This window comes from Acetivibrio straminisolvens JCM 21531 (genome assembly GCF_000521465.1).
Lineage (GTDB): Bacteria > Bacillota > Clostridia > Acetivibrionales > Acetivibrionaceae > Hungateiclostridium > Hungateiclostridium straminisolvens.
Window position 1 is genome coordinate 57,672 of record NZ_BAVR01000005.1, and the last position, 48,320, is coordinate 105,991.

General features: G+C 40.2%; 39 protein-coding genes and 9 pseudogenes (1 of these 48 only partly in view). 7 read left to right on the plus strand and 41 right to left on the minus strand.

Annotation, left to right across the window (positions count from 1 at the left end):
- From JCM21531_RS20140 to JCM21531_RS20175, 27 genes and pseudogenes are all read right to left on the minus strand, one after another.
- Positions 1-1,486, minus strand: partial view of a fibronectin type III domain-containing protein gene (locus JCM21531_RS20140; protein WP_243467087.1) — the 5' portion only. It extends 368 nt beyond the left edge of the window; 1,486 of the gene's 1,854 nt are visible here — the first part of the coding sequence; the start codon lies at positions 1,484-1,486; its stop codon lies beyond the left edge, outside the window.
- Positions 1,468-3,462, minus strand: coding sequence for a fibronectin type III domain-containing protein (locus JCM21531_RS20145; protein WP_243467088.1), 1,995 nt, complete (start codon positions 3,460-3,462; stop codon positions 1,468-1,470). The genes JCM21531_RS20140 and JCM21531_RS20145 overlap by 19 nt, the downstream gene beginning before the upstream one ends.
- A gap of 15 nt (positions 3,463-3,477) precedes the next feature.
- Complete coding sequence (locus JCM21531_RS20150; protein WP_243467089.1) at positions 3,478-4,686, minus strand: hypothetical protein; 1,209 nt, start codon at positions 4,684-4,686, stop codon at positions 3,478-3,480.
- A gap of 17 nt (positions 4,687-4,703) precedes the next feature.
- Positions 4,704-8,366: a ferrous iron transporter A gene (locus tag JCM21531_RS02245; RefSeq protein ID WP_243467090.1), complete on the minus strand. Its 3,663-nt coding sequence runs from the start codon at positions 8,364-8,366 to the stop codon at positions 4,704-4,706.
- Between the two features lie 163 nt (positions 8,367-8,529).
- Positions 8,530-8,778 carry a DUF2325 domain-containing protein gene (locus JCM21531_RS20155; RefSeq protein ID WP_243467091.1) on the minus strand — a complete coding sequence of 83 codons (249 nt, stop codon included), beginning with the start codon at positions 8,776-8,778 and terminating at the stop codon, positions 8,530-8,532.
- Positions 8,779-8,822: 44 nt separating this feature from the next.
- A complete protein-coding gene (locus JCM21531_RS02250; RefSeq protein WP_243467092.1) occupies positions 8,823-10,280 on the minus strand; it encodes a hypothetical protein in 1,458 nt (485 codons plus the stop codon).
- Between the two features lie 469 nt (positions 10,281-10,749).
- Positions 10,750-11,154, minus strand: a complete 405-nt coding sequence (locus JCM21531_RS02255) for a F0F1 ATP synthase subunit epsilon (RefSeq protein WP_038287072.1) — start codon at positions 11,152-11,154, stop codon at positions 10,750-10,752.
- Between the two features lie 11 nt (positions 11,155-11,165).
- Positions 11,166-12,559 (minus strand): annotated as a pseudogene (gene atpD, locus JCM21531_RS02260) (F0F1 ATP synthase subunit beta).
- A gap of 54 nt (positions 12,560-12,613) precedes the next feature.
- Positions 12,614-13,499: pseudogene (gene atpG, locus JCM21531_RS02265) on the minus strand (ATP synthase F1 subunit gamma).
- Positions 13,500-13,533: 34 nt separating this feature from the next.
- A complete protein-coding gene (atpA, locus tag JCM21531_RS02270) occupies positions 13,534-15,054 on the minus strand; it encodes a F0F1 ATP synthase subunit alpha (RefSeq protein ID WP_038287073.1) in 1,521 nt (506 codons plus the stop codon).
- 84 nt (positions 15,055-15,138) lie between these two features.
- A complete protein-coding gene (locus JCM21531_RS02275; protein WP_243467093.1) occupies positions 15,139-15,651 on the minus strand; it encodes a F0F1 ATP synthase subunit delta in 513 nt (170 codons plus the stop codon).
- Between the two features lie 58 nt (positions 15,652-15,709).
- The gene (atpF, locus tag JCM21531_RS02280) at positions 15,710-16,210 is read right to left on the minus strand and encodes a F0F1 ATP synthase subunit B (RefSeq protein ID WP_243467107.1); all 501 of its coding nucleotides are present in this window, start codon (positions 16,208-16,210) and stop codon (positions 15,710-15,712) included.
- Between the two features lie 105 nt (positions 16,211-16,315).
- Positions 16,316-16,537, minus strand: coding sequence for an ATP synthase F0 subunit C (gene atpE / locus JCM21531_RS02285; protein ID WP_038287076.1), 222 nt, complete (start codon positions 16,535-16,537; stop codon positions 16,316-16,318).
- Between the two features lie 12 nt (positions 16,538-16,549).
- Positions 16,550-17,304: pseudogene (locus tag JCM21531_RS02290) on the minus strand (F0F1 ATP synthase subunit A).
- A gap of 280 nt (positions 17,305-17,584) precedes the next feature.
- The gene (gene wecB, locus JCM21531_RS02295) at positions 17,585-18,739 is read right to left on the minus strand and encodes a non-hydrolyzing UDP-N-acetylglucosamine 2-epimerase (protein WP_038287078.1); all 1,155 of its coding nucleotides are present in this window, start codon (positions 18,737-18,739) and stop codon (positions 17,585-17,587) included.
- Positions 18,740-18,758: 19 nt separating this feature from the next.
- Positions 18,759-19,895, minus strand: a complete 1,137-nt coding sequence (locus JCM21531_RS02300) for an MraY family glycosyltransferase (protein WP_038287080.1) — start codon at positions 19,893-19,895, stop codon at positions 18,759-18,761.
- A gap of 87 nt (positions 19,896-19,982) precedes the next feature.
- Positions 19,983-20,438 carry a deoxycytidylate deaminase gene (locus JCM21531_RS02305; RefSeq protein ID WP_038287082.1) on the minus strand — a complete coding sequence of 152 codons (456 nt, stop codon included), beginning with the start codon at positions 20,436-20,438 and terminating at the stop codon, positions 19,983-19,985.
- 30 nt (positions 20,439-20,468) lie between these two features.
- On the minus strand, positions 20,469-21,098 hold the full coding sequence (upp, locus tag JCM21531_RS02310) for a uracil phosphoribosyltransferase (protein ID WP_038287084.1): 630 nt from the start codon (positions 21,096-21,098) through the stop codon (positions 20,469-20,471).
- Positions 21,099-21,113: 15 nt separating this feature from the next.
- Positions 21,114-21,563 carry a ribose 5-phosphate isomerase B gene (rpiB, locus tag JCM21531_RS02315; protein ID WP_038287085.1) on the minus strand — a complete coding sequence of 150 codons (450 nt, stop codon included), beginning with the start codon at positions 21,561-21,563 and terminating at the stop codon, positions 21,114-21,116.
- A gap of 97 nt (positions 21,564-21,660) precedes the next feature.
- Complete coding sequence (locus tag JCM21531_RS02320) at positions 21,661-22,167, minus strand: low molecular weight protein arginine phosphatase (RefSeq protein ID WP_038287087.1); 507 nt, start codon at positions 22,165-22,167, stop codon at positions 21,661-21,663.
- A 72-nt stretch (positions 22,168-22,239) separates the two neighbouring features.
- Positions 22,240-23,295 carry an L-threonylcarbamoyladenylate synthase gene (locus JCM21531_RS02325; protein ID WP_038287089.1) on the minus strand — a complete coding sequence of 352 codons (1,056 nt, stop codon included), beginning with the start codon at positions 23,293-23,295 and terminating at the stop codon, positions 22,240-22,242.
- A gap of 73 nt (positions 23,296-23,368) precedes the next feature.
- A pseudogene (locus tag JCM21531_RS24235) lies at positions 23,369-24,108 on the minus strand (ZIP family metal transporter).
- A 66-nt stretch (positions 24,109-24,174) separates the two neighbouring features.
- Positions 24,175-25,257: a peptide chain release factor 1 gene (gene prfA / locus JCM21531_RS02335; RefSeq protein ID WP_038287092.1), complete on the minus strand. Its 1,083-nt coding sequence runs from the start codon at positions 25,255-25,257 to the stop codon at positions 24,175-24,177.
- A gap of 94 nt (positions 25,258-25,351) precedes the next feature.
- Entirely contained in the window at positions 25,352-25,810 is a 459-nt protein-coding gene (locus JCM21531_RS02340) for a DUF2752 domain-containing protein (RefSeq protein WP_243467096.1), read from the minus strand.
- Between the two features lie 58 nt (positions 25,811-25,868).
- Complete coding sequence (locus JCM21531_RS20170; protein ID WP_243467097.1) at positions 25,869-26,054, minus strand: hypothetical protein; 186 nt, start codon at positions 26,052-26,054, stop codon at positions 25,869-25,871.
- A gap of 474 nt (positions 26,055-26,528) precedes the next feature.
- Complete coding sequence (locus JCM21531_RS17555) at positions 26,529-28,286, minus strand: endo-1,4-beta-xylanase (protein WP_243467108.1); 1,758 nt, start codon at positions 28,284-28,286, stop codon at positions 26,529-26,531.
- On the minus strand, positions 28,175-28,441 hold the full coding sequence (locus JCM21531_RS20175; RefSeq protein ID WP_038287096.1) for a hypothetical protein: 267 nt from the start codon (positions 28,439-28,441) through the stop codon (positions 28,175-28,177). Before JCM21531_RS20175 ends, JCM21531_RS17555 begins: the two co-directional genes overlap by 112 nt.
- Positions 28,442-28,741: 300 nt before the next feature.
- Between JCM21531_RS20175 and JCM21531_RS02360 the strand changes: the two genes are divergently transcribed.
- Positions 28,742-29,821: a hypothetical protein gene (locus tag JCM21531_RS02360; RefSeq protein WP_243467098.1), complete on the plus strand. Its 1,080-nt coding sequence runs from the start codon at positions 28,742-28,744 to the stop codon at positions 29,819-29,821.
- 329 nt (positions 29,822-30,150) lie between these two features.
- Here the strand turns inward: JCM21531_RS02360 and JCM21531_RS02365 are convergent.
- From JCM21531_RS02365 to JCM21531_RS02410, 10 genes and pseudogenes are all read right to left on the minus strand, one after another.
- Positions 30,151-30,917 (minus strand): annotated as a pseudogene (locus JCM21531_RS02365) (type III pantothenate kinase).
- Positions 30,918-30,938: 21 nt separating this feature from the next.
- Positions 30,939-31,382, minus strand: coding sequence for a hypothetical protein (locus tag JCM21531_RS02370; protein ID WP_038287097.1), 444 nt, complete (start codon positions 31,380-31,382; stop codon positions 30,939-30,941).
- Between the two features lie 93 nt (positions 31,383-31,475).
- Complete coding sequence (locus JCM21531_RS02375) at positions 31,476-32,264, minus strand: amidohydrolase family protein (protein WP_038287099.1); 789 nt, start codon at positions 32,262-32,264, stop codon at positions 31,476-31,478.
- Between the two features lie 82 nt (positions 32,265-32,346).
- A pseudogene (locus tag JCM21531_RS24740) lies at positions 32,347-33,361 on the minus strand (biotin--[acetyl-CoA-carboxylase] ligase).
- A gap of 6 nt (positions 33,362-33,367) precedes the next feature.
- A complete protein-coding gene (locus tag JCM21531_RS02385; RefSeq protein WP_038287101.1) occupies positions 33,368-33,991 on the minus strand; it encodes a hypothetical protein in 624 nt (207 codons plus the stop codon).
- 96 nt (positions 33,992-34,087) lie between these two features.
- Positions 34,088-34,573: a 2-amino-4-hydroxy-6-hydroxymethyldihydropteridine diphosphokinase gene (gene folK, locus JCM21531_RS02390; RefSeq protein ID WP_038287103.1), complete on the minus strand. Its 486-nt coding sequence runs from the start codon at positions 34,571-34,573 to the stop codon at positions 34,088-34,090.
- Positions 34,563-34,931, minus strand: a complete 369-nt coding sequence (gene folB, locus JCM21531_RS02395; protein WP_038287105.1) for a dihydroneopterin aldolase — start codon at positions 34,929-34,931, stop codon at positions 34,563-34,565. The genes folK and folB overlap by 11 nt, the downstream gene beginning before the upstream one ends.
- Before the next feature lie 36 nt (positions 34,932-34,967).
- Positions 34,968-36,148, minus strand: a pseudogene (gene folP, locus JCM21531_RS02400) (dihydropteroate synthase).
- Between the two features lie 39 nt (positions 36,149-36,187).
- Positions 36,188-36,673, minus strand: a complete 486-nt coding sequence (locus JCM21531_RS02405) for a metallophosphoesterase family protein (protein WP_038287128.1) — start codon at positions 36,671-36,673, stop codon at positions 36,188-36,190.
- Between the two features lie 10 nt (positions 36,674-36,683).
- Positions 36,684-37,790: an iron-containing alcohol dehydrogenase family protein gene (locus tag JCM21531_RS02410; RefSeq protein WP_038287108.1), complete on the minus strand. Its 1,107-nt coding sequence runs from the start codon at positions 37,788-37,790 to the stop codon at positions 36,684-36,686.
- Positions 37,791-38,233: 443 nt separating this feature from the next.
- Here JCM21531_RS02410 and JCM21531_RS02415 point away from each other — a divergent pair, with 443 nt between their 5' ends.
- The 3 genes from JCM21531_RS02415 to JCM21531_RS02425 all read left to right on the plus strand — a co-directional run bounded on the left by JCM21531_RS02415 (position 38,234) and on the right by JCM21531_RS02425 (position 41,967).
- A complete protein-coding gene (locus JCM21531_RS02415; RefSeq protein WP_243467102.1) occupies positions 38,234-39,625 on the plus strand; it encodes a Ppx/GppA phosphatase family protein in 1,392 nt (463 codons plus the stop codon).
- A gap of 34 nt (positions 39,626-39,659) precedes the next feature.
- Positions 39,660-40,130: a CYTH domain-containing protein gene (locus JCM21531_RS02420; protein ID WP_038287110.1), complete on the plus strand. Its 471-nt coding sequence runs from the start codon at positions 39,660-39,662 to the stop codon at positions 40,128-40,130.
- 187 nt (positions 40,131-40,317) lie between these two features.
- Complete coding sequence (locus JCM21531_RS02425) at positions 40,318-41,967, plus strand: SulP family inorganic anion transporter (RefSeq protein ID WP_038287112.1); 1,650 nt, start codon at positions 40,318-40,320, stop codon at positions 41,965-41,967.
- Positions 41,968-41,989: 22 nt separating this feature from the next.
- Here JCM21531_RS02425 and JCM21531_RS02430 read toward each other — a convergent pair whose 3' ends face one another.
- From JCM21531_RS02430 to JCM21531_RS02445, 4 genes and pseudogenes are all read right to left on the minus strand, one after another.
- Positions 41,990-43,237 carry a hypothetical protein gene (locus tag JCM21531_RS02430; RefSeq protein ID WP_243467103.1) on the minus strand — a complete coding sequence of 416 codons (1,248 nt, stop codon included), beginning with the start codon at positions 43,235-43,237 and terminating at the stop codon, positions 41,990-41,992.
- A 194-nt stretch (positions 43,238-43,431) separates the two neighbouring features.
- Positions 43,432-44,428, minus strand: a pseudogene (locus tag JCM21531_RS02435) (ABC transporter substrate-binding protein).
- A 22-nt stretch (positions 44,429-44,450) separates the two neighbouring features.
- Entirely contained in the window at positions 44,451-45,263 is an 813-nt protein-coding gene (locus JCM21531_RS02440) for an ABC transporter permease (protein WP_038287114.1), read from the minus strand.
- A pseudogene (locus JCM21531_RS02445) lies at positions 45,256-46,022 on the minus strand (ABC transporter ATP-binding protein). Before JCM21531_RS02445 ends, JCM21531_RS02440 begins: the two are co-directional and overlap by 8 nt.
- Before the next feature lie 442 nt (positions 46,023-46,464).
- Here JCM21531_RS02445 and JCM21531_RS02450 point away from each other — a divergent pair.
- The 3 genes from JCM21531_RS02450 (at position 46,465) to JCM21531_RS02455 (ending at position 48,145) form a co-directional block, all read left to right on the plus strand.
- Entirely contained in the window at positions 46,465-46,977 is a 513-nt protein-coding gene (locus JCM21531_RS02450; RefSeq protein ID WP_038287116.1) for a ferritin, read from the plus strand.
- Positions 46,978-47,182: 205 nt separating this feature from the next.
- Positions 47,183-47,287: an AAA family ATPase gene (locus JCM21531_RS24745; protein WP_439644270.1), complete on the plus strand. Its 105-nt coding sequence runs from the start codon at positions 47,183-47,185 to the stop codon at positions 47,285-47,287.
- Between the two features lie 12 nt (positions 47,288-47,299).
- Positions 47,300-48,145, plus strand: a complete 846-nt coding sequence (locus tag JCM21531_RS02455) for an AAA family ATPase (protein ID WP_243467104.1) — start codon at positions 47,300-47,302, stop codon at positions 48,143-48,145.
- Positions 48,146-48,320: the final 175 nt, after the last annotated feature.

A 48,320-nucleotide genomic window follows, 5' to 3' on the forward strand; every position in this document is an offset into this window, starting at 1 on the left:
GCCTTGTCGGAACGCTTTTTAATTCATGCAAAGATGCCACGTTATTTATGCTGGTCTCGTGAGGATGATAATATATGTCGTCAAAAAAGTCTTTGTCCAATTCCGCTATAGCAGTATCTCCCAATTTAACGGTTTCAAAAGCAAGAGTTCCTATATTTCTGTCATAGTTGAAATCATATGCGGTATTAAGTCTTTTCCATTTGCCGGTTTCTCCGTCGTATAAAAAGCCGGATGTCTTGCCCTCGGTGTATCTATCGGTATCGTCATATTCCGAAAGAACTTTAAGAGGCTTTAGGACAGAACTTACAGGTATTACATTGCCGCCATCGACTACACCTATTTCTATTTTTACGGTCTCGGTTTTAAATATCATGTTCTTTACATTTGTTCCGGTATTGCCAAGATGAGAAATGGTTATTTCGTAATTTACTCCCGAAGCCTTTCCCGCCAATGGTTGAAGTTTGCCGTTGTTATTGTTCCCGGTCTTATAACAAGGGAAAAAATCTTTCATTTTAAAAGTAACATTTTCCGAAAGCTCGGTCAGGGATTTAAACACCTTGTCGGAAACCAGTATTCTCAGTTTTTTATATGCCTGGGGCGGATCATTGAGTTTGACTGTAACATCTAATTTATTGTCATTAATTACATACTCTACAAATCTGTCCGCATCAACCCCAACTATCTTAACATCCCACACTCCGTCTTTGACGGTTTTTGCTTTATTTACAAAATCACCGATTATGACAGTATCAATATCCTCATCGGAATCATAGTCATCACTGCTTCTTCTAGTTCTCACAGTCACACTCTGGGTGGGATTGGATTTCAAGTTTTTCGAAGGATCATAGGAATACAGCCTTGCATAATACCTGTGGTTCGACAAAAGTCCTCCCACAGTAAATTCCGAGACCTTTCCCACTTTGAATTCCATGGCATCTTTGTAATCTATGTCGCCGGCAACCTCAAGAATATACTCTAAGCCCTCTTCCTGCATCCATTCATACGTAATGCTGTTCTTTGTAATCGCGTCGGAGCTGTTTTTTATACCGAACCCCTTTGGCGTATCCGGCGGAATATAGGCAAGAGTCCTTACTAGATAGGAATCGCTCCACTCGGACTTTATTGTCTCTCCGTCTTTGCCGACAGCTTCTGCCTGCACCCAGAAATAATACAGGGTATTGGGAGTCAGGCCTGTTATTCTTGTGTATATGGAATTCTCAAAGTCTTCCGGTGTAACTTTCACGTTTCCAATGGCTGCATTGATATTGTCGTGAAGTCCGTATTTCAGATAGTAATTGTGTTCCGGATTGAGTTCCCAGCCCAAATCAATGTACGTGTCCGCAGCCAGGTGATAGTTGAATGAAGGCACCACCGGCTTTTCCAAAGGAGGTATTATAACGGGATTTGTCGTGACTATTAACGGGTCCGACGGTTCGGACACAAGGTTTGCACTGGGTCTTGCCGCTCTCACCCAAATAACATACACTTTATTGGCTCAAGACCGGCAACTGTAATATCCACGTTGTGTTTTTTCCCGTCAGGATTGAGGTCCGGGTTTTCCCACGGGTCATTTGGGTCAACCGGGAAATTAACTACTTTATCCGCAGGAAGATATTTGAGCTCATCATAGGACATTCCTTCCCTATACTCAACACATCCGACATTTATTCTTACGCCTGAATCATAGGACACTTTTCTGTAATAAACATCATCAACAACGGACGGCTGAGGGTCAAAAGGCGGCACATCATTGTAATGAAGTTTTTCAGTGCGTATGTATTCCCATTTGTTTTCACTGAAATTATATTCTTCATACCACAGGTTTTTAATCTGTATCGTCACCGAACTTTCCGTAACCATGTTCTGTCCGTCCGAATCCTTCTTTACTTTAAGAGGCGGCTTTGCCGGCACATTAGGCTGATTTATCGGCTCATCGGTGGGAGTAATAATAACCTTTATGGCAGGGTCGGATATATATTCGACATTTTGGAGTATATCGTCAACATATTCAATAAACTGCTTCTTTGCAACTATTTTTAAATAATAGGTGGAGTTGGGAGTCAAATTCGAAACAACGTATTTATAGCCAATAAGGGCATCTCCGCTAATTATTTGGTTACTGCTTCCCATTGACACGTTCCAGGCAATTTTTTTGCTCTCCGGCGGATTGTCAATAAGGTTTGGATCGTCTATAATCCATATGTCATAGGTAATATCATTGTCCACCTGCCCGTCCCCTCGAGTGGGAGCTTTCCACAAAATTGTCGCACTATTGGGTTTGAGTTCTTCATCATAGCTTATAATGGTCTCTCCCGGAGCTTTTTCAAATTTGTCCACCAATACCGGAGCTGCGGGATAAGAAGGAGTCTCCTGCTCTCTTACTATTATTCTTTCGGATTCTATCTTTATGCCTTCATACACATCAAGACCGTCTCTGGTTACAATTGCCCTGATTATAAAGTAGTGTTCAACCTCTCCGGGAGGAAGCGTGACAAAAAAATCGGTACCGTCCACAGCCGCCATGTACTGTTCCAGATCGCTAGAGTCCACTTGCCCCCTGTAAATCTGATATTTGACTTTTATGTTGCTGTCGCTAAGTCCGGTAACAACAGGACTCCACTCCAGCTTCCAAATGGTTCCGGAGTCGGTAGCGGCTATTTTTGTGGTCTTAACCAAAATGTAGCTGCTGACAATAACGGTTGGACTGTACGGATTCTTTTTGAGTTCGGAATCATTAACATCCGGCTCAATTCTGATGTAGTAGACCCTTCCCGGGTCTCTGGCAGTGTGAATATACTCAAGCTTTCCTGTAGACTCATTCACCTTTACCGGCTTATCCGGTCCTATCTGGTCTTTGCCTATGTATATCGGCGGTGTATTGGTGAAATTGCCGTTTTCGGAAATATAAAGCTTGTAGTCTATTCTGCCACTGGTATTCCAAACATCATCCCATTCTATCTTAATCTTGTTTGTAGACACGGAATATGCGTCAACATCTATCTCGGTCAAAACCTTCACTCTGTTTGAAGCCGGCGATTCAGCACTTTTGTACAATTTGCTGTCTTCCGTATATGTGTGGTAGGCAGTCGCATCCACGTAGTAGATGGTACCTGAATTCAGATCCTTTAAGCGGTACGAATCCAGATTTCCGGAAACATCCTTTGCCTTCAATGTACGGGGTTTGGCCGCCCTGTAAGGCTTCGGGATTTCCTGCACATAGAAGTTAAGGTATTTCGAAATGGAATAAGCAGGAAAACTTACATTCCATTTAAAATCTACATAATATTTATCAAATTCACTATAGCCAATGGCTGGCTCCCCAGGATTTTGCGGTTCAATCCTAAGCTTTGAAGGAGCCGATTGAGGTTCTGCATCAATAGCCCAAGCTGTATTTATGATATTTAGTTGGATAATAAGGCTCATTATCAATATTAGTCCGATAGCTCTCTTAGCTCTTGTCATTTTCATCATGTCTCCTTATATTTCCTTGGTAATCTCAAGTATTTTTACAAAAGACTCTACCAACTCTGCCCGGGTAACAGGTTTTTTAGGCTCAAATGCGTATCTCTCGCCAACTGTCATTACTTCCAAGTCCAATACCAGCAGAACGGGTTTTAGCAAGTTACCGTCAACATCTTTTTCATCGCTTATATAGACATATCTTTTGGGTACCAGGCTCTGAATATTTACACCTGTCTTTTCACAATACACTTTCATTATTATCAAGGCTATTTCCTGCCGGGTTATATCCCTTGTAACACCGCCGACCCCCACAAGGCTCTTAAGACCGTACTTTTCGGCCTTCTGGCTTATGGTAAGTCCATGACTTGTTCCTTCTTTGTTTGCAACCTTTTCATAAAGTAAAATTGCTTCCTTTACTTTAACATTATCTTCCGGATAGAAGGACTCCAGATTACCGAAAACATCTCTTAAATCGTATTTTGACATAAGAATTTTTATATCCCCGGAATAGGAGTACTCATCGGTCACATCCGATGGGGCTGCCGCAAAAACGAGCATAGCGTATTCACCGGTTTTTACAGTGTTGAACAATGCGCTGTTTGCAATGTAAACCGTATTGGATGAAAGCTTTTTCCACTTTCCTTCCCCTTCGTACCATACGCCTGGAGCTTTCAATCCTGCTTTATCGGTAAAGGTCAGCTTTGTCATCATAGGTTTGTCAAAGTCCTTTATTGCTCTAGTGCCCACCACTATGGAGTAAGAGCCGCTTGTGCTGTCAATCCTGTTTTTAATAAATACAGACAAATCCTCCTCAATCTCTCCAATAAGCTCTAAAATCTCTTCATCAATATTAGTATATTTGCTTTTTTTGTTATCCCGGCTCAAAAGCTTACTAAGCTTTTCCTGGACAAGCCCCGACTCTTTATTGTACAACTTGTTGTGTATTTCATCTTTGATTTGGGAATAGGTAAAGCTTGTCCCCACCGCTTCTACACTGACACTATTTATTTGAGATGCGGCTTCGGCTCCCTCCGGCAGACTCTTGGCCGATTTTTGCAAACGCTTTATGGTAAATTTATAGTATATTCCCTTGACATTTGAGTTGCCATGAAGAGCAACAACTTCTTTGCTTTCGGTATCAATAGTTCCCGGCCTTAAGGTGTACTCCGCACCTATGGTCTTAATTACAAGACTTGTGTTGTCTGTCTCCAAGACCTCTATCACACTGCCTGGAACATATACTACGTCGTGCCGGCACCTTCATTAATTTTGGATATATCCAATGTAAAGGGATATGGTCCGTTGTTTTGAATTGCATTTACCATCCGGTCTTCTTTTAGAAGAAGCTTGTTGTAATTTCCGTTTCTTATATCAATTCTCCAGTACAGCGCCTCTTCAAACTCATGGATTTTATCCAAAAACTTTGCTTCTTTTTTATTGTTGTTGTCCTCTTCGTCGTAATCATCCTGGTTGAATTCCGTTCTGACTTCAACAGGCCCTATATATTTTGAGTATGAGACAATAGTGGAATCCACAGGGTCAATCCTTACTGCGCGTACCTTGATATAATATTTTGTGTTGGATTTTAGCTTCTCATGCTTGATACTTCCGTCCTGCATTTTTACAGGGTACGTCTTTATTCTCGCATAGAAGTATTCATAGTTCATGCTGTTTGCTTTGGGATCTTTTTCTTTATAATATGGAAGTATTTTTCCGTCGTAATTTATATATTCCTCCAGATCCTCATCGGAAAGCTCAATATAGTCATCGTCTGACAAGGTTTTTATCGCAAGCTCGTACTTGTATCCCGGAAGACCTCTCCACTTAGCTTCCAGCTCGTGGCCTCCGTCCCTTGTTCTCATGGATTGGGCCGTAAAGACCGGTTCGCTGTTATTATTCTTATATATATTTATATCGTAGGCTGTATCAAATTCAAGGTTTGAAAGCCTTACATAGTTGATTGTTCCCAACCTCACTATAGTGTATCTGTTTCTTGCCACCTGTCCGAACTTCAAATCGTCTTCCGGTTTTATATATATACTGTAGTCTTCCGTCCTTGCATTAATATCACTGTCATTAAAGTAAAATCCCAACTGTGCGTCTTTAACCGCCTCCAGCATGGACGGCTGTTCTATCAAAATAGTGGTAACGGGGATTGAAACCCACAAGCTGTAATTTGTTGGATCATTACTCTTTACCGCCCTTATGCTAAAGTAATAAAGCCTATTCGGAAACAGCCAGGAATCTACTGTATACCTCAACCCTTTTGTTATGGGATCAAGCTCAAAGTTTTTGGCAAGCACTGGCAATGAAGGGTCTAAGATTACGTTTCCAAATTCAGCATTAAAGCTTTGGTATATGGCATCCTCCGAGCCGTCATAGTCCCCTTCGTCGGGCTCAACTCTTCTTGAAGTACATATTATTTCATAATATACGTCATTTTCCGCCCAGTTCCATGAAAATACCACGCTCAAGCTGTCAACCAACGGATTTCCCTTTTCATCTTTTGCAATATTAAAATCCGTTGGTGTAAGAGGTCTCTTTGCAGATTCATCCGGTTCTCCCATCACGCCCCGGACCGTAGTCACCGCAAGAATTGCCGAAGGCTTTGATATTCTGTCCTCGGACAGTGTACTTATCGACAGCCTTGTCTTTATTACAAAATAATATGTGGTATTGGGTCTTAATTTTTCTCCAAAAAGAGTATAGGCATCCGTTCCGGGAGAGAAATTGCTTATGGACGCTCTTATCGAGCTGCTGTCATCATTTGTCCCTGCAAATAACACATCGCCTTTTGGGTTTTCAGTACTTCCCACAAGCTTGAAAGAGGTTATGTCAGTTCTTGTGCTCATGTATAAATCATAATAAACAGCTTTTGAGACTGAAGTGTCTGCCACATAGTTTTTCCAATTGATGTTAAGCTTGTCAAACTGAAGCTCTATGTAATTTGATACAATAGCTTGCTGAGTATCCTGGTCAATGGTAATATAAGCATCATTTTTTGTAACCATAAAATTCTTTGGAAGAGGAACATCCATTTCTTGTGCTGCACGGGTTGTAAAGCTTACTATTACAGATTTGTCGGACATTTCCTCAATATTGGTGGTATTTCTGTTGGCTGCGCTTGTTGTATACATTTGCATATAATATACTTTGTTGGGCAAGAGGAAGTCAGGATACCCTTCGGTATTATCGATATCCTCTTCTACGATTACAGGATTGCCGCCAGCATCATATCCTGTAAAATACTCTCCTTTAAAGAGCTCAAATCCTTTTATTGTATACTCTAAGCGGTTTCCCACCTCTTTTACAGCTTTTGAAGAGAAATATATCATCCTTCTGTATTTCAGAGGGAAATACCCATAGGAAGTATCGTCATCCTTAAGCTCCGGATACGGTTCGGTGGTTATTTCCTTCTGACTGGTATTTAACAGTACATGGAAAACCATATCCTTGTCGGTATCGGTATTTGTTTTGATTTCATTCCAGTTGGCCGGTTTTTCCCAGGAAATCGTAATGTTGCTGGACTTCTGGAGTACCTCTTTCCCGTTGGCATCTACAACTTTTCTGGTCACCAGCTCTCTGTCAACTATTGTTATACCGTTGGGTACAGACCACTTGCTTGAGTCCTCCCCAAGAGCATAGGGCAATTTTCCGGACTCAATTCTGTCGATGGTTGTCTCCGTTTTTACCACTATTCTATAATAAATTGTATTGTTTTGGCCGGTACCCGATATGACAGTCAGTGCACTGTCGGCCCCTTGCACAAAGAAGCTGTCGTCCAATGTCTTTCTGACAGTCCAGTCCCCCGGTATCGTTGGGTCATCACTGGACTGTATTTCATAGAACATCCTTGGCATATTAAGGCTTCCCTGATTTACTTTGTATATCTTTACATAAATGTTGTTTGAGGAATCGCGAGACAGCTGAAATCTTATTGGAGTATAGGTATAGGGAAAGCTTCCCGAAAGAATACTTCCGTTCATGTCCGAAAGTTTACCCACAGTAACGGCGTATTTTGTCTCTTTGGCATCATTATAAAAGGCAGGTTTAATATTCATATAATAAACCGTACCGGGAAGAATATCTCCGTCCGGAAGGCCGTTTGTCTCCAAAGGAGGAATTTCGGCATTTGCGTCTTTTCTTCCTATAAGGTCAACGCTCATATAACCGTTTGCATCGGGTCCCAAAACAGAAGCTTTTACGCTATCATTACCCGAAACATGAGCAGTATAGCCGGAAGCCGAATACTCAATTATTATTGCAGACTGGGAAGATCCGCTGTTTAGATTGCCTGCGTTGGTGGAAATGTTTATCCTAAAGTTGAGGCTTGTAATATCCAATCCATTACCGTACACACTATTTAAGCTATTCTTTATGTAAGTTACCGCACCGGGTTCGCCGGCATTAGCAACACCACCGCCATTCCAGACCTTTGGCATCATCCACTTTAGGTTCAGTCTCGGCTTGTCGCCAATCTCAAAACCTCCGCCCGGAAGGGCTGTCCTCGTCTGCTCAGCCCTCGATGAGGTAAATGTAATGCGCGGAAGGAAAAACAAAAGGCCTTCTCCTATTACGCTTCCAAGTGTATCCGGATTATTGAATAATTCCACACGGATATCATATATAAAGTCGTTTTCCAAACCGGTTATTGTATATGTATTTACGCTGTCATTGCTTTCGATGGTCTCTTCTACTCCAGCGGGTGTATGATAACTTATACGAAATGACTTTGCACCCGAAACATTATCCCAGCGTATTTTTAAATCTCCGTTTGAGAAATCATCAACATAGATATTTACCGCAACTGTAGCAGCAAAAACACTCAATTGTGAAATGGGTAGAAAAACATTTAGCATGCATACTGTAATTGCCATGGCAAGAACTTTTTTGAATCGCTTCATAAGAACCCCCCGCCTTGCGGCCTGTAATAATTTCACACAAGCTATTTATATTGTAAGTAAAAATTACTGTTATTTCCTGCGAAATTATGCCTATAATAGCTTTATGTCATATTATTTATCGGCTAATTACAGTATACATTTAATATCGATTGTAAGCGTATTTCTATCTTGCCGTACGAACTTCTTTCCAACTGTTCTCTGCCGCAATAACCTGTTCTAATATTCTGTTGGCACCGTCAAATTCCGAATAGACAACAGGAATTTCTGTTATCTCTTTCTTCACTCTCCACATATTGTCATGGGATATATGGGAGGTTACCACCACTACCACATCGGTATCCCTAAGCTCATTGCTGATTTTTGCCCACGGTTCGAATCCTTCCAATACCTCTGCCTTGTATCCGAACTTCAAAAGGCATAATTTGTAAGAATTTTCGTAAGCTTTATTTCCAAGAATCAAACCTGCTTGGTTACTTCAATCCTTTCTTTCTTGCTTACTCTTTTAAAGGTACTGATATTGGAAATATTTCTTTTTACAGTGTCAGCCTCCTGGCCATCCCCATCATCTTCAATGCCGCAGAAATTATTATTTTCATCTACATAGGCTACCTGACCCGGCCTTAAATAATCCGGTGCATCATTTATTATTACAATCTCTCCGGACAGCTTTTTTAGAAAGGTCAGACCATCTTTTATTTCCACAGTACCGTATTCAAACTTATCGTAAAATGAAGACAAAGTATAGAATTTGCATGAAGTCAGGGTATGTACTATATTTCCCTCGTGAAGGCATAGGATTTGCTGCTCCTTAAAGGTTATGCCTTCCGTATCCATATCCTTAAAAAATTCCTTTCCGGTTTCAATATCCCGAAGCAAAACCCCGTTATCAAGAATTTTAAGTACAAAGGCCAGTGTGTGTCCCTTGGCTTTTGCAGACATCATGAAGCTGTCGGCATTGTGTTTTACCTGCTTGTAAAATCTCAAAAAGTTGTTTTGACTGTCAACAGATACAATGTTTCTATCCCTCAGTTGAACATTGGATGGAACATTATTCAGCTTCCACAGCATGTTATCGCCTTTGTCGATAAAAACCTCAGAGTCCTTAAGTAAAACCACAGCGAAGCTTGCAATGTTTGAACTTAGTATCTCATTGTCATTGAGCCAATAGGGGAAAGCATACTGGAACCGGTTGTATTCGTCAACCAACACAAATTGATTTTGAGCCAGATATATGGTGACAGGTATTTCGAATATTTCGCCTTTTTCCTTGCCGGGGAACACTACATAATGCTTGCCGTTCTCTATCTGACAATAACCAATTCTTGGAACCTGGCTTACCTTTGTATATTTTTTCGTTTTATTCTGCTCAACATTTGGAGCAGATGTCAATGCCAAAGCCGAAGTCCTGCAGGAGTTTATGCTTATTGGTTTGAAAACCGTCTCTATGACCAGAAGATCTCTATCATATTTTTTACATCGAATCAATTCAATATTTCGGCCGATATGCGATACCATGTACCGGTCAAACTTGGAAAAGTCTCCTCCCACGCAGAAAATGCCCGCTTTTTGCCAGTCTATGCTGTCAATATTAACGTTGGGTACGGTTTTTTGCGCCAGTTTGTTAAACAGGCCCTTATTGTTTATCAGCCAATCAAGATAAAAAACTGCCTTTGATACCATACTTTCACTTTGAGTTGTTTGAAACAATACAATCAAAGGGTTATTCTCCGTGCCTAAAGCAATAACATCCAACCGCTCATTTTCTCCAGTATCAAAGTCCGATTCTAAAATCCTTATGTTGAGTAGTGATTCCAGATTATTTTTTATCTTATCTCTTATTGAGCTGTTTATACACATATTATGTTCCATTATCTCCTTGAAAGTTTTAATGTCAAAAAGTCTTGCACCCTCCATATATATCCACCTTCCATATTCTTAAACCGATACTGAAAATACACAGTAACAGCTATTATCTAGCACGCCGTTGCTACATTCCACTTATTGCCTTAATAACTATATAAATGTTACACTTTTTCCAGATTAGTTTCAACTCAATTTTTATCCTTACTAATATGCTATTTACTGCTGCTGTCTTTCATTCTATATAGTTTATGTTCCAATCTGCATAGACTATATTATTCTTCCATTAAATATGTTTGGAACATACAAAACCTGTAAGCTCAGTGTATAAGTATTAAGGCACCAACACAGAACCGGTAAAAACTTCGAACGGGTACATAGATATTATTCCCTAAAATGTGAATAATTAATCCAAGCAAGGCAAAAAAATCCTTGCTCTTAAGAAAATTTACAATAGGATGGAATGTTATAAAAAGAAGGGTAAAAAGACTTTCACTTTCTGTTTATAAGTTGTTGTTTGATATCATAATTTTCCTTTTACCTTAAGCCGCGCCATTGCCCTTGCCAGCGCTGCCTTAGACTGAATATACTCCGCTTCACTTCTTTGCCTTTGGAGTCTCTCTTCCGCCCTTGCTTTTGCGGCCTTTGCCCTGTTTACATCTATTTCGTCGGGCCACTCTGCGGTATCCACAAGAATGATAGCCTGATCCTGCTTTACTTCCATAAATCCTTCACTTAGGACAGCTTCAAACCATTTGCCGTCCTTCTTGATTTTGATAGTTCCAATGTCAATTACTACAACGGTAGGAATATGTCCTTTCAATATCCCCATCTCTCCTGTAGGAGTCTTGACGATAATGGTCTCAACATCGCCCCAAAAAAACTTTCTTTCAGGTGTCAAAATTTCTACATAAAATGTTGACGACAAAATATCACCTCCTACATTTCCTTTGCTCTTTCGTAGACTTCGTCAATGGTTCCGGCCATATAGAATGCGGCCTCAGGGATATCGTCCATTTTACCTTCAATGATTTCCTTAAAGCCCCTTATTGTATCCTTTATGCGGACAAACTTTCCTTTATATCCCGTATAGGTTTCTGCCACAAAGAACGGCTGGGAAAGAAACCTCTGTATCTTCCTTGCCCTGAATACCGTTAGTTTGTCTTCTTCCGACAGTTCATCAAGCCCCAGTATCGCAATTATATCCTGAAGCTCCTTATATCTTTGCAAAATCTCCTGTACCTTTCTTGCAACCATATAGTGTTCATTGCCGACAATTCTGCGGTCCAGCACCCTTGAGGTAGAATCCAAAGGATCCACTGCAGGGTAAATTCCCTGTTCTACAATATGCCTCGACAGTACGGTAGTGGCATCAAGGTGGGTAAAAGTTGTCGCCGGAGCAGGGTCTGTCAGGTCGTCTGCCGGCACATAAACCGCTTGTACCGAGGTGATGGACCCCTTTTTTGTAGAGGTTATTCTCTCCTGCAAGGCTCCCATTTCCGTAGCCAGTGTAGGCTGGTAACCTACAGCGGAAGGGATTCTTCCCAAAAGAGCCGACACTTCAGAACCCGCTTGAATAAACCTGAATATATTGTCAATAAAAAGAAGCACATCCTGGCCCAGTTCGTCTCTGAAATACTCTGCCATGGTAAGCCCCGAAAGACCCACTCTCATTCTTGAGCCCGGGGCTCATTCATCTGTCCGAATACCAAAGCTGTTTTTTCTATAACACCGGATTCATTCATCTCATTCCAAAGGTCATTGCCTTCCCTTGACCTCTCTCCAACTCCGGTAAATACGGAATATCCGCCATACTCTGTAGCAATGTTTCTTATAAGCTCCATTATAAGCACTGTTTTACCGACTCCCGCACCGCCAAACAAGCCTATTTTCCCCCCTTTGGCGTAAGGAGCCAGAAGGTCAATTACCTTTATTCCTGTTTCCAAAATCTCCGTTACCGGTTTTTGCTCGTTTAGGCCGGGTGCCTCTCTGTGAATCGGAAGGTATTTGGTTGCATTTACTTCGCCTTTGCCGTCAACAGGCTCTCCCAAAACGTTAAAAACCCTTCCCAAAACCTCTTTGCCCACCGGAACCTTTATAGGTTCCCCTGTATCCACAGCCTTCATGCCTCTTTTCAGGCCGTCCGTGGAATTCATCGACACACATCTTACAGTATCATTTCCCGTATACTGCATCACTTCGGCAATCACGCTGATGCCTTCTCCATAGATTTTTATTGCGTTGTATATCGAAGGTAGATTCTCTCTCTCAAATCTTATATCTATAACAGGCCCAATTACCTGTATCACCGTACCGACATTTTCAGCCGCCATATTGCTTCACTCCATTCGTTCTCTTTCTAATGTGGATTTCTATAATTGTTCTCCCTATTTTAAAGCTTCTGCACCGCCAACAATTTCAGTGATGTCCTGCGTTATTTTTGACTGCCTTGCCCTGTTGTATAAAAGATCCAGCTTTTTCAGTATGTCATTGGCATTGGCAGTAGCATTATCCATCGCAGTCATTCTTGAATTCTGTTCGCTTGTAAAGGATTCCACAAAGCTCCGTATACTACTCCTTTAACATATTTCTGAACCAATATATTAAATACAAATTCAGGGTCCGGTTCATATTCCATGCAGTCATCCAATATCCTGCCGCCATTTTCATTAATTTGGAGCTTTTCTTTCAATGTTTCCAATTCCAAAGGCAGCAGCTTGATAAGCTTCGGTTCCATCTTGACACTGGAAAACATATGGGTATAAATTATATACAATTCATCAAAGACCTCTTTGTCAAAAAGGTTTAAAATAATTTCTGTGATTTCCCTTGCCATATATATACTGGGGTTTTGAACCGGATAGTCGAACTCCATATATACATTGTACTTATTCTTTACAAAATGGCTCCTTCCCACATTTCCGGCAACAAAGAGCAAAGCTTCTTTGTTTTGCTTTAGATGCTCTTCTGTAAATTTAATTATGCTGTGGTTGTAGCCTCCGGCAAAGCCTTATCTCCTGTAATAACAATATAGGCCTTTTTTTTAACCTCCTTTTCTTCCCTTGCATGAAAGTATTTATTTTCTATTTTTCCACTTCTTAGAAGAATATCCGCCATAGTGTCTCTAACCTTTTCAAAGTAGGGACTTGCCTTTTCCAGCTGTCTCTTGGCTTTTTTAAGCTTTGCTGCCGATATTAGCTTCATTGCATTTGTAATTTGTCTGGTCTCCTTAATGCTCTTCATTCTGAGCTTTACTTCGTTTATATGAGCCATCTTAAATCACCGTCTCCATATATATGTAATCCAGTTATCTCTTCGTTTTCAAGTACTGTTCTTTAAATTCCTCCGCGGCTTTCCTCAGCATGCCCTCGGTTTCCTCACTGAGTTCTCCCGTATTTCTTATTGCATTAGAGATTTGGGGATAATTGCCGTTTACGAACTTTACAAACTCCCTGTTAAAATCCCTGACTTCCTTTACAGGTAAATCCATAAGATATTTATTTGTAGCCATAAAGAGTACTATTACCTGATCTTCCACCGGCATAGTTGCACCCCTTGACTGTTTTAAACTCTCGACCAGTCTTTCACCCTGTATGAGCTTATCTTTCGTAGCCCTGTCAAGATCGGATCCAAACTGTGCAAACACAGCCAGCTCTCTGTATTGGGCAAGATTGATTCGCAGTGCCCCCGCAACTTTTTTCATAGCCTTGATCTGCGCCGCACCGCCCACTCTTGAGACCGAAAGTCCCACATTTACAGCAGGTCTTTGTCCGGAATAGAAGAGCTCCGTTTCAAGATATATCTGTCCGTCAGTTATAGAAATTACATTAGTCGGAATGTATGCCGAAACGTCTCCCACCTGAGTCTCAATTATAGGCAGAGCAGTTATCGAGCCTCCTCCCAGTTCGTCACTCAGCTGTGCAGCCCGCTCAAGGAGTCTCGAATGAAGATAGAATACATCTCCCGGGTAGGCTTCCCTTCCCGGCGGTCTTCTCAAAAGCAACGACATGGCCCTGTATGCAACGGCATGCTTGGACAGGTCGTCATATACTATCAGAACATCCTTATGATCATTATACATAAACTCTTCCGCAATAGAACAACCGGCATAGGGAGCAATATACTGCAATGTAGGCATCTCACTGGCTGTAGAAGATACTACTACCGTGTACTCCATAGCTCCCATCTTCTCCAGGGTGCTCACCACATCCGCAACCGTAGAAGCCTTTTGTCCTATAGAAACATAAATACATATAACATCCTTACCCTTTTGATTCAGTATTGTATCCACTGCAATAGCGGTTTTACCGGTCTGTCTGTCTCCAATTATAAGCTCCCTCTGTCCCCTTCCTATGGGAACCATTGCATCAATTGCCATAATTCCCGTTTGAAGGGGTCTGTTTACCGATTTTCTGTCCATTACTGACGGAGCCGGATTTTCTATAGGCCGGAACTTATCCGTCTCAATTTTTCCTTTTCCGTCCAACGGATTCCCAAGAGGGTCAATTATTCTTCCGATAAGAGCCTTCCCCACAGGAACCTCAACAGCTTTTCCCGTCCTCTTTACCAATGTTCCCTCTTTTATATCCCTTTCGCCGCGAAACAAAACACAGCCTATGTTATCCTCCTCGAGGTTCATTGCCATGCCGAACACACCGTTTTCAAACTCCAAAAGCTCACCGGACATACAGTTGCTGAGCCCATATATCCTGGCAATCCCGTCCCCTGCCTGCAAAACATAACCCACATCATCTACATGGGATTTGTTGCCATACATATCTATTTGCTGCTTTAATATCGAACTTACCTCTTCAGGTCTTAAAACCACTGCTTATCACCCCAAGCCAAAAAGCTTTTTAATATAATTAATCGTCCCTTATCTTTAAACACATCTATTTCAACATTATTTCTTTTAAGCTATCAACCTTGCCTTTATTGAATCATCAATAACCCTGTCGCCTATTTGTATTTTGACTCCGCCAATTAGTGACTTATCAACAACCAATTTGGCTTTTACATCAATCTTGTTGTAAAGCTTTTTATACTTTTTCTTTATTCTATCAATCTGCATCTCCTCCAAAGGATAAGCAGAAATTATTGTCATAATCAATATATTTTTTCTTTCGTTTGCCAATCTAAAATACTCATCCGCAATTGTTCCGATATTCTTAAGTCTTCCTTTGTCCACAAGGAGCATTAAAAAATTTACAAGCTCTTCTTGAACCCGTCCTGAAAATATATTCATTATCGCCCTTTTTCTATTTTCAATCCGTACCTGAGGATCAAGCAAAAATGAATAAAATTCCGGGTTTTGCTCAAGTAGTTTTAAAATTGCGGCAAAGTTTTTTAAAACCTCATCGGTCGAATTCTTTTCTTCGGTTACATCTATTAATGCTTCAGCATACCTGGTATTAACCAGCTGCATTAGTCTCACCTTCCTAGTAATGCACACATTTTGCTCCCGGCAAAAGCTTTTATATGTCTTATGCCACACCCTGCTCATCAATAAAATTGTTTACCAGTCTCCTGTTCTCTTCAGTATCCATATTGGCTTCCAAAACCTTTGATGCTGCCTCCAGTGCGAGGCTCACTATTTCATTTCTTATTTCCTTGAGTACCTTCTCCTTTTCACGCTCAATATCTTCTTCTGCTTTTATTTTCAATGCTTCTGCCTCATTTTTGGCATCCCGGATTATTCTTTCATATTCCTGCTTTGCCTTTTCTTCTGCTTCTTTAAGTATCTTTTGTGCTTTTACATATGCCTCTTTGAGCTCACTGTCATATTTGCCCTTGAGCTCTAAAGCCTCGGATTTTTCCTTTTCTGCCTTTTCCATCGATTCCCTAATGGCATTCTTCCTTTTCTCCATAAACTCCCATACCGGCTTAAAGAGAAGCTTTTTCAATATTAGATAAAGCACACAAAGATTTATTGCAGTATAAATAAATGTGGGAATGTGTATAAATTCCGAAATCACAGGAAACAGCACCTCTCTTTCTTTGCTGCAAGAGACAGATTTCTCTCTTGCAGCATTCTATCTTTCTCATATCTTCTAAATATCTTCTGCAATCTGGTCTTGTTTTCACCTTTGCTATTTTAGCAAAACCATTAACAGCGCTATTACAAATCCGTATATTGCAGTTGCTTCTGCCAACGCTGCCCCCAGAATCACAATATTTCTTATCTTGTCCGCAGCCTCGGGCTGTCTTGCCACAGCATCCACCGCCTTGGATGTTGCTACGCTGATACCCACTCCCGCAGCCACTCCTGTGAGAACACATATACTTGCCGCAATTGCCACTATTCCTGCCATATAATCACCTCCTTATTCAATCGCCTCGCCAATATAAATCGATGTCAGAAATACAAATACATAAGCCTGCAAAATACCGTCAAACAAATCAAAATATATGCTCAAAAACGCCGGTAATACAGCCGGTAATGCAAAATACACAAGTTCCATAATAATTACGGCGCCCAGGACATTTCCAAACATACGGAAGCACAGTGATACAGGTCTTATCACATAGTCAAGTATCTTAAAAGGCAACATCAGGGCACAGGCTCCAAGAAGCTCTTTAGCCAACCGGAGATTTTCTTTACCTTTATCCCGGCCAAAGCTACCGCAACCATTGACATCAGAGCCAAAGTCAACGTCACATTCACATCTTTTGTAGGCGGTCTTATGGCAAAATTCAGATGCTCAAAATATTCTATTCCTGTCCAGTGATAAATATCTTTGCTGGAAGGGACGATGTTGAAAATAGCTATTATATTGGAAACAACCAAAAACAGTAAAATCGTACCTATATACGGGGCAAACAGCTTCCCATGGTGGCCCATAGAATCCTTTGCAAAATTGTATACAAATTCCACAATGACCTCAACTACATTTTGCTTGCCCTCCGGGATTGTCTTAAGCTTTCTTGTAAAAACAAGAGAAAAAATTATAAGTGCAGCCATCACAATCCACATCATGACCACAGAATCTGTAATTGACATGTCAAAACCGAAAACGGAAATGTTAATCAACTTATTTGGCTTTATTAACCTTTGTAATTCACTTGCAAACTCACCCATTCATATTCGCCTTCTTATTTAACCAGGTTTTATATATTTTTACTGCAGTTATTCACATCCTATTTTACCTTTAATAGTATTACTAATATGAAAAAATATATTAAAAAAGGCCGATAAGCTCATAGTTTCGGCTTCTTCGGCAAAACTCTCAAATATACATAAAATATTTAATTGTAATTAAATAACAGTCTCTTTAATATTTAAAAATATATTACCACAGAGTTTTTTACTATTCAATACCTATTTTAATCAAATATAATCTATTTTTTGTCTCTATAGTTTATATTTTCACACTAAATCCCTCAGGCTTCGTTTTTGATAATCCAAATTCAAATAAAAGCGCTTTAACAATTCTTTCGGAGGCAAAACCGTCTCCATAGGGATTAACAGCTCTTGCCATCCTGTCGTATTCCATATCGTTATCCAACAGTTCCTCGGTCAAACGTATGATATTTTCTCTTTCGGTTCCCGCAAGTTTAACCGTACCGGCTTTCACTGCCTCCGGCCTTTCTGTCTCGTTCCTTAAAACCAACACAGGTTTACCCAGCGACGGTGCCTCTTCCTGGAGACCTCCGGAATCCGTCATGACAAGATAGGACCTTGCCATCAAATTATGCATATCCTGTACATCTAAAGGCTCGATCAGGCGTACCCTCTCATGGTTTCCGAGAATCTTCCTTGCCACTTCCTGCACTGCCGGATTTAAGTGAACAGGGTATACTATCTGTATATCTTCATAGCGGTCGGCAATATGTCTTAGAGCCTCGCAAATGTTGTGCAGAGGCTCGCCGAGATTTTCCCTTCTATGGGCCGTAACGGTTATAATTCTCTTATCAAAATCCAATTTTCTGAGGCTTTCATTTGCAAAATTATAATTTTCGACCACAGTAGTTTTTATGGCATCAATTACAGTATTGCCGGTTATATATATTTTGCTTTCGTCCACACCTTCCCGGACAAGATTATCCCTGTTGGTCTTAGTCGGTGCAAAATGCAGGTCGGATATCACCCCGGTAAGCCGTCTGTTTATTTCCTCGGGATAGGGGAAGTATTTGTCGAAGGTACGAAGTCCAGCTTCCACATGTCCCACGCTGATCTTTTTGTAGAATGCGGCCAGACTTCCCACAAAAGTAGTAGTGGTATCCCCATGAACCAATACTATATCGGGCTTTGCTTCGTCAAGTATAACGCTTAAGCGCTCTAAAGCCCTTGTGGTTATATCTATTAATGTCTGTTTATCCTTCATTATATCAAGGTCATAATCCGCATCTATATTAAACATTTCCATAACCTGATCAAGCATTTGCCTGTGTTGTGCCGTAACACAGACAATAGCCTCAATTTGACTGCACTTCTTTAGCTCATTGACTAAAGGCGCCATTTTTACAGCTTCAGGTCTGGTGCCAAAGACAGTCATTACTCTCAGTTTCTTCAATTTCTATTCTCCTCGCTGCCTACTGTTTTTCCAGGTCCTTTATTTCGTTGACAACCGGACTTACCATTTCTTCACTTGGTTTGTATTTTTCAGGTATTTCCACATTATCCATTTCCAACATATATCTTGCCCCGCCGATTACAAAGGCCGCAACGGTTATTACAAGTATAATGGCACTGACAAAGCCTTTGTCCGCCAGAACTATGGCACTTAGCCCCAATGCTCCGCTCAGCGAATACATAACAAGCACTGTCTGCTTTTGACTGTATCCCATATCTATAAGCTTGTGATGCAAATGTCCCCTGTCCGGCTGCATGATAGGCTTTCTGTTTAAAGCCCTCCGGAATATGGTAGATATCGTATCAAACAGCGGAAGTCCCAGCACAAGCAGAGGTACCGCAATCGAAAGAGCAGCATAGGATTTGAGCATTCCTTGTATGGAAACAACCGCCAACGTAAAGCCCAAAAATGTAGCACCGGTGTCTCCCATAAATATCTTGGCAGGGTTAAAATTGTACGGCAAAAATCCCAATGTAGAACCTGCCAGCATCACAGTAATCATTGCGCTTCCCGTATCGCCTGTAATAAGTGAAACAAAGAACAAGGAAAGATACGATATGGATGATATCCCTGCTGCAAGACCGTCTAAACCGTCAATCAAATTGATTGCATTGGTTACCCCCACTATCCACATAATAGTCAGAGGATAGGAGACAAAATTATTAAACTGGGTCGTACCTCCTTCGGCAAAAGGGTTGGTAATATTCACAATCCTAATATCCGATATAAATACTACCGAAAGAGCGGCCATTATTTGAAAAACTAGCTTGAGTTTAGGTCCAAGCTGCTTTATGTCGTCAACAATACCAATGGCAACTATAATAAAGGCACCAATAAGCATCCCCAAAAGCTGTCTGTTAGGTATGATTCCTTTCATATTAAGATATGTACTTAACAATCCAAACAATAATGAAACTATAAAGCCCGTAAATATGGCCAAGCCTCCGAGCCTTGCAACAGGCTTTTTATGCATCCTCCTTGCATCTTTCGGCACATCGACAGCGCCCACACTAAAGGCTATTTTTTTAGCAATCGGTGTGGAAGAAAACGCTACGATAAACGCCAATGCAAAGAATATGATATATTCATAAATCACCAACAACACCTTCTTTATTTATTAGTCGCCTTAATCTTTTGTATATAAAATTTGTCTTTAGTCATAACTATTTTTTCAAATACAATATTAAATTTTTGCATCAGCTTCAAACCTCACAACTCTAATACCGGCTTCTTTCAATATTTCCATGGACAGTTCGTCCGGATAATCACCTTTGAACACAATCTTTCTTATTCCCGCATTTATAGCCATTTTAGCACATAATATACATGGCTGGTTTGTCACATACAACGTACCGTCCTTTACACTTGTACCGGAGTACGCAGCCTGGACAATTGCATTCTGCTCCGCGTGTATAGCCCTGCAAAGCTCGTGCCTCTGTCCGGAGGGCACCTTGAGTTTTTCCCTGAGGCAGCCGATCTCACTGCAGTGTTTGCAGCCCACCGGCGCACCGTTATAGCCGGTTGCAAGAATCCTTTTATCCTTTACAATCAAAGCACCTACTTGACGCCTAAGGCATGTAGACCTAGTTTTAATAAGCTCAACTATCTCCATAAAATATTCGTCCCAAGATGGCCTCATAAACTTTCCTCCTGTTAATTACCAAAAGGCTTATTTAGTGCCAAAAAGTCTGTCTCCCGCATCTCCCAATCCCGGAATTATATATCCGTGATCATTTAATTTATCGTCTACAGCTGCACAATATATTAACACTTCAGGATGGTCCTCATTTATTTTCTTTATTCCATCCAAAGATGCAATGAGGCACATCAGCTTTATGCTGCTTACACCCTTTTCCTTTAAATATTTTATTGCCGCAGATGCAGAACCTCCGGTTGCAAGCATAGGGTCCAGCACCACAATTTCCCTTTCGGCAATATCAAAAGGAAGCTTACAGTAATACTCCACCGGCTGAAGAGTCTCAGGATCTCTGTACAAACCTATATGCCCCACCTTTGCCATAGGCAAAAGCTTCAGCATGCCGTCAACCATACCCAAGCCTGCTCTCAGGATCGGAACGATACCGAGCTTCTTGCCGGATATAACTTTTGTTCTTGCCACACCGACAGGAGTCTCAATTTCAACTTCCTTAAGCGGCATATTTCTAGTTACTTCATAACCCATCAACATGGATATTTCGGAAACCAGTTCACGGAATTCCTTGGTCTGGGTATTTTTATCTCTTAATAATGATATCTTATGCTGAATTAACGGATGGTCCATTACAAAAACATTTTTCATATGTTTCTCTCTCTCCTATTTGCTGTATTTTTCTTCAATTTCACCAATCTTGCCAACCCTAGCCGAATGCCTTCCTCCTTGAAACTCAGCTTTTAGCCAAGTGTCAACAATATCCAAGGCAAGGTCAAGACCGACAACCCGTTCTCCCAAAGCCAGTATATTGGCATCATTATGCTCCCTGCTCATTCTTGCCATATAGCTGTTGGTACATACAGCTGCTCTGATGCCCGGAACTTTGTTTGCAGATATTGATATTCCAACTCCAGTACCGCATACTACAATACCCCTGTCACATTCTCCGCCTTTTACAGCTTCTGCAACTTTAAGTCCGAAATCCGGATAGTCCACCGAATCAGTTCCGTATGTCCCAAAGTCAATAACCTCATACTCTCTTTTTTTTAGAAAATCTATTATTTCTCTTTTTAAATTGTAACCGCCGTGATCGCTTCCGATTCCAATTTTCATACTTTCCTCCAAGAATATATTTTATAGTATTAATATGCACATGTCAAAGTTTGTTTTAAGACAAAAAAGTCCTATTACCTTAAAGGCACAACATTAATTATTCCTTTAGCTTTATTATTATCCTATCCAAAGCATCCTTTATTTCTCCAGCACATATCTTGTACACTTCCTCAGGCAAGCCGTAAGGATCACTAATATCCATATTATGATTCCGATGATGTCCTTGGTTCATAGAGTCACTGCTTACGTCATCTCCATAGGCATATTCCTTAACCGTATAGGTTTTATCTGCTGCACCGGGATACATTGCCAAAATCGCATTCTTGTGATTTTTGGTCATCGTCAGTATGATATAGGCGCTTTCCACATCACTTTTTGTAATTCTTCTTGCTTTATGAGAAGAAATATCCACATTGTAATGCTCTTTTAAAACCTTTACCGCTTTAGGATTGGCACAATCATCTTCAAACGCGGACAGGCCCGCCGAAAAAGCCTTAAAATCTTTCAAACCGTCTTTATCGTTCTCCACGGCATAATTGAACAAGCCTTCTGCCATACTGCTTCTGCAAGTGTTTCCGGTACATACAAAAAGTACTTTTTTCATATTGCGGCTCCTTTGTATCTTACAATTTCAGCAATCTTTTGACCCTTTTTTTGATTGCTTATTATCAAAACACTATGTAGCCTTTATTATATTATACCCGGCAGCTTTTTTCATCCTATTCATTACTGCCAGTCCAATTCCCTCATTATTAATTGCTTCTGCAAGTATAACTTTTATACCAATATCGTCAAAATCTCTAAATGCCTTGAACAAGTTTGCTGCTATGGTCTCAGGCTCCAATCTGTCACCTAATGTAATATAGGGTATGCCTTTGTAAAGTTCCTTGGTCTGCTCCGTTGCCAGCACACCCACAGGAATATTTTTGCTTTGATATTCCATTATAAGGCTGTTAATCTTTTCTGCAACCTTTTGAGGCTCTCCCTCGACGACAATTACATCGGCTTTCGGAGAATAATGGGTGTATTTCATTCCCGGAGCTCTGGGTACAAAGTCCTCAGAAGGCTTTTTCATAAGCGACGGATCTATGGACACATTTCCCAAAACATCCCTAAGCTGCTCAAAGGACACTCCCCCCGGCCTTAAAATCACAGGCACGTCGGTTGTTACGTCCAAAACCGTAGATTCAACCCCGATATCTGCATCGCCGCCGTCGATTATAACATCCACCCTGCCATACAAATCGTCTATAACATGCTTTGACGCGGTCGGGCTTGGCTTTCCCGACAAATTGGCACTGGGAGCAGCAATAGGAATTCCTGCCTCCCTTATCAGGGCAAGAGCTATGGGATGCGACGGCGCCCTAAGTCCAACAGTAGAAAGCCCTGCTGTAATAGCAGAGGGTATTTTGCCGGATTTTTCAACAACAAGGGTAAGAGGTCCCGGCCAGAACCTGTCCATTAAAACTTGAGCCTGCGGCGAAACAACTGCAGCAAGGCCGTCAACCGATTCCTTTCCTGTTATATGAACAATTAAAGGATTGTCCGAGGGCCTTCCTTTAGCTTCAAAAATCTTCTTTACAGCATTTTCATTCAATGCATCGGCTCCAAGTCCATAAACCGTTTCAGTGGGAAAAGCCACAATGCCTCCTCCCCGCAGGACCTCAGCAGCATATTTTATTTTCTCACTGTCAATATTGTCCGGTTGTATCTTTAGTATTTCTGTTTTCACTTTACTACTCCTAACCGTGCTCCTTCATTATAAAATTATAATGAAGCTTTTAAAACTTCCAATTATCTTTTTTTTAATTTAGTAATGTAACTATTATACCACAAATAATCCCCAATACATTCCCTATTGATGATAATCTGCCCAAATACAGCTTTTTTGACTCTACCACCAATTCCCCGTATACCACATAAAGCATTGCTCCTGCTGCAAATCCGAGACAAACACCGATAAATTTGGGGGATATTCCTCCAAGGAGCGCCCCGGCTAAAGCACCAATCCCCATGGGAGCTCCGGAAAGCACCGTAATAATAAATGCCTTTGAACCGCTAAGGCCCCCTGCACGCATCGGAACCGCCATGGCAATTCCTTCGGGAATATCGTGTATCATAATCACAGAAGTTATCATGATACCCAAACCTACTGAAGCTCCAAAGCCCGAACCTACGGCAAAGCCTCGGGAAAATTATGAAGTGCAATTCCCACAGACATCAATATGCCGGTTCTAAGAAGGCTTGAACTGCTTTTTTTGGGCTTTGCACTCTGGTAGCGCACCATCAACTCTTCTACTGCAAGCATGGTCAAAACCCCGGCAAATACTCCCGCAAAGGCAAGAACATTTCCTCCATATGTAAATGCCTCCGGAATAAGTTCAAAACATACCACAGACGTCATCAACCCGGCGGAAAGCTCTAATATGAAGCTTAAAAAACGCCGGTTCACATCCTTAACAAAAAAAGCCGTTAAGCCTCCGATACCCGTTCCCGCAATACCTGAGACAAGGCCAATCAAGGTAACTTTCATTAAATAATTCACAATTATCCCCCTGCTTTTTTTCTTATTAACATTCTATTCTAGCGGAGGACAAATTATTATACTATCTTAATTTTCATCATCTTCAGCACCGTTTCCAAGCCTGTTGGCCTGATCAGTTGTAATCAGTGCATCTATTATTTCGTCAATATCACCGTCAATTATATCATCTATTTTGTAAAGGGTAAGTCCAATCCTATGATCCGTTACGCGGCCCTGAGGAAAATTGTAGGTTCTAATTCTCTCACTTCTGTCACCGGTACCTACCTGGCTTTTCCTCTCTTGGGCAATTTCGCTGTTCTGCTGCTCCTGAGCCATCTCATAAAGTTTGGACCTTAAAACTCTCATAGCCTTCTCCCTGTTTTTATGCTGGGATCTCTGGTCCTGACAGCTGACAACCAGCCCTGTGGGCAAGTGTGTTATTCTTATGGCCGATTCGGTCTTGTTAATATGCTGTCCGCCGGCACCGGAAGCCCTATAGGTGTCAATTCTCAAATCATTTGGGTTTATTTCCACATCAATCTCTTCAACCTCGGGCAGCACAGCCACTGTAACTGTGGACGTATGCACTCTTCCATTGGCTTCCGTAGCCGGAATCCTCTGCACCCTGTGAACACCACTTTCAAATTTCAGCCTGCTGTATGCTCCACTTCCTTCAATGGAAAACGTCACTTCCTTGAATCCGCCTATTTCAGTTGGATTGGAGTCAAGCATTTCTACTTTCCATCCGTTCCTCTCCGCGTACCGGGTATACATTCTGAATAAATCTCCGGCAAACAGAGCAGCCTCTTCACCTCCAGCACCGCCTCTGATTTCAACAATAACGCTTTTCTCATCATTGGGGTCCTTGGGAAGAAGAAGTATTTTCATTTCCTTCTTCAAAGCTTCCAGCCTTTCCTGCGCTTTCTCCAGCTCCATTTCAACCATTTCACGGAACTCTTTATCCAGTTTTTCATTCAGCATTTCTTCAGCATCTGAAATTTCCTTGGTTACTTTTTTGTACTCATCGTATTTTGTAACAAGCGCTTCCAGCTCTGCATGCTCTTTCATAAGCTTTCTGTATTCATCCTGATTTGCTATTACAGCAGGGTCACTTAACCTGTGATTTATTTCATCATATCTATTTTCTGCCGCCTGAAACTTCTCAAACATACTGCACCTCTTACATTATCATTATTAAAATCCATAATCACATATTATACCATGGATATGTGATTTATTCTACACAAAAATGCATCCTTTAATGTCACTTGAATATCTCCCAATTGACAGCAGCAACAACAATCGCTATTGCTATTACGATGTTTGTCAGGTATCTCAAAGGCTTTAGCAAAATAGAATAGTTTTTTGTCAATACCCGAAGTGTTCTGTAAATTATTTCCATTAAACACCATACATACACTAAAATGCCCGCCATGTTATACCGAAGGGCACCCTCAAAATCAAAATGACTTATGGAGACAAAGCTTCTTGTCATACCGCAACTGGGGCAATTGAGACCTGTTGCATTCTTGAAAAGACATGAGCCCGGAATCTTGAAATCAAAGTCGGGAAACTGCAAATAAGTATAATCGTCTCTGACATTCAAAATAAAGGAACAGAGAATAACAAAAAACAGGAATATAATTACCAACAAATCATTCCTGTTATTATAAGAACATATCTTTGAATCCTTATATGTATTGGAGCTTGAAAACATTTTCATATTACCCCGTTCTTCTTTGGATAAATATATCAATCTAACTTATAAAATGAGAGCATTATTACGGAATTAGAATATTTAAACCGTTAAGAAAAATACCGAGTGCCCACAAACACAAACCGATTATACCCAGGATCTTTCCTGCTTTTCCCACCGAACTGTTAGACTCATTTCCCTTAACTATAGCCAGAGGTCCAAAAATAATAGCGCAGCAAAAAATCGACAATATACCGAATATTAATGCCATAACACCTGAGTCATCGTTTTCTGCCGAATAATAATTATTTCTGCTGCTATTTGAACTATAGTTTGAACCGTAATTTTTTGTTCATGCCATGATTCATATTCATTCTCGTATTTGCATTTGAACCAAAGCTGTCATTGCTATCCTCAAAATAATCCGACTTACTTTCCGTACCTTCCGGAATCTTTGAACCGCACCACTCGCAAAATGAATTTAAATCATTATGCTACCGCCACAATTTGGACATTTTTTCATTATCATACCCCCAGTTCCAATACCGATTTACTTATTCACGGATATAATATAATCATATAATATATTATATGATTTGTCACGTTATTTAGAATTTTTTATTATTTTCTGTTATTTTTTTGCCTCTTTCATTTCATTCCAAGAAGCTAAAAAAGATCGGGATTTCTCCCGACCTTTCAATAATTTTATTTTCCAATTGCCGTATATTAACACCAAATCTTAATTTTATCTTGGGAATTCATCCAGCTCTCTTAACAAATATCTCTTAAAAATAGACAAATCTGTAGAATTAACTTTGCCGTCACCGTTCAAATCTGCTGCCTTAAGTCCGCCTTCCGACAATTCATAGCTTCTCAACAAGTATCTTTTCATGGCAGCCAAATCCGTTGAATTTACCTGTCCATCCTGAGTTAAATCTCCGTATAAAACAGGATCAACAGCTGTTCCATCCACAGTAAATGTGTATACAGCCGTTCCATTTCCCTTTTCAAGCTCTATAGTCTTCACAAATGGCTCTTTTCCCGGAACATTCACAGTAACTTCATATGTACCGTGGAATCCTCTGAAATCAAATGCACCTGCGCTGTTGGTAGTGCCCGAGGTAATTGTGGTCCATTCCTTCAACAGAGCTTGATATCTCTTTCCTGCTTCATTTACAGTCCAGTCCTGATCCACTATTGCGGCATCCTGACCTCTCCAGTGGACACCTGCCCAGAATCCCCACATTATAATACCGTCAACCGATGGATGGCTGAATGCGATACGATAAAGGTTTTCAAGGTTCTCTGCCCTCTTATTTACATCCGGTGTAGTAGAGTCATATTCGGTTACCCATATAGGAATACCCAGAGTTGCCAAATTGTCCAGTCTCGCCTTTACAACAAGGGGATCAACCTCTTCATCGAAATGTCCCTGTACCCCTATACCATCTATTTCGGCACCGTTTTCCAAGAGCCATTCAATCTGACTTATGTATGCATCACCCTCAGCATAAGTGATAATGTTGAAATCATTTACAAAGAGCTTTGCATCGGGATCCAGCTCTCTGGTTCTCTTAAACATATAAGGCCATATGGACTCTCCCAAGCGGCTCTTGAAGAAATCCCCATGGAGCATCTCATTGTTTACATCCCAGTGAAGGAATTTGCCTCTAAAATGGGGAACAACACTCTCAAGCCTTGCATCTATCGCTTTTTTAAGAGCATCTGCGGTAAGCCCGTTCAGCCAGGATGGCTGCCATTGATCCGGCTCCCAGAATATACAATGGCCTCTTACCTTTATATCGTTCTCGGCACACCACTCATACAATCTGTCCGCATTATAATAGGAAACATTGCCCTGACTGCTTTCGTTGGAATACCATTTTGCTTCGTTTTCAAACACAGCCCACTCATAATTATTCTTGAAGAATTCGGTATAACGGGAATCATGCATTGCATTCATGGTAATAGCGGAACCAAATCCAAAATCATGTTTTACCTGACGAACATCAAGGCTCACTCCCGAAACAGGTTTATTGTTTGAATCCACAATCTTTATTTTTGCATCCCTTTTTCTGATTTGCTCAATTCTTGCATTTGCTTCTTCTTTCCACGTTGCGGACGACCCCACTTCAGTCACTGTTACATCATCCACATAATAGCTGACACCTGCTTGCGGTCCCTCTATATACAGTTCAAGGTTTGTAACGTCCGTACCGGTATAATTGTACGGTCCTGACATCCTATACCACTTGGAACCGTCGACATTACCCAATGTAATGGTGTCATATACCGGTTCTTTGCCGTTGTCGACTTTCTTCATCGATATTTTGACTTGATGGCTTCCAGTTCCTGCAATCTTGACCCATGCCGAAATTTGATAGGTCATACCTACAGTAAGCTTGTCCAGCATATCCTGGGCCACACCATTCCACTCCTGAGTCCTGTCCTCAACAACAACGCAATAGCTTCCGCTGTGCGCATCCGTGTCGACTGCATTAATACTGCAATCTCCATAAGGATACCACCTTCAGTGCTTCCCAGCTCAAATCCCGGGTTGTACAGAAGATTGCCCTCTACTGCAAAAACCCCCTCAATAGGAATAATAAAGGTCAGCAGCAATGTAATGATAGAAATAAGTGATGCTGCTCTTTTCATGAATAAAACCTCCCCAAAAAAATGCATATTATTTTTATATAGCTTCGCAAAACCATAGGTTTTTTTGTCGCTTTAATTGGCTGTTAGGATAAAAAACAGATTTTTTAAGCAAATCGAAGGAAAAAGGGAAATATATACTGCATCGCCTGCTTAGTTTTTCAATTTAAATACAATTTTAAGTTGAATACATTAATTCATGCTGTTATAATCAATTGAATTTAGTTATAATTGGTAAGCCATAATTGACAGCAAAGCAGTAGATTTCATCTATTTGTTTTTACACGCGGGGGAGAGAAGATAATGCTTGGTTTGACTAAAAAAATAAAGTTTGAAGTGGTGTTGATTTCTTATCTTGTTCTGATTTCGGTAGTTCGTTTGGTGATTTTTTTTGCATCGGAGCCTATTATATGCCCCGATACACAATCTTACATAGACTTGGCAAACATGATTTCAAAGCTTGATCTTTCCGGCTTTGACGGGTTAAGAACCCCAGGATATCCATTCATTATGCTGTTATCCGGATTGAACTTAAAAATTGTCGTCCTTATTCAAATGATAATGGGAGTAATTATTTCATATTTTATAGCTGCTACTGTGTATAAATTTACAAACAACAGGGTATTATCTCTGGTTAGTTCCTGCTTTTACTCTCTATTTATACCGTTTTTATTTTTTGAAATGGCCATCTTAAGCGAGACTACGGCTGCCTTTTTCATACTCTTAAGCTTTGTTTTATTTGTCAGCATGGATAACGGCAAAGGACAGGTTTTATTGAAAATGCTGTCTATAATAATCATTTCATGTATTGCTGCACTAACAAGGCCCATTTACTTTGCATTGCCATTATTGTACACCGCCTATTTCATCTTTTTTCTTGCAAAAAGAAAATATAAATTTTTAAAAATTTTACTATTCTCCTTTGTGAGTTTGATACCCTTATTTATATCTATAATCGGTTGGTCATTTGTAAATTTAAAGTACAATAATACCTTTAGCATAGCCACAGGCCGCGGATTTGCTTTTATGGAAATGGCCGGCGGTTACATTGAGCTTGCCCCCGATGATTATCCGTATAATGTAATCAAAGAGGTATATATAAGGGAAAGGGATAAAAACATTCGAAATGGAATTCCCCATATTGATACAATATGGGGAATAACAGACGAATTACAGGAAAAAACCGGGCTTAGCTATGATGAACTCTCACAAAAAGTCAAGTATATGTGTATAAAGGTCATGCTAAAGAAACCGGAAATATATATTAAAGCTGTAATAAAATCTGAAATTAATTTCTGGAAAACATTCGGAATCCTTATAATGACAGAAGCAAATGTACCTACCCCATCAAGCTTGTTAACATTATCCAAAGAGGTATATTGATTTTATTGCAAATACCTTTTATAATAGCACCGCTCATATTTTTCATCAATTGGAAAAGAAAAAACAAGTTCTCAAGCCATAAAATATTGCTTGTTTTCTCCTTTGCCTATATTTTGATTTTAGGTGTATCTATTTTGATAGCTCTAGTCGAGGGTGGTGAAGGTAGATTTGCAATGCCTACATTTCCGCTTCTTATAATAACCACTTTTGCATATTACAACTCAGTTTTACAAGAAAAAAGGATGCATCCAAATCTTTTAAACGCCAAACCAGGCGACACAATGCACATGCGTTAACGACAGCATTACATACTACTGCATAAATCAATTTCATCTATTTCGCTCATATATAATTCTTAGGCCCTCCAAAGTGAGAAGTCCGTTAATTTCATCTATAGTCTCGGATTCACTGGAAATAAGCCTTGCCATTCCGCCGGTAGCAATAACTTTTATATTGTCTTCCCTCATTTCCTTCTTCATGCGCCGCACTATATAATCAACTTTTCCGACATATCCGTATATAATTCCCGATTGCATACTTGAAACCGTGTTGCGGCCAATTACCGTATCAGGCTTTGCGAGATCTATTTTCGGAAGCTTTGCCGTCTTCTGAAACAATGCCTCAGCAGAAATCTTTATCCCCGGACAGATTACCCCTCCAAGATATTCACCCTTTGAAGAAACTGCACAAAAGGTCGTCGCAGTGCCAAAATCGACAATAATAAGGGGGCCACCGTATAATTCCAATGCTGCCACTGCGTTGATAATTCTGTCCGCTCCTACTTCTCTCGGATTTTCATACTTTATATTTATTCCCGTTTTAATTCCCGGACCCACAATTATCGGTTCCAATTTGAAATACTTCCGTATCGCATGCTCAATAGAATACATTATAGGCGGAACCACAGAAGCAACAACTACCGCTTCAATCTTGCCGATATCAATCTTCTCATAGCTAAAAAGCTAACCATAAACATGCCGTATTCATCAGAGGTCTTTCCCTTGCTTGTCTCCATCCTCCAATGATTCAAAAGCTTTTTGCCGTCATATACTCCAAACACAGTGTTGGTATTTCCAACATCTATAACCAGTATCATTTCAATCTCATCTCCAAAGGTCTAAACTCCAAGTCTCATACTCTTGATTTCTTTTATTTCAAGCTTTATTTCTTTTTCGATTCTTTCAATATCCAGCTTAATATCTTCCACAGTTTCTTCAGATTTCATCCTGCCGGAATCCCTGTAAGAATAGCTGTTGTTCTGCATACCACCTGTTCTCGGCGGTACACTGTCTTTTCTAAAGCCGTTTCCCTTTAATTGGCTGTTGTTTTCTCTATTTGCATTTTTGACATTGGTATTTTCTCTGCCCGGTTTATTGTCTTTTAAATTCGGCTTGCCATCCTTTGAATAATTTCTCCTGTTGTTATGATAATCTCTTCTTCTGTTGTTTCTGTTGCCGGTATTTTTGTTCGTATTGTTAACCGCACTGTTGTTATTGGTGCTCTTAATGTTATTTACGCTGTCGCCACCGTTGCCGTTGTTACCGTTGATATTATCAACCACTATGAATCCCCCTTCTGGAATAAGTATATACCCTTGTTCGGGGCAAAATATAATTTTCTTCAAAACCACAAGTCTTAAACATTATCGTCATAATCACAATCCCAATAAAGCTTTTGCATTTAAGCCCAGTATGGCATTTTCCGTTTCTTTATCAAGATTAAGGTTTTTTAGCTTTAAAATTGCCTCCTCCTGATCCATCCACGGAGAATCTGTCGCAAAAAGAATTTTGCTTACGTCATGGTTCTTAAAAATCCTTTTGGCTTGCTCGCCATCCATAAAGTCCAAACTGTATGATGTATCCAAATAGATGTCGGTTCCCACCAAAAATCGTTCTACATCGTCCCAGAAGGAAAACCCCCCCATATGTGCAGCTACAACCTTGCACCCCGGAAATGTCCGAACAATCTTTTCAAGTCTTTCAGGTGTCGCATGATACGGCGCGGGAAGACCAATATCCACACCTGCATGGAATACCACTATCAGACCCAATTCAAAAGCTGTTTCATAAATCGGAAACATCTTTTTGTCATCCACAAAGAAATTCTGATAGTCGGGATGAAATTTAATGCCTTTAATTCCCATATCTTTTATCCTGAAAAGCTCTGTTTTCCAATTTTCATATTCCGGATGAATACTTCCGAATGCAATAATCTCTTCATCCTGAATTTCAGCGGACCAGTTGTTGATATTTTCTGTCTGTGTCACCTTTGTGGCAATAGAAAGAACAACCGATTTTGCAACACCGGCTCTTTTCATCGATTCCTTCAATCCGCTTATTGTACCGTCAACTCTTGGAGGAATACCGGCAGTCGCAGCAAGCTGCGAGACAGCTCTTGGAGCAAGCTTGTCAGGAAAGCAGTGTACATGGAAGTCAATAATCATTATGCAACTCTCCCCCACATTTAATATTAAATTAAACTAAACCAAATAAAATACCATTTATCTATATAAACAATTCCATGGGCTATGTATATCCTAAAAGTCCTCTTACAGAAACCTCCCCCGATAAAACTTCTCTTATTGTTCCGTCATCTTGTTTTACTATAAGCCTGCCATTTTGGTCTATATCCTCCGCAATGCCGGTATACTGCTCTTCCCTGTACTTTATAAGCACCTCTTTTCCCAGCGTTACGGAATACTTTTTCCATTCTTCAATTACTGCAGTTGCTTTGCCTTTATTAATTTTATCATATACTTCTTCCAGTTCCGACAATATTACTCTAACAAGATGACTTCTTCTAAATCCGGAGATGTCCAATCCTTTTTTCCCTTTTAAATAAAGGCCAAAGATGTAGCCCTGTCTCTTATCTCTTCCGGGAAATCGGATTCCACATGACCAAAGTTCATCCCAATACCAAGAATAAGAAAATTGATTCTTTCCATCTCCATACTCATTTCGGTAAGGATGCCACAGACTTTTTTTCCGTCCAACACTATATCGTTTGGCCATTTTATCCCGGCATCTATGTCCATGGCTTTCTTTAATGCGGAGGCTACTGCTACCGAAGCAGCAAGAGTAATAATTTGAACATCCTCCAATCCAACAGCCGGGCGCAGCACAACAGTCATCCATATCCCTTTTTTGTCCATGGAATCCCAGCTTCTGCCCACCTTCCCCGCCCCTGGGTCTGGCGTTCGGCCAAAATAACAGTACCGTCCTCGCAGCCTTTCTGAGCAAGCATCTTAGCATAGTTATTGGTTGAATCAACCTCGGAAAAGCAGTGGACGCTTCTGCCAATAATCTTGGTATCAAGACCTTCTTTTATCTCCCATGGATTAATTATATCAGGCACATAACATAATTTATAGCCCTTTTTTGAGGAAGAATCAATAACATAACCTTCCTTTTTTAACTCATTAATACATTTCCACACAGCTGTCCTTGATACCCCAAGGATGCTGCTTAGCTCCTCGCCGGAAATATAATCCTCTTTTGATTCTTTTAACTTTTTTAAAATTATATCTTTCACTCTTATCATCTCTCACTAAAAGCAAATATCAGGCTTTTTTGCTATAAAAGTCTTTCCCGCCTTTTTATCCAGAAAAACAACTGCCTTGTTTCCTTCATCCTCTATCCTCTCAAGCTCGCCTTGTTTTTCCAGATTGCAATAAAAATAATACAACATTACATCGTTAATATTCGGATAATCTTCTTTTAAGTTTTCAATAACATTATTTATATATAGTTCCTCAGAATTATCAAATAAAACAGGGGAATCCAACCTTTTATTCAAAAGGCTTATGTGTTCACCTATAACAGTGCTTGTAACAAGGCACTCCGGAAGTCTGTACAATCCAAAGGTGTAATTTGCAATCGGCATAATCGAGTCAAAATAAAGCTCCATCACCTCTGAATGATTAAGACCAATCTCATACAAATATCTGTCAGCCACAAAGCAATACTCCGAAGGCAGCTCAAGCTTAACGCATCTTAAGCTTTCAGACTTGTATTTCTCAATATCGTCTTTAGGATTCAGAAGTGCTGATATGCATTTCATTTTGGTATTTTCAATAATTATTTCTTTGTCGAAATACTCTGACAACTTCAAACCGCACTCTACAGCATTTTCAACTTCCTCTTTGGGGATGTAGTAGTATACTTCTACCATAGAGACACCTCCAGAAACCTTACTTTGCAGCATATTAAACTTATCCAATTATACTAATTATATTATTTTAACAATTTCCATGCAAATCACAAATTGTTATTTTTTATACAATTTTACTCCGTCCTTGTCATCACATTTATTTAGCGCCTCCAGGATATTTATGCCCAGAAGTTCTTCTCCTTCAAAAATATCCGTAAGCGGCTTTAAAACAAAGGCCCGTTCAAACATTCGCGGATGGGGAATTGCCAAATGGGGCATATTAATCCTCAAATCACCATAAGTAAGAATGTCTATATCAATGGTCCTCGGTCCCCACCGTATCAGCCGTTCCCTCTTAAGAAGCTTCTCTATTCCCAAAAGCTCCTTAAGAAGTTCTTCTGCCCCGATAGAAGTACTTATTTGTGCAGCCATGTTTAAAAACCGCCCCTGCTCAGTATAGCCCACAGGTTCAGTCTCGTAGATATTGGAAATATTCTCAAGGCATACATCGGAAATATTAAAAATATTGCTAAGGGCATCAAGCAGATGTCTTTCCCTGTCTTCTATATTTGAGCCCAAAGATAAAAACACCCTATAATTCATTGGAAAACCTCTCTATTTCCACTCCTACCCATTTAAACTCCCCTTCTATAGGAGCATCAGGCTTTCGAACCCGGACAATAATCCGTTCTATTTGCCTAAATGTCGACAAAATTTCCCGGGAAATGATATGAGCAAACCTCTCAATTAGTCGAAATTTATTATTTTCATTTATATACTCTATAATATCATATATTTTAGAATAATCTACCGTTTCTTGAAGCTCGTCCGTTTCTCCGGCTTTTCTCAAATCCAAAAAAGCTTCAACATCAATATAAAAGTTTTGTCCCTTTTCCCTCTCCTCGGGGAAAACCCCGTGGTAGCCGTAAAATTTCATGTCCTTAAATACTATTTTATCCATAGCAATTCTATCTCCAATTTTCCTTCTTTCGCAAAATCAAACCCTTACCATCGCATCGGTCATCCTTGACACCCGCACCATTTCTTTTACATCGTGGACTCTCACAATATCCGCTCCGTTGGCAATACCAAGGGTAATGGTTGCGGCAGTCCCTCAAGTCTTTCATTTACGGGCAAATCCAAAACATTTCCTATAAGGGACTTTCTTGACGTTCCAAGAAGAACCGGAAGATTTAGAGTATTTAGCTCCCTCATTCTTCTCATTACCTCAAGATTGTGCTCCAAAGTCTTTCCAAAACCTATTCCGGGGTCAATGACCATGTTCTCTCTGGTAATTCCCGCCTTCTCGGCTATTTCAATACTCTTTCGCAAGAATTTTATAATGTCACCCATAAGGTCCCTGTATTCCTTGGTGTCACTGTTGTGCATCATAATTACCCCGGCACCGTACTTTGATACAATCTCTGCCATAGCCGGGTCTTTCTGAAGACCCCAAACATCATTTACGATACAGGCCCCTGCACAAAGAGCCTTTTCTGCAACTTGTGCCTTGCTGGTGTCAACCGATACCGGCACATTCAGCTCCTTTGACAGCCTTTCAATTACCGGTACCACCCGGTTTATTTCTTCTATGGCTTCAACCTGCTGATATCCGGGTCTTGTTGACTCTCCCCCAACATCTATTATATCGGCACCGGCTTCCACCATTTCCCTGGCTCTTTTTATTGCACTGTCAATCTCAAGATATTTTCCTCCGTCGGAGAAAGAATCCGGTGTAACATTGAGTATGCCCATAACATATGTTTTTTCACCTATGGGCAATCTATACTTGCCGCATTCAAAATATTCCGGCTTTCCCTTCTCCAATCCTCCCAGAAGCCTTTGAATTTCATCGGCTGTTTCCTTGAGACTTCCGCCATGCATTTGAAGCTTGTACACAAGTCTGTTAAACTGGCTGTATGTACCCATCAGAAGAACATCGGAGCTTTCCGCACTGAAATTTGCCACGCCTCTGTTTACTGCAGCGTCACCGCCCTTGCCCAACATTTCCTGCTTTATTATGTTCGCATCAAAAGAGCTTACATCTTCAATCTTTACAGCAACAGACAATGCTTTAGGCGAAAGCCATGTTATGGCCGATGCGTCCACACCTATTTTTCGTATTTCTTCTCTTGCCTCATGCATATCATTTATATAGACAATTCTTGCATTTATCATATAAACCTCTCATCCTTTTCAATTAGAAATGTCCGGGAACTAGAAATATCTGATTTGTGCCGAAATCCCCGAATCATCCACCTTTAAAATTGCGTATGAATACTGTTTCTGCGTCCTTTTATCAGTAGGTGAGCCGGGATTTACATATAATACGCCGTCTATTTTTTCGTTATAGGGTATGTGACTGTGTCCGAATATCACACAATCCACCTTGTCCCTCGCAAACATGGCCATTGCCCTTTTTAATGCGCTGCCTCCGCCATTTCCATGGGTTATCCCGATCTTAAATTTACCCACGTCTATTATCTTTTTAATCCCGAGTTTGTCGTGAATATAATAATCGTCGTTGTTTCCCGCCACAGCCTCAACCGGTGCTATCTCTTCCAGCTCATATATTACATAGTCCTTTAAAATATCCCCGGCATGAATTATAAGGTCCACTCCACGAAGCCCGTCCAAAAGTTCTTTCGGAAGGTCTTTTATCCTTCCTCCTATATGTGTGTCCGATATCACTCCAATTATCATAAGCCTTATATCAACCATCCTTAAAAGTATTCTTAAATATCTCTTCCATATCTTCTTTAACTACTGTCCGGGCGTTGGACAAAGTGCTGTTTTGCTTCATTGCCAGGCTTGCATAAAGCTCAATTTCCTCTTTTGTCAAAAGCGGCTTTTTAGGAATAAGCTTGTCAATTATTTCTCCAAGGGCTTCAATGGACGAAACACCGAGAAGCCCCAGCACATTATCTATTTTTCCTTTAGCCGCTTCATAATTATACTTAAGATATTCTTTTACCAGCATTCCGTTTGCTCTGCCATGGGGAATATCTTTAAAATATGTAAGAGAATATCCCATTCCGTGTATTATTGTCGTTCCGGTATGGGATATCACCATACCGCCCAGCATGGACATATATAAAAGCTTTTCCCTTATATCATAATCAAACTTGTTGATTAAAAGGTCTTCCAGGCACTCGCCGAATATCCTTATTGCTTCAACAGCCAAAATATCGCTGACCGGCGTGCTCCTTCTTCCCAAATAACCCTCCAGCGCATGGGTAAAAGCATCCAGTGCCGTATCTATCGTTATTTCATCGGACATGCTTTCGGTGTACCGGGCATCAACAAATGCAACAACGGGGAAAGTGTCCTCATTGCCAAAGCTCTTTTTCGTCTTTATGTCGTTGCGGGTAAGAATGGAATAGGGAGTAACCTCACTTCCGGTTCCTGCGGTGGTAGGAATAGCTATTATAGGAAGGGGCTTATTTTCAAATACATTTTTGTATAAGTCCACAGGCTCAATATCATTTCTCGCAAGCACCGCTATCGCCTTCGAAGCATCCAAAGGCGAGCCTCCTCCGATTCCGATAATGAAATCGGCATTAAATTTTCTTGCTGCTTCTCCTCCCTCTTTCACATTTTCAAGAGTGGGGTTATTTAAAACCCTGTCATAAATCTCATAATCAATGCCGTATTCCTCAAGCACCTCTATAACATCCCTAAGAGCTCCGCTTGCCTTCGCAGAATTCTTTCCCGTAACAAACAAAGCTCTTTTGCCAAAATCTTTAAATATTGCCTTGTTTTCTTTTACGCATTCCTTTCCGAATAAAACCTTTGTGCCTATCTTAAATTTAAAATTCATTTATTTCCTTCTCCTCTGCCGATAGTAATTAACATATCTTATGTATCTTTGCCTCGAATGCTGTATACTAGAGATATATTAACTTTTGCATATTCATTATTATAATATAAGGAATATTATTTTGAAGGCTTTACCTGCGCTTTTTACGCTGTAGGTTTATCGACTTTTTTCTACTAATTTTGCGGAAAATAAATTATATAATTTTCTTAGACAATAAAAGTTATTAATGATGCCTAATATGGTATAATTAGATGAAAAAACACCGGCAGCGTTACTGACCAGCCAGAATTAATTTTAGGAAATGTGGGATTAATCATGTCAAAAAAGATAGGAATAATTGACCTTGGCTCAAACTCTGTAAGGCTCGTTATATTTGAAATAATGCCAGTGGTGCCTTTAGGCTTATTGATGACATTAAAGATACCATAAGGTTAAGCGAGAACATGATTGACGGAAAGTTGCTCAATGATATTGCCATGCATAAGGCCGTAAAAACCGTCAAACTCTACAGAAAGTTGTGCAATTCCTACGGTATCCCCTGCAACCGCATTATTGGGGTTGCCACCGCAGCGGTAAGAAAGGCAGAAAACAGAGAGCAATTTCTAAGGCTTTTAACAAGCTCTACAGATATCAATTTCAGACTGCTTTCCGGTGAAGAAGAGGCATCTTATGCTTTCAAAGCAACGATTTATTCCCTTAACATCCATGAGGGAATTATTGTTGATATTGGCGGCGGGAGCACCGAAATAATTTCTTTTAGGAACAACAGTATAATAAATTCCATATCAATTCCCATAGGTTCAGTCGTCGCAACGGAAACCTTCCTCGGTAAAGACTCAATCGCCCCGGACTGCCTTGCCCACCTTGAGGACTATGTCGGCAAGATGCTTAAAGAGCAAAGCTGGCTTTGGCAAGAAAAAAGCAGGACTCTGATAGGCCTGGGGGGAATAATCCGAAACCTTGGCAAAATCCACAGAAAACGTATTGAATATCCGATAAATTATGCCCACAACTATGAAATGAGTATTGACGATTTTAATACCATATATGAGGAACTTGCGAGTCTCGACCTAAAATCCCGCAGAAAAGTAAAAGGCCTTTCTTCCAAACGGGCCGACATAATAGTGGGCGGGCTTGCAATTTTAAAAGCTATTATATCAATTTGCTCACCGTCCCACATTGTAACAAGCGGATTTGGTCTTAGGGAAGGTATCCTTTTTGACTATATTGCCGGCACCAACCCCAGGGTAAAATTCAAAGATGCTTTAAGCTTTAGCCTGAGAAACTTCATGGAGCTTTACGGCATAAGAAAAAATCATGCAAAGCACGTTTGCTTTCTTGCTCTTTCCATGTTCGACCAGCTCAAACCTCTCCACAACTATGGCGATGACGTACGAAAGCTTTTGGAAGTAGCCTCCCTGCTTCACGATATCGGTATCTCCATAAGCTACTACGAGCACCACCGGCACTCATTCTACATAATTTTAAACTCCAGACTTACCGGACTTAACCACAGGGAAACTTTGCTGACAGCTGCCATAGCTGCATCCCATTCTGACGATAATTTCAAGGAAGACTGGCAGAGGCGCTATGAGAAAATTCTTTTACCGGAAGATATAGAGCTATGGGAAAAGCTCTCGGTATTCTTAAAGCTTGCAGAATGTCTTGACAGAAGCGAAATGGCTGTCATAAAATCATTGGAGTGCCAAGTCCTTGGTGACACAGTCAAAATTCAAACAATAAGAGACGGGGATGCGGAACTCGAAATAAGTCTTGCAAATGAGCACAGCAATACTTTCCGCAAGGCCTTTGGCAAGTCCCTCTCAGTAACATAGAAAATTAATTCTTCTTAGTCATTGGAGGCGTTTTATGGGTAAAGAAATTGAAAGAAAGTTTATTGTAAACGGTGATGCCTACAAAAGTCTGGCAAAAGGAGTGCTGTACAGGCAGGGCTACCTTTCCTCAGATATGGGGAAATCCGTTAGAGTGCGCGTATTTAACGACAGGGGCTATCTTACGGTTAAAGGTCCGTCTATGGGTGCCACAAGATTGGAATACGAGTATGAAATTCCTGCAAATGAAGCAAACGAAATGCTGGAATATCTCTGTGAAAGACCTATAATAGAAAAGTTCAGATATAAATTTCAATTCGAAGGATTTACCTGGGAAATTGATGAATTTCTCGGAGAAAATGAAGGGTTGATAATCGCCGAAATTGAACTTCCGGATGAAAACACAGTTTTTAAAAAGCCTGATTGGGTTGGCAGGGAAGTCACCGGCGACCCTAAATATTTAAATTCAAACCTCATCAAAAATCCCTATAAAAATTTTAAAGAATGATTTATCACAAAATAATCGACGCAAATTACAGCCTTGCCTGTATAAATTCTTTTAACAGGTCAAGGCTCTAATTTTTATGCAAAAATGTGTATAAATAACCGTTTACACATAGTGATTATAATTGATAAACTAAATTTCGCTATGTATACATTATACATAAGTTTAAATCGAAACAGAGGTATTTATATTGTTTAAACCAAAACTTTTTAGTACTTTAAAAGGTTACAGCAAACAACAACTGTTAAAGGATATCACTGCCGGAATAATTGTGGGAATAATCGCCCTGCCCCTGTCAATAGCACTTGCGATTTCATCAAATGTCTCTCCGGAAAAAGGACTTTATACCGCTATAGTTGCAGGATTTCTGATATCTTTTCTTGGAGGAAGCCGGGTACAGATAGGAGGCCCTACAGGAGCCTTTGTTGTTATTGTCTACGGAATAATCTCCCGGTACGGCTATGAAGGTCTTGTTATCTCAACCCTTATGGCCGGCATATTTCTTATTCTTATGGGGCTTCTTAAGCTCGGAAATCTCATAAAATTTATACCTGCCCCGGTGATAACAGGATTTACCAGCGGTATAGCCGTTGTAATTTTTTCCGGCCAGATTAAGGACTTTCTGGGTCTTAGAATTGACAATGTTCCCTCAGAGTTCTTGCCGAAGCTTGCAAGCTACATATCCCACATAAGCACAATTAATTATCAGAGCGTGATAATAGGTGCCGTTTCCATAGTAATAATCATTTTGTGGCCAAAAATCAACCGTGTAATCCCCGGCTCGCTTATTGCAATCATAGTCACCACCATTGCATCATTAATGCTAAAGCTTGATGTTGAAACCATCGGAAGCAAGTTTGGAGAGTTTTCATCCCAACTTCCTCCGTTTTCAATACCTAATATTGATATAAACACTATTTCGCAATATATACGCCCTGCATTTACAATTGCCATCCTTGCGGGAATCGAATCCCTGCTGTCGGCAGTTGTGGCAGACGGTATGGTAGGCGATAAGCACTGTTCCAATACTGAACTTATAGCCCAGGGTACGGCAAATATTGCATCAGCCCTATTTGGCGGCATACCTGCAACAGGAGCTATTGCCAGAACTGCGGCCAATGTAAAAAATGGGGGTAATTCGCCGATAGCAGGAATGGTTCATTCTCTCACTCTCCTGGTTATAATGCTTGTGTTTATGCCCTATGCCACATTAATTCCGCTATCCACTCTCGCCGCAGTATTAATAGTCGTAGCTTACAACATGAGCGAATGGAAAGCCTTTGTCAATTTCTTTAAGGCGCCAAAGAGCGATATCACCGTTCTTCTTCTGACTTTCTTTCTCACAGTCATCTCCGACCTTGTGATTGCTATAGAAGTGGGAATGGTCATTGCGGCCTTTCTGTTCATGAAGAGAATGGCAGATGTCACCAATGTCAAATCCGTTTCGGATAAGCCGGAGTATATACCTAGAGAGGCCGATTCTCAGGCTGTTAACGGCAAAAAGATTTCCAAGGAAGTTATGGTCTACGAAATTAACGGTCCTTTCTTCTTTGGTGCTGCCGGCAAATTCGTCGAAGTGATAGAAAAAATACAGCAAAAACCTCCCAAAGTAATGGTACTTAAGATGAGAAATGTTCCCGCAATTGATGCAACAGGATACTCCTCTTTGTATGAATTATATAAAAGATGCAGAAAAAATAACACAAGACTTCTTCTTTCTAATGTGCAGCCTCAACCAATGAAAGTTCTTGAAAAGTACGGATTTATAGAAAAGCTCGGAAGGGAAAACCTGTGTCTTGATTTTTCCCATGACCTATTGAAAGCAGGACAGTCTGCATAGCAATATGTTGGCGCAGAGTTCTTCATTCCTGCGCCAACTTCATCCAATACTCTTTCAGATTTCCCACTATAGACTCAAAATGTTCCTCCGGCCGCTTGCTTTCCCATTTTTCAAAATGACTGAAGGTATGCCCTTCGGCCAAGGTGGTTGGAGAATTTCTCTTATCAAAAGGCCCGGCCACTCCTGCCATCCATCCTTTTTCTTGCCAGTATTCGCTGCTGCAGCACCTGAACCGGAAAAGATAATACTCCATGTCTTCATCGTCAAAAATATTCATCAGCTCTATCTCGTCCGGCACTCTGCCCAATTCGGTAGGATAGACAAGCCAATCCACCATATTTGACTCTGCAAAGCATTTCTGATTTCTATATTCTTCAGGATATATTTCACTTCTTCCCATCTTCACGAGGGAATTAAAAAACCAGTTTCTTACCTCACCGTTGCCGGCAATATCGATTACATCCTCTTTCGCCGGTTCGAATCCGTGTTTGAGCAGTGAAATTGCGGCAAACATCTTCAACCGCATATCTTTTACACTCATTAATCTCTTTAAAGCCATGGTTACCTTCGGATCTCTGATATAACCGGCAAGGTCAAAATAAACTCCTGCATTGCTCCGCAACTCAAGGTATTTGTCATCATCCCAGAAAGAACTACTTTTCACAGTATAGTTCATAACCTTGTCAACCATTTTCAAAATATCCTGGATTATTTGGCTCCTGTATTCGCTCAATACCTCTTCATCAACCAGATCATAATTAAAATAGTATAACAGAAGAAGATATATTTGACTTGCAATTTCATTGTTTTCGGTAAATTTCAATATTCCCGGAAACAAAATCTGAGGAAATCTGGGATTTTCCAACAGGTTTCCGAAAGGCAGATTTTTTAAGTTGAGATAGTCTTTTCTCAGCAGTTTTAAGTAAGCAATCATTGCCTGCTCATTTTTATACGTGGCTAAAAACTGCAGCACAGATATCTTTGCATTCGGATTAAGCTCATCATATATGCTTTCTACCTTGCTTATGTACTCCACATAGGGTTTGTCTGTACAAATATCTATCAATCGTGCGGATATGTCCTGCCATTCATAGGTTGCAGGCGGAAATTTGTTCTTAGCAAGCTCCAGAACCTTTAAACCCTGCTCTATGCCAAGCTGCATATTTTCCAGTTTCGTTATAGCATCTTCCCTAACCTCTTCCGATGAACTTCTAAGCTTTTCAAACAGTTCGTCAATTTCATCCCTTTTTTTAAAATTTATAAGCCCCATATCAATCTCCCTCTACTTACCTTTGATACCACTTCTGCAATCATTTTCTTAACCCATGTAATTTTATACATATAGTTTATCATGGATGTCATTAGTCGAAAATAGAAAAATAATAAAAAACTTCATATATGCCCAAAAAGCAGAGCCGCATGGTTTTCCACACAACCCCGCTTTTTTATCTACCGTAATGCATTTTACTTCTCAAAATTCTCTATAGCCTTTTTGGCGAACTCAGTTGTTACTATTTTTTCATAGGGCGCTTCTTTTTTGAGCTCTCCAGCCATACCCATTACTTTTTGAAGAAGATCGAGGGACTCCTCGTTTAGTATGGGGTCTTTACTCCATGCGTCCGTATCTTTATACCTTTTAGCCACCGTGACCAGCGTTTCTGTATCCGAATCGGGAAAAGACGGTTTTATAACCTCCGCTATCTCCTCCGGTGTGTGAGCATCAACACTTCTGACCTCTGTAAATGGCGTTGGTGAATTTCTGGATTATATCTCTGTTTTTTTCTATGTAGCTTTTGCTTGCGTAATATGCCGTATAAGGAATCTCTCCGCTTTCTTCTCCTATGGACGCAATTATATATCCTTTTCCTTCCTTCTCCACTGTAGATGCTACAGGCTCAAACAATGTGACATAGTCACCCTGTCCTCCGGTAAATGCCCCTGCCATCAATGCAAACTGAACACTTGTGTCAATAAACACATCAACCCCCGGCAAGAGGCTGTTTTTCTTCAATACATACTCAAGGGTCATTTCGGGAACTCCGCCTTTTCTGCCGCCTATTATCGTTTTTCCCTTAAGGTTTTCCCATTTGAAATCCGGTTCCGGCTTTCTGCCCACCAAAAACGAACCGTCACGTTTTGTAAGCTGTGCAAATACAACAGCGTAGTCTTCCTTTCCTTCGTTGTACACATATATGGCTGCTTCCGGTCCTGAAAAGCCTATATCTGCTTGCCCGGACAAAACCGCTGTCATTACCTTGTCGGCACCCTGGCCGTTTGTAAGGTCAATTTTAATCCCTTCTTCCTCAAAGAAACCCAGGTTCAAGGCAACATACTGGGGGGCATAAAATACCGAACGGGTAACCTCACTTAATCTTACAGTGGTATAGTCTCTTTCTCCGCATCCTGCAAAGGTCATCATTAATACAGAAGCCACAATCAGAATCAAAATAATTTTTTTCATATCAACACCTCCACACATCTATTTAATTTCTCTTTACAACAAGTTTTTCAAACCATGCTACCATCCTGTACATTAAGAATGCTGCTCCCGCAAGTATAATAACACTTGCCATCACAAGGTCCAGTTGGAACACTTGACCTCCATAAACAATCAAATAGCCCAGCCCTGCCTTTGAAACCAAAAATTCTCCCACAATAACTCCAACCCATGACAGCCCGACACTTACCTTGAGGGCATTTACCATAACCGGCAGGGAAGACGGAAGAACCACTTTTGTAAGTATCTGAATTTTAGTTGCGCCAAAAGTTTTAACAAGCTTGATTTTGTCATTGTCTACGCCAAGAAAACCATTTAAAACTTCCAGTATAGTCACCACAACGGATATTGTCATTGCTATAACCACTATTGCCATAGGTCCTGCACCTATCCAGACTATAAAAATCGGCCCCAAGGCAATCTTCGGAAGGCTGTTTAATACAACAAGGTAGGGTTCAATAACCTTTTCCAGGAACTCAGACCACCACAGAATTACTGCTATTAATATTCCAATTAGAGTACCAAAGAGAAATCCCATCACTGTCTCCACACATGTTACGATAATATGGTGAAACAGCTCTCCGTTTTTGTACAGGTCTGCGATAGTGTTTATAATTCTCGTCGGTTGGCTCGAAATAAACGGGTCTATCAGTCCGATTCGGGCAGCAAGTTCCCAGAATGCAAAAAACAATGCCAATATAGCTATCTGTGTGACTAGAATAATTTGCTTTTTTCTCTTTACCTTTTTCAAATACCTAAGATGCTCCGGGGATATGTCCGGCTTGTTCTTATCAGACATAAATATCAAGCTCCTTCCATATCTTATTGAAATACTCCCTAAATTCCGGTGCTTCTCTGGAACTTAGCGGTGTTCTATTTTCGCAGCTTAGCTTGATATCGTGGATTGACTTGATTGTCGCGGGCCTTTTTGTCAGCACAATAATCCTATCAGCATGCTTATTCCCTCGGATATATCATGGGTAACAAGTATTGCAGTCTTGTTTTCCTTTTTAATGATTTTGTATATGTCTTCCGTAACTGCCAGTCTTGTCTGATAATCCAGAGCTGAAAATGCCTCATCAAGGAGCAGGATCTGAGGCCTTGCCACAAGAGTTCTTATGAGAGCTGCCCTCTGCCTCATTCCTCCCGAAAGCTGTGAAGGGTATTTGTCTTTAAACTCATAGAGTCCGTATGTATCCAGAAGTTTCATGGCATATTCTTTTGTCTCTGTGTCCAGCGTCCCCCTTATTTCCGGTCCCAAAATCACGTTCTGATATATGGTCCTCCACTCAAAAAGATGGTCCTTTTGCAGCATATAGCCCACCTTATCGGAAGTCTCCGAAACAGGTTTGCCATCCACCAATACCTCTCCAGTGGTTGGAACCATGAGTCCTGCAATAAGCGACAATAGTGTCGATTTTCCGCAGCCGCTTGGCCCCACTATGCTTATAAACTCACCCTCCGAGACCGAAAAGTTTATATTATGAAGGGCATCAATTTCTCCATTAAGAGAATGGTATTTCATGCCCAGGTTGCATACCGACACAACATAATTCATTTCACCACCTCCAACCAATGGGCTTTATATATTATATTCTCTGGCTTTTAAATTTGAGACGGTTTTACATAAAGAAAAATGAGCCATAGAAGCATGTCTTTGGCTCATTTTATAAAGAATTCCAAACTTATCAAATTAATTGAATTTGATTGCGAATAAGGATTTAAAAATCACCGCATAAATTTATTATCGCTGACATGGTATAATATAAACAGGTGATAATTGTCGCCGGTAAAAATTAATGCCAAACCAAAAAATACAGCAAAGCGATCAAATACGGCAAAAGCATTTGACGGGTCATAAAGTATTTAGTAAAATTAATTAAAATATCACAAACAGTTTATATACTTGTTATATAATTGGATATGGGTACCTAGCCAAAGATATTTTGGGAATAGGATAGTTACAAAGTAACTTAAAGATAAAGAAAGGATGAGGCAGATTGCTTAATCAGGAAATAGTAAAATTATTAAATGAACAGCTCAACAAGGAACTTTTCTCTGCATATCTATATTTGGACATGGCAAATTATTATGCAGATCAAAATCTAAGCGGATTTGAAAATTGGTTTTTCGTACAGGCACAAGAAGAACGGGATCACGCTATGTTGTTCCGCCAGTATTTGTTGAATAACGGTGAATCAGTGATTTTGACGGAAGTTGCCGCTCCCAATGAGAAATACAATGATTATAAAGACCCCTTGGTCAAAGCTTTTAATCATGAAAAGTATGTAACCGACTCTATTAATAAGATATATGAAGCTGCAATGAAAATTAAAGATTTCCGTACAATGCAGTTTCTTGACTGGTTTGTTAGTGAGCAAGGCGAGGAAGAAAAGAATGCCGATGACAACATAAAGAAATATGACTTGTTTGCAGGTGATCCTAAAGGCTTGTATATGTTGGATAGTGAAATGAAAGCAAGGGTGTATACAGCACCGTCTTTAGTTCTTTAATTTAGATATTGTTTCCGGCGTCTTCTGCTATTAGTTGACGCCGGATTGTTTTGGTGAACAAATCTGTTAATAAGAATAAAATAAGAGCAGAGTTAATTTGAAATTAAATCGATGTACTTCGATGATTTTTATAAAGTAAAAAATTTAAAGATCCTTTGGTGGAAATAAAGTTGAAAAATTCAGAAGAATAAGGACAGTGTTGAGCATGGCATTAACAAGATTACGGCTATCAAATTTTACTGTATTCTCAAAGCTTGATATGGAGTTTTCAAAGGGTATAAATATTTTCGTAGGAGAAAACGGAACATGAAAAACTCATATTATGAAAATCTTATATGCTGCTTGTCAAGCATCGAGGAAAACTGTTTCTTTTTCACAAAAGCTAGTGAAAGTTTTTAAACCGGATGATTTGAACATTAACAGACTTGTTTCAAGAGGAAAAGGCGGGGATACGGCACAAATCGATATTGTTTCGGATAAGAGTACGATATCAGCTAAATTTACAACGAGAACCAAAAAGTGGGATGCGGACATTACCGGAGAAGAAAGATGGGAAAATGTTAATGCGGAACTTATTAGTACATTTATACCTGCTAAGGAGATTTTAGAGAATGCGTATCAGTTTGAGTCTGCATATCATAAAGAGGTTATTGATTTTGACGAGACATATTTAGATATTATAGCCAGTGCCAAAATTAATATAAACCGTGGTCCTGATACGGGAACAAAAAAGAAGTATTTGGACAAATTAAAGAATATAACTCTTGGCACAGTTACAATCAGTGAAGAAAAGTTTTATTTGAAGCCAGGAACACAAGCAAAAATAGAGTTCCATTTAGTTGCAGAAGGTTTGCGAAAGTTTGCCCTTTTATGGCAACTTATAAAAAACGGTACCCTTGAAAAGGGCACAATTTTATTCTGGGATGAACCGGAAGCAAATTTAAACCCTAAAGCAATACCCGATCTGGTTGAGATACTTCTTGAGCTTCAAAGGGAAGGTGTGCAAATATTTATTGCTACCCATGATTATGTTCTTTCGAAATATTTTGAGATAAGAGCAACTGAGGATAACTATATTAGATATTTTTCTCTATTTAAGGTTGAGGATGGCTCTGTTTCTTTTGAGCAATGCAGTAATTTCAGAGAACTAAAAGGAAGAATCCTATAATATCAGCGTATGACAAACCGTTAGACGAGGTTCTTGAAAAAAATATGGGGGATTAATATGCCGGATAAAGTTTTTGTAGAAGAAACAAGCTTTTTAAAATTGACTGTAATAAGGCAATTGAAATTATTGAACTTAATGAAGAGTATCATAAAACTAATATTTTAAGTAATGTAGA

Coding starts and splice junctions, on each gene's coding strand:
- JCM21531_RS02340 (WP_243467096.1), bottom strand. CDS start 25,810: ATGAAAATGTTTTCAAGCTCCAATACATATAAGGATTCAAAGATATGT.
- JCM21531_RS02250 (WP_243467092.1), bottom strand. CDS start 10,280: ATGGAGGGTGCAAGACTTTTTGACATTAAAACTTTCAAGGAGATAATG.
- upp (WP_038287084.1), bottom strand. CDS start 21,098: ATGAAAAATGTTTTTGTAATGGACCATCCGTTAATTCAGCATAAGATA.
- JCM21531_RS24745 (WP_439644270.1), top strand. CDS start 47,183: ATGGCATTAACAAGATTACGGCTATCAAATTTTACTGTATTCTCAAAG.
- folB (WP_038287105.1), bottom strand. CDS start 34,931: ATGGATAAAATAGTATTTAAGGACATGAAATTTTACGGCTACCACGGG.
- folK (WP_038287103.1), bottom strand. CDS start 34,573: ATGAATTATAGGGTGTTTTTATCTTTGGGCTCAAATATAGAAGACAGG.
- JCM21531_RS02430 (WP_243467103.1), bottom strand. CDS start 43,237: ATGGGGCTTATAAATTTTAAAAAAAGGGATGAAATTGACGAACTGTTT.
- JCM21531_RS02405 (WP_038287128.1), bottom strand. CDS start 36,673: ATGATAATTGGAGTGATATCGGACACACATATAGGAGGAAGGATAAAA.
- JCM21531_RS02415 (WP_243467102.1), top strand. CDS start 38,234: ATGATTGACGGAAAGTTGCTCAATGATATTGCCATGCATAAGGCCGTA.
- atpE (WP_038287076.1), bottom strand. CDS start 16,537: ATGGCAGGAATAGTGGCAATTGCGGCAAGTATATGTGTTCTCACAGGA.
- JCM21531_RS02320 (WP_038287087.1), bottom strand. CDS start 22,167: ATGAAAAAAGTACTTTTTGTATGTACCGGAAACACTTGCAGAAGCAGT.
- JCM21531_RS02360 (WP_243467098.1), top strand. CDS start 28,742: ATGCTTGGTTTGACTAAAAAAATAAAGTTTGAAGTGGTGTTGATTTCT.
- JCM21531_RS02245 (WP_243467090.1), bottom strand. CDS start 8,366: ATGAAGCGATTCAAAAAAGTTCTTGCCATGGCAATTACAGTATGCATG.
- JCM21531_RS02420 (WP_038287110.1), top strand. CDS start 39,660: ATGGGTAAAGAAATTGAAAGAAAGTTTATTGTAAACGGTGATGCCTAC.
- JCM21531_RS02375 (WP_038287099.1), bottom strand. CDS start 32,264: ATGATTATTGACTTCCATGTACACTGCTTTCCTGACAAGCTTGCTCCA.
- JCM21531_RS02455 (WP_243467104.1), top strand. CDS start 47,300: ATGAAAATCTTATATGCTGCTTGTCAAGCATCGAGGAAAACTGTTTCT.
- prfA (WP_038287092.1), bottom strand. CDS start 25,257: ATGTTTGAGAAGTTTCAGGCGGCAGAAAATAGATATGATGAAATAAAT.
- JCM21531_RS20175 (WP_038287096.1), bottom strand. CDS start 28,441: ATGAAAAGAGCAGCATCACTTATTTCTATCATTACATTGCTGCTGACC.
- JCM21531_RS02385 (WP_038287101.1), bottom strand. CDS start 33,991: ATGGTAGAAGTATACTACTACATCCCCAAAGAGGAAGTTGAAAATGCT.
- JCM21531_RS20170 (WP_243467097.1), bottom strand. CDS start 26,054: ATGGCATTAATATTCGGTATATTGTCGATTTTTTGCTGCGCTATTATT.
- JCM21531_RS02275 (WP_243467093.1), bottom strand. CDS start 15,651: ATGCAGCTGGTTAATACCAGGTATGCTGAAGCATTAATAGATGTAACC.
- JCM21531_RS20145 (WP_243467088.1), bottom strand. CDS start 3,462: ATGACAAGAGCTAAGAGAGCTATCGGACTAATATTGATAATGAGCCTT.
- JCM21531_RS02410 (WP_038287108.1), bottom strand. CDS start 37,790: ATGAATTTTAAATTTAAGATAGGCACAAAGGTTTTATTCGGAAAGGAA.
- rpiB (WP_038287085.1), bottom strand. CDS start 21,563: ATGAAAATTGGAATCGGAAGCGATCACGGCGGTTACAATTTAAAAAGA.
- JCM21531_RS02440 (WP_038287114.1), bottom strand. CDS start 45,263: ATGTCTGATAAGAACAAGCCGGACATATCCCCGGAGCATCTTAGGTAT.
- JCM21531_RS02305 (WP_038287082.1), bottom strand. CDS start 20,438: ATGAGGCCATCTTGGGACGAATATTTTATGGAGATAGTTGAGCTTATT.